The 57671-nt window shown below is 32.0% G+C and carries 55 protein-coding genes (2 of these 55 only partly in view); 29 read left to right on the top strand and 26 right to left on the bottom strand.

Annotation, left to right across the window (positions count from 1 at the left end; genetic code table 11):
• The 4 genes in view from ATE84_RS20370 to miaA are tightly spaced (at most 32 nt apart) and all read left to right on the top strand, a layout consistent with a single transcriptional unit that may run on beyond the window.
• Nucleotides 1–365 carry the 3' portion of an exonuclease domain-containing protein gene (locus ATE84_RS20370; protein WP_101449721.1) on the top strand. Its footprint begins 1009 nt before the window's first position, so only the last 365 of its 1374 coding nucleotides appear in the window; its start codon lies off the left edge, out of view; the stop codon is at nt 363–365.
• Nucleotides 358–2325 (top strand): DUF3857 domain-containing protein, encoded by a 1968-nt coding sequence (locus tag ATE84_RS20375; RefSeq protein WP_101449722.1) that lies wholly within the window; start codon nt 358–360, stop codon nt 2323–2325. The genes ATE84_RS20370 and ATE84_RS20375 overlap by 8 nt, the downstream gene beginning before the upstream one ends.
• A gap of 32 nt (nt 2326–2357) precedes the next feature.
• A complete protein-coding gene (locus ATE84_RS20380; protein ID WP_101449723.1) occupies nt 2358–3197 on the top strand; it encodes an ion transporter in 840 nt (279 codons plus the stop codon).
• Nucleotides 3190–4095 carry a tRNA (adenosine(37)-N6)-dimethylallyltransferase MiaA gene (miaA, locus tag ATE84_RS20385; protein WP_101449724.1) on the top strand — a complete coding sequence of 302 codons (906 nt, stop codon included), beginning with the start codon at nt 3190–3192 and terminating at the stop codon, nt 4093–4095. The genes ATE84_RS20380 and miaA overlap by 8 nt, the downstream gene beginning before the upstream one ends.
• A gap of 47 nt (nt 4096–4142) precedes the next feature.
• On the opposite strand, the gene ATE84_RS20390 is transcribed toward miaA, so the two are convergent.
• From ATE84_RS20390 to ATE84_RS20415, 6 genes are all read right to left on the bottom strand, one after another.
• Nucleotides 4143–4856 carry a response regulator transcription factor gene (locus ATE84_RS20390; RefSeq protein ID WP_101449725.1) on the bottom strand — a complete coding sequence of 238 codons (714 nt, stop codon included), beginning with the start codon at nt 4854–4856 and terminating at the stop codon, nt 4143–4145.
• A 3-nt stretch (nt 4857–4859) separates the two neighbouring features.
• On the bottom strand, nt 4860–6425 hold the full coding sequence (locus tag ATE84_RS20395) for a sensor histidine kinase KdpD (protein ID WP_101449726.1): 1566 nt from the start codon (nt 6423–6425) through the stop codon (nt 4860–4862).
• Nucleotides 6426–6509: 84 nt separating this feature from the next.
• Complete coding sequence (gene coaE / locus ATE84_RS20400; protein WP_101449727.1) at nt 6510–7088, bottom strand: dephospho-CoA kinase; 579 nt, start codon at nt 7086–7088, stop codon at nt 6510–6512.
• Nucleotides 7089–7096: 8 nt separating this feature from the next.
• Nucleotides 7097–8056 carry a YbbR-like domain-containing protein gene (locus ATE84_RS20405; protein WP_101449728.1) on the bottom strand — a complete coding sequence of 320 codons (960 nt, stop codon included), beginning with the start codon at nt 8054–8056 and terminating at the stop codon, nt 7097–7099.
• Nucleotides 8057–8061: 5 nt separating this feature from the next.
• A complete protein-coding gene (locus ATE84_RS20410) occupies nt 8062–9066 on the bottom strand; it encodes a glycosyltransferase family 2 protein (RefSeq protein ID WP_101451127.1) in 1005 nt (334 codons plus the stop codon).
• Between the two features lie 93 nt (nt 9067–9159).
• Entirely contained in the window at nt 9160–9978 is an 819-nt protein-coding gene (locus ATE84_RS20415; protein WP_101449729.1) for an enoyl-ACP reductase, read from the bottom strand.
• A gap of 752 nt (nt 9979–10730) precedes the next feature.
• Between ATE84_RS20415 and ATE84_RS20420 the strand changes: the two genes are divergently transcribed.
• The 3 genes from ATE84_RS20420 to ATE84_RS20430 are packed head-to-tail and all read left to right on the top strand — an operon-like array spanning nt 10731 to nt 16555.
• A complete protein-coding gene (locus ATE84_RS20420) occupies nt 10731–13643 on the top strand; it encodes an Ig-like domain-containing protein (protein WP_101449730.1) in 2913 nt (970 codons plus the stop codon).
• A 10-nt stretch (nt 13644–13653) separates the two neighbouring features.
• The gene (locus ATE84_RS20425) at nt 13654–14595 is read left to right on the top strand and encodes a type IX secretion system membrane protein PorP/SprF (RefSeq protein WP_101449731.1); all 942 of its coding nucleotides are present in this window, start codon (nt 13654–13656) and stop codon (nt 14593–14595) included.
• A gap of 10 nt (nt 14596–14605) precedes the next feature.
• Nucleotides 14606–16555 carry an OmpA family protein gene (locus ATE84_RS20430; RefSeq protein WP_101449732.1) on the top strand — a complete coding sequence of 650 codons (1950 nt, stop codon included), beginning with the start codon at nt 14606–14608 and terminating at the stop codon, nt 16553–16555.
• Nucleotides 16556–16587: 32 nt separating this feature from the next.
• Here ATE84_RS20430 and ATE84_RS20435 read toward each other — a convergent pair whose 3' ends face one another.
• From ATE84_RS20435 to ATE84_RS20500, 15 genes are all read right to left on the bottom strand, one after another.
• On the bottom strand, nt 16588–17082 hold the full coding sequence (locus tag ATE84_RS20435) for a CAP domain-containing protein (RefSeq protein ID WP_101449733.1): 495 nt from the start codon (nt 17080–17082) through the stop codon (nt 16588–16590).
• A gap of 225 nt (nt 17083–17307) precedes the next feature.
• Complete coding sequence (gene recN, locus ATE84_RS20440; protein WP_101449734.1) at nt 17308–18972, bottom strand: DNA repair protein RecN; 1665 nt, start codon at nt 18970–18972, stop codon at nt 17308–17310.
• Between the two features lie 107 nt (nt 18973–19079).
• A complete protein-coding gene (locus ATE84_RS20445) occupies nt 19080–19964 on the bottom strand; it encodes a DUF4835 family protein (protein WP_101449735.1) in 885 nt (294 codons plus the stop codon).
• Nucleotides 19957–21168, bottom strand: coding sequence for a bifunctional phosphopantothenoylcysteine decarboxylase/phosphopantothenate--cysteine ligase CoaBC (coaBC, locus tag ATE84_RS20450; RefSeq protein ID WP_101449736.1), 1212 nt, complete (start codon nt 21166–21168; stop codon nt 19957–19959). Before coaBC ends, ATE84_RS20445 begins: the two co-directional genes overlap by 8 nt.
• Before the next feature lie 4 nt (nt 21169–21172).
• Nucleotides 21173–21505 (bottom strand): DNA-directed RNA polymerase subunit omega, encoded by a 333-nt coding sequence (locus ATE84_RS20455; RefSeq protein ID WP_101449737.1) that lies wholly within the window; start codon nt 21503–21505, stop codon nt 21173–21175.
• A gap of 15 nt (nt 21506–21520) precedes the next feature.
• A complete protein-coding gene (locus ATE84_RS20460) occupies nt 21521–22315 on the bottom strand; it encodes an outer membrane protein assembly factor BamD (RefSeq protein WP_101449738.1) in 795 nt (264 codons plus the stop codon).
• Between the two features lie 228 nt (nt 22316–22543).
• On the bottom strand, nt 22544–23470 hold the full coding sequence (locus ATE84_RS20465) for an ion channel (protein ID WP_101449739.1): 927 nt from the start codon (nt 23468–23470) through the stop codon (nt 22544–22546).
• Nucleotides 23471–23490: 20 nt separating this feature from the next.
• Nucleotides 23491–24363 carry a 4-hydroxy-tetrahydrodipicolinate synthase gene (dapA, locus tag ATE84_RS20470; RefSeq protein ID WP_101449740.1) on the bottom strand — a complete coding sequence of 291 codons (873 nt, stop codon included), beginning with the start codon at nt 24361–24363 and terminating at the stop codon, nt 23491–23493.
• A gap of 1 nt (nt 24364) precedes the next feature.
• Complete coding sequence (locus tag ATE84_RS20475) at nt 24365–24889, bottom strand: hypothetical protein (RefSeq protein WP_233195858.1); 525 nt, start codon at nt 24887–24889, stop codon at nt 24365–24367.
• A gap of 116 nt (nt 24890–25005) precedes the next feature.
• Nucleotides 25006–25710 (bottom strand): hypothetical protein, encoded by a 705-nt coding sequence (locus ATE84_RS20480; protein ID WP_101449741.1) that lies wholly within the window; start codon nt 25708–25710, stop codon nt 25006–25008.
• A gap of 695 nt (nt 25711–26405) precedes the next feature.
• Nucleotides 26406–27092, bottom strand: a complete 687-nt coding sequence (locus tag ATE84_RS20485; RefSeq protein ID WP_101449742.1) for a lysoplasmalogenase family protein — start codon at nt 27090–27092, stop codon at nt 26406–26408.
• Nucleotides 27089–29083 (bottom strand): NAD-dependent DNA ligase LigA, encoded by a 1995-nt coding sequence (ligA, locus tag ATE84_RS20490; protein ID WP_101451131.1) that lies wholly within the window; start codon nt 29081–29083, stop codon nt 27089–27091. The genes ATE84_RS20485 and ligA overlap by 4 nt, the downstream gene beginning before the upstream one ends.
• Nucleotides 29084–29221: 138 nt before the next feature.
• Nucleotides 29222–29812 carry a TIGR00730 family Rossman fold protein gene (locus ATE84_RS26645; RefSeq protein ID WP_233195859.1) on the bottom strand — a complete coding sequence of 197 codons (591 nt, stop codon included), beginning with the start codon at nt 29810–29812 and terminating at the stop codon, nt 29222–29224.
• Nucleotides 29813–29824: 12 nt separating this feature from the next.
• Nucleotides 29825–30676, bottom strand: coding sequence for a peptide chain release factor N(5)-glutamine methyltransferase (gene prmC / locus ATE84_RS26650; RefSeq protein ID WP_233195860.1), 852 nt, complete (start codon nt 30674–30676; stop codon nt 29825–29827).
• 18 nt (nt 30677–30694) lie between these two features.
• Nucleotides 30695–31183, bottom strand: coding sequence for a GNAT family N-acetyltransferase (locus ATE84_RS20500; RefSeq protein WP_101449743.1), 489 nt, complete (start codon nt 31181–31183; stop codon nt 30695–30697).
• Nucleotides 31184–31422: 239 nt separating this feature from the next.
• Between ATE84_RS20500 and ATE84_RS20505 the strand changes: the two genes are divergently transcribed.
• The 6 genes from ATE84_RS20505 (at nt 31423) to ATE84_RS20530 (ending at nt 35630) form a co-directional block, all read left to right on the top strand.
• Entirely contained in the window at nt 31423–31773 is a 351-nt protein-coding gene (locus tag ATE84_RS20505; protein ID WP_143273677.1) for a hypothetical protein, read from the top strand.
• Between the two features lie 156 nt (nt 31774–31929).
• On the top strand, nt 31930–32397 hold the full coding sequence (locus ATE84_RS20510; RefSeq protein WP_101449745.1) for a hypothetical protein: 468 nt from the start codon (nt 31930–31932) through the stop codon (nt 32395–32397).
• Nucleotides 32398–32490: 93 nt separating this feature from the next.
• On the top strand, nt 32491–33537 hold the full coding sequence (ribD, locus tag ATE84_RS20515) for a bifunctional diaminohydroxyphosphoribosylaminopyrimidine deaminase/5-amino-6-(5-phosphoribosylamino)uracil reductase RibD (RefSeq protein WP_101449746.1): 1047 nt from the start codon (nt 32491–32493) through the stop codon (nt 33535–33537).
• Nucleotides 33530–34138 (top strand): HAD family phosphatase, encoded by a 609-nt coding sequence (locus ATE84_RS20520; RefSeq protein ID WP_101449747.1) that lies wholly within the window; start codon nt 33530–33532, stop codon nt 34136–34138. Before ribD ends, ATE84_RS20520 begins: the two co-directional genes overlap by 8 nt.
• Nucleotides 34135–35004 carry an EamA family transporter gene (locus tag ATE84_RS20525; RefSeq protein WP_101449748.1) on the top strand — a complete coding sequence of 290 codons (870 nt, stop codon included), beginning with the start codon at nt 34135–34137 and terminating at the stop codon, nt 35002–35004. Before ATE84_RS20520 ends, ATE84_RS20525 begins: the two co-directional genes overlap by 4 nt.
• 11 nt (nt 35005–35015) lie before the next feature.
• Nucleotides 35016–35630 (top strand): YigZ family protein, encoded by a 615-nt coding sequence (locus ATE84_RS20530; protein WP_101449749.1) that lies wholly within the window; start codon nt 35016–35018, stop codon nt 35628–35630.
• On the opposite strand, the gene ATE84_RS20535 is transcribed toward ATE84_RS20530, so the two are convergent.
• Complete coding sequence (locus tag ATE84_RS20535) at nt 35627–36031, bottom strand: thioesterase family protein (protein ID WP_101449750.1); 405 nt, start codon at nt 36029–36031, stop codon at nt 35627–35629. The genes ATE84_RS20530 and ATE84_RS20535 overlap by 4 nt on opposite strands.
• A gap of 202 nt (nt 36032–36233) precedes the next feature.
• Here ATE84_RS20535 and dnaA point away from each other — a divergent pair, with 202 nt between their 5' ends.
• The 3 genes from dnaA (at nt 36234) to ATE84_RS20550 (ending at nt 39209) form a co-directional block, all read left to right on the top strand.
• Nucleotides 36234–37661 (top strand): chromosomal replication initiator protein DnaA, encoded by a 1428-nt coding sequence (gene dnaA, locus ATE84_RS20540; protein ID WP_101449751.1) that lies wholly within the window; start codon nt 36234–36236, stop codon nt 37659–37661.
• A gap of 92 nt (nt 37662–37753) precedes the next feature.
• Nucleotides 37754–38218: a low molecular weight protein-tyrosine-phosphatase gene (locus ATE84_RS20545; RefSeq protein WP_101449752.1), complete on the top strand. Its 465-nt coding sequence runs from the start codon at nt 37754–37756 to the stop codon at nt 38216–38218.
• Between the two features lie 256 nt (nt 38219–38474).
• The gene (locus ATE84_RS20550) at nt 38475–39209 is read left to right on the top strand and encodes an SAM-dependent methyltransferase (protein WP_101449753.1); all 735 of its coding nucleotides are present in this window, start codon (nt 38475–38477) and stop codon (nt 39207–39209) included.
• A gap of 14 nt (nt 39210–39223) precedes the next feature.
• Here the strand turns inward: ATE84_RS20550 and ATE84_RS20555 are convergent, their stop codons facing one another.
• The 4 genes from ATE84_RS20555 to dapF form a co-directional block, all read right to left on the bottom strand.
• Nucleotides 39224–39865 carry a peptidoglycan-binding protein LysM gene (locus ATE84_RS20555; protein ID WP_101449754.1) on the bottom strand — a complete coding sequence of 214 codons (642 nt, stop codon included), beginning with the start codon at nt 39863–39865 and terminating at the stop codon, nt 39224–39226.
• Between the two features lie 353 nt (nt 39866–40218).
• The gene (gene mltG, locus ATE84_RS20560) at nt 40219–41262 is read right to left on the bottom strand and encodes an endolytic transglycosylase MltG (RefSeq protein WP_101449755.1); all 1044 of its coding nucleotides are present in this window, start codon (nt 41260–41262) and stop codon (nt 40219–40221) included.
• Complete coding sequence (locus ATE84_RS20565) at nt 41252–41779, bottom strand: GNAT family N-acetyltransferase (protein ID WP_101449756.1); 528 nt, start codon at nt 41777–41779, stop codon at nt 41252–41254. The genes mltG and ATE84_RS20565 overlap by 11 nt, the downstream gene beginning before the upstream one ends.
• Nucleotides 41773–42558: a diaminopimelate epimerase gene (gene dapF, locus ATE84_RS20570; RefSeq protein WP_101449757.1), complete on the bottom strand. Its 786-nt coding sequence runs from the start codon at nt 42556–42558 to the stop codon at nt 41773–41775. Before dapF ends, ATE84_RS20565 begins: the two co-directional genes overlap by 7 nt.
• Nucleotides 42559–42724: 166 nt before the next feature.
• On the opposite strand from dapF, the gene ATE84_RS20575 reads away from it, so the two are divergent.
• The 13 genes from ATE84_RS20575 to ATE84_RS20635 form a co-directional block, all read left to right on the top strand.
• The gene (locus ATE84_RS20575) at nt 42725–44137 is read left to right on the top strand and encodes a trypsin-like peptidase domain-containing protein (RefSeq protein ID WP_101449758.1); all 1413 of its coding nucleotides are present in this window, start codon (nt 42725–42727) and stop codon (nt 44135–44137) included.
• A gap of 139 nt (nt 44138–44276) precedes the next feature.
• A complete protein-coding gene (locus ATE84_RS20580) occupies nt 44277–45725 on the top strand; it encodes a glyceraldehyde-3-phosphate dehydrogenase (RefSeq protein WP_101449759.1) in 1449 nt (482 codons plus the stop codon).
• Nucleotides 45726–46078: 353 nt separating this feature from the next.
• Nucleotides 46079–46696: a tRNA (guanine-N1)-methyltransferase gene (locus tag ATE84_RS20585; RefSeq protein WP_101449760.1), complete on the top strand. Its 618-nt coding sequence runs from the start codon at nt 46079–46081 to the stop codon at nt 46694–46696.
• 68 nt (nt 46697–46764) lie between these two features.
• Nucleotides 46765–47442 carry a tRNA (guanosine(37)-N1)-methyltransferase TrmD gene (gene trmD, locus ATE84_RS20590; protein ID WP_101449761.1) on the top strand — a complete coding sequence of 226 codons (678 nt, stop codon included), beginning with the start codon at nt 46765–46767 and terminating at the stop codon, nt 47440–47442.
• Nucleotides 47443–47703: 261 nt separating this feature from the next.
• Nucleotides 47704–48054 carry a 50S ribosomal protein L19 gene (gene rplS, locus ATE84_RS20595; RefSeq protein ID WP_101449762.1) on the top strand — a complete coding sequence of 117 codons (351 nt, stop codon included), beginning with the start codon at nt 47704–47706 and terminating at the stop codon, nt 48052–48054.
• 965 nt (nt 48055–49019) lie between these two features.
• On the top strand, nt 49020–51245 hold the full coding sequence (locus ATE84_RS20600) for an NADP-dependent isocitrate dehydrogenase (RefSeq protein WP_101449763.1): 2226 nt from the start codon (nt 49020–49022) through the stop codon (nt 51243–51245).
• Between the two features lie 194 nt (nt 51246–51439).
• Nucleotides 51440–51979 (top strand): RNA polymerase sigma factor, encoded by a 540-nt coding sequence (locus ATE84_RS20605; RefSeq protein ID WP_233195861.1) that lies wholly within the window; start codon nt 51440–51442, stop codon nt 51977–51979.
• A gap of 4 nt (nt 51980–51983) precedes the next feature.
• Nucleotides 51984–52520 carry a hypothetical protein gene (locus ATE84_RS20610; protein WP_101449764.1) on the top strand — a complete coding sequence of 179 codons (537 nt, stop codon included), beginning with the start codon at nt 51984–51986 and terminating at the stop codon, nt 52518–52520.
• A complete protein-coding gene (locus ATE84_RS20615) occupies nt 52501–53607 on the top strand; it encodes a hypothetical protein (protein WP_143273678.1) in 1107 nt (368 codons plus the stop codon). The genes ATE84_RS20610 and ATE84_RS20615 overlap by 20 nt, the downstream gene beginning before the upstream one ends.
• A 171-nt stretch (nt 53608–53778) precedes the next feature.
• Complete coding sequence (locus ATE84_RS20620; protein WP_101449766.1) at nt 53779–54405, top strand: hypothetical protein; 627 nt, start codon at nt 53779–53781, stop codon at nt 54403–54405.
• Nucleotides 54398–54613, top strand: coding sequence for a hypothetical protein (locus ATE84_RS20625; RefSeq protein ID WP_101449767.1), 216 nt, complete (start codon nt 54398–54400; stop codon nt 54611–54613). The genes ATE84_RS20620 and ATE84_RS20625 overlap by 8 nt, the downstream gene beginning before the upstream one ends.
• A gap of 170 nt (nt 54614–54783) precedes the next feature.
• Nucleotides 54784–55971 carry a serine hydrolase gene (locus ATE84_RS20630; RefSeq protein ID WP_101449768.1) on the top strand — a complete coding sequence of 396 codons (1188 nt, stop codon included), beginning with the start codon at nt 54784–54786 and terminating at the stop codon, nt 55969–55971.
• Between the two features lie 212 nt (nt 55972–56183).
• A protein-coding gene (locus ATE84_RS20635; protein ID WP_101449769.1) for a TonB-dependent receptor crosses the window boundary here: on the top strand, nt 56184–57671 show its 5' portion. It continues 891 nt past the right edge of the window; the window shows 1488 of its 2379 coding nt (coding positions 1–1488); its start codon is at nt 56184–56186; its stop codon lies off the right edge, out of view.

Here is a 57671-nt window from a genome sequence, read left to right on the forward strand (position 1 = left end):
GCGGGAAGAGTAACTGTTTTAACTACACTATAAAACAGTGCCATGGTGCTTGTATTCATGATGAATCTATAGAAGACTATAACATCCGTGCGCAGAAACTCATCTTCAATAACTCTTTTCAAAGTCAGGATATGATTATTATTGATCAAGGAAGAGATATTGATGAACAAAGTGTGATATTAGTAGAGGAAGGGAAATTTAGAGGTATAGGATACTTCAATTTAAATCATCAGATCAATAATATAGAGATTTTACGCTCTATTATTACTCCGATGACTCATAACAGAGATGCCCAACACATCATCCAAAGTTATGTACGTACACATAAAAGATTAAAGATTATTAAACTACAAAAAAATGAATAGAACTTTAACCTTATTCTTTATTACTTTCTCCCTTTTTATAAATGCTCAAGAAGCTTACAATAGCAAAAGTATGGTGGTGAGCATGATTGACTTACAAAGCTCGACATATAAAAAAGACAGTACGGCTAATGCTTTTTTCATATACGAAAAAGGTTTTAGCAGAATGGAAAATGGAGGAAATTATAATTTATTAACGGATTATGAAGCTAAGATAAAAATACTAAATAAGCAAGGGTTTGATCACGCTACTGTAAAAGTTCTTCTATACAGAAACAAAAACAATAAAGAATCTTTTAATAGCCTCGTAGCATATACTTATAACCTGGAACAAGGTAAGGTTATAAAGACCAAAGTAGAAAAAGATCAAATCTATTATGAGAAATATGATCAAAATTTCACTTTGGTAAAGTTTGTATTTTCTAACATAAAACCTGGCTCTGTACTGACTTATAAATACCAAGTAGAATCTCCTTTTATGTATAAGTTTAATGGATGGGAATTTCAAGATGACATACCAAAAATATATAGTGAGTTTATAGCTGATCTACCTGGTAACTATGTCTACAACATAAAACTAGTAGGAACTCTAAAGCTAGATACTAGAGAATCTACTCTTAAAAAAAATTGCCTCCAAGCATCAGGCTATGGGTCTGCTGATTGTTCTCACAACATATATGCTATGAAAGATATTCCTGCTTTCAAAAAAGAAAAATATATGACTGCAAAGAATAATTATTTTTCCCGTATTGAATATGAATTAAAAGAATTTAAAGGGTATGACGGAAAGAATAAAAAATATACCCAAACCTGGAAAAATGTTGATGATAAATTAAAAAAAGAAGCAACAATTGGGGTGCAGCTTAAAAAACTATCTATTACCAAAAATCTTCTTCCTGACTCTATACAATCACTACCTAAAGATATAACTAAAGCAAAAATGATCTACCGCTATATTTTGAATAATTATAAGTGGAACAAGAAAAAAAGAATTTTTAATGATGGTAATATTAATAAAGTAATTAAAGACAAGGTAGGTAATGTTACTGGTATTAATATACTTTTTCATAACATATTAAAGCAACAACAATTTAACGTACACCCTGTATTACTGTCTACAAGAGATAATGGTTATGCAACAAAAATTCACCCAGTGATTTCTGATTTTAATTATCTTATTGTGCAATTATCCCTAGATGGAGAAACATATCTATTAGATGCTACCGAAAAGGAATTAGCATTTGGTGAAGTTCCTTTTCGTTGTTTAAATCAACACGGTAGACTATTAGATTTTAAAAACGGTAGTTCCTGGATAGATATAAAACCCGTAAAGCGTTCATTATTTTATTACAAAGAAGAACTAAAGCTAAACAAAGAATTAAAACTAAATGGCAAGGCAAAACATATTTCCTCTGGTTACCATGGATACTATAAAAGAAAAGAACTAGATCAGGTCGACAAACAAAGTTATTTAGATTTCAGAAAAAAGAAAGTGTCTGGAGTAAAAATAACCAATATTAGCATTAAAAATGAGAAGGATTATGATAAACCATTTGAAGAAGAATTTCAGTTCATAAGAAATACCGAAACAATTGATAATACGATTTATATAAAACCATTTACCCTACCTTTTTTCAAAGAAACTCCCTTTAAACTTAACCAGAGAACATATCCTGTTGATTTTGGTTACCCAGACTCATATACTTATTTAGTTTCTATCGAATTACCCGAAGAATATGAATTTGTTGACATACCTAATAATTCTTTATTTACTATCCCTAATAATCTAGGCCAAGTAGGCGTTAATTTTCAGAAAAATGGAAAAAAATTAATTATTACTCACAGAATAACATTTAATTCTTCATATTATCCTGTGGAATATTATAAAATACTTAAAGATTTTTTTAATCTTATTATTGAGATAGAAAATGATACTCTTATAGCAGTTAATAAAGTAAATTAGTTTTTTAGTACTTTTATTCAAAATCAAGAAATTTGAACAATAATTCGACTCATAAATCCTGGAAAAATCGATTACACGATATCATTTATGAAGCAGATACTCCAATAGGAAAGTTATTTGATATAATTCTGCTTATTTTAATTGTATTAAGTATTATTTTTGTAATGCTCGAAAGTGTAAAAGGCTTATCTGCCGAAACCTATAGGCTCTTATACTATGCTGAATGGGTAATCACGATATTTTTCACTTTTGAATATGTCGCTCGTATTATTTCGATAAAAAAATCTTCTTCGTATATTTTTAGTTTTTATGGGATCATTGATCTTTTATCTACCTTACCTCTATATCTATCATTTTTTGTTACAGGTACTAGTGCATTACTTGCCGTTAGGGCATTGCGATTACTTCGAGTTTTCAGAATATTAAAAATCTCCAGATATATTGGGGAATCCAACAGATTAGCTAAAGCGATAAAGGATAGTAGAGCCAAAATACTGGTATTTCTATTTGCTGTACTAGTTTTATGTATTATTATGGGTACAGTAATGTATATTATAGAAGGAGAAGAAAGTGGTTTTAAAAGCATCCCTATAAGCGTATATTGGTGTATTGTTACTTTAACTACTGTTGGTTATGGTGATATTGCTCCAGCTACTCCGTTAGGGCAATTCCTTGCAGCTATTATAATGATTATGGGATATGGTATTATTGCTGTTCCTACAGGTATTGTAAGTGCAGAGTACACAAATCACCAAGCTAATAAAGTACATCTAAATACTCAATCTTGTAGTCACTGTAGTGAAAATGAACATCATGACAACGCGAAATTCTGCCATAAATGCGGAGAGGACTTACACTATGACAATGAATAAAAATCTAATTGTTGTTGTCGGGCCAACTGCTATAGGTAAAACTAGCCTGAGTATCCAACTCGCAAATTATTTTGGCTGTGAAATTATCTCTGCAGATAGCAGGCAGTTTTATAAAGAGATGAGCATTGGCACCGCAGCCCCTTCTCCTGATGAATTGAAACAAGCTAAACATCATTTTATCCAACATATAAGTATTGAAAATGAATATAGTGTTGGTGATTTTGAAAAAGATGCTCTAGATAAACTTAGTAAATTATTCAAAAATAATGACTATGCTATTCTTGTCGGAGGTTCTGGGCTATATATTGATGCGGTAACTAAAGGATTGGATCTTTTTCCTGAAATAGACATAAAGATTAGACAAGAACTTCAAAAAGAATATGAGAACAAAGGAATTGAAAATTTACAGCAGCAATTAAAAATTTTAGATCCATCATATTATGAAAAAGTAGACTTAAATAATACGCATAGAGTTATGAGGGCCCTAGAAGTATGTATTGGTAGCGGAGAACCTTATTCATCATTTCTTACTAAACCACGAAAAAAACGACCTTTTAATACTATTAAAATTGGAGTTACAGCAGAAAGACAAACTATTTATGATAGAATAAATCAACGCGTAGAACTAATGGCTAAAGCTGGATTGCTAGATGAAGTAAAGAGCCTTTACCCGTATAAATCATTAAACGCATTAAATACTGTAGGATACAAAGAAATATTCAAATACCTGAATAAAGAATGGGATTTGGATTTTGCACTTTCTGAAATCAAAAAAAACACCAGACGCTTTGCCAAGAGACAACTTACTTGGTTTAAAAAAGATTTAGAAACAAAGTGGTATGACTACAAAGAAGACATCCAATCCATTACAACGTATATAAAAAAAAGTTCACTATGACTAATATCACATAATGAACTTTTATAAGTTAGTTACCGTTACTATTCCTACGATTCTTCGTTTCTAACAACTAGTCTAAATCCTTCTCCGTGAATGTTAAGGATTTCGACATTTTCGTCTTTCTTTAAATACTTCCTAAGTTTAGCTATATATACATCCATACTACGAGAGGTAAAATAATTATCATCTCTCCATATTTTTGTCAAAGCCAATTCTCTAGGCATCAAATCATTAAGATGCAACGCTAATAAACGAAGTAATTCATTCTCTTTTGGAGAAAGCTTAATCGGATCTTCTTCCTTATACGTTAAAAAACGAAGTTTTGAATTAAGGTGAAAGCCTCCAATGTTAAACTCGAATTGTTTACTATCTGCAACAGATTCTGTACTTTTACGCTGCATGATAGCTTGTATTTTCATCAGCAACACCTCACTATCAAAAGGTTTATTAAGGTAATCATCTGCTCCTACTTTGTACCCTTTCAATACATCTTCTTTCATTGCTTTTGCAGTTAAAAAGATAATCGGTATTTCTTCATTTTTTTCTCTAATCTCCTTTGCTAATGTAAATCCGTCTTTATAAGGCATCATGACATCAAGAATACACATATCATAATCATCCTTTTTGAATTTCTCGAAGCCTTCCATACCATTTTTAGCATGTACAACATCGTAATCATTCATTACTAGATAATCCTTTAATACTGTTCCAAAGTTTGGATCATCTTCTACAAGCAAAATCTTTTTGTTTTCTGTTTCCATATTTTAAGATATTAACGGTAATTTAATTATAAATGTGGAGCCTTTTCCCCTTTCGCTCTCCACCCATATCTGACCATGATGATCATCAATAATTCTCTTTACGTATGTTAGCCCCAACCCGTGTCCTTTTACATTATGAAGATCCCCTGTATGTTCTCTAAAGAACTTTTCAAAAATCTTTTTCTGTGCTACTTTACTCATACCAATTCCTTGATCACGAACTTTAAGAACAATGCTATTTTTTACATTTTCTGTATATACATCTATTTTGGGTTCATCTTCTGAATATTTTATCGCATTATCCAGAATATTCACAACTACATTAGTCAAATGACTATCATTAGCTAATACTGTTGTTTTAAGTGCTCCTAAATGCATTTTTACATACCCTTCTCTATTTTCTACAATTAAAGACACATGTGTAATCGCATCTTCAATAATATCATGCAATTCTTGCCTTTCTTTCTTAATGTTAAGCTCATTTTTCTCTAACTGAGATATCCTTAACACATTTTCTACCTGGGCATGCATTCTTTTATTCTCTTCACGTATCATACTCAAATAACGCTGCACTTTCTCTGGATCTCCTCCTATTTTTGGGTTCTTTATAGAATCTAATGCCAAATTAATCGTAGCAATAGGAGTCTTAAGCTCATGCGTCATATTATTAATAAAATCTGTTTTAATTTGTGATATCTGTCGTTGCTGCATCAATTGCGATAAAGCACTGGAATATGCAACTACAATAATTAACGTAAATATTATAGATAATATGGCCATTCCTTTTATGGACGAAAGCACATATTGTTTTTTTCCAGTAAAATTAACATATAACTGATACTCACTTACTCCTTCATCATTTACAAAAAGAGGTATTGCATATGTTGTTGGATAATCCAAACTAAAATCATCAGAACGTACTTTAGTAGCCAATGCATTACTATAAATAGCATATTCAAAGTCTACTTTTATATCTCTCTCTTCCAGTTCTTTCCTTAATAGATAATCTATTTCTCTTTTTTGAACCCTTCTATGTATTGGTATAAAACTGGCAATCTCTCCTATCACTATTTCATAATCCATTCTTTGGAGATCCGTTAATCCACGTATTCTCTCTAATTTGGATTTAGAATTTTGCTTTACAAAACCACTTTTATCATTTTGTGTAGCAGAATCGGTATTACGATTTAAAATATTCTTTAATCGAACTGTATCAATATTTAAATTTACAAAAGACGAAAACAACTTATGATCTTCTTCTAAAATACCATCTGTATGAGTAAACGACTTTGTCGTATTATCTATACTAATATTCAGAAGCTGACGTATAGTCTTGTTATCAGGTTCTTCTATGCTATCCAGAATCTCTTGTAATGGGAAAAACATTTCTTCAAATTCTCTGTACTGAATTCTATTAGATACAGATATCAGTATTTGTTTCGCATTAAAAGAAAACTGTTCTTCATTATTCTCTACAGTGTTGTTAATCCAATATCCCTGAACAAAAATAATCCCAATTAATGACAAACTCATCAGGATTATCAGCAACACGAATAACCTTTTATTCATAAATCAAAAGTAAGACTTTAACATTTAGCTACTTTAGGGTTTAACCAAATGTTAACAGAATGAAAGATTCGGATTACAAACGTTTTATAGAGATATTTCTTCATGAACCCTATACACCTGTCTTTCAGTATCTTCTATGTTTTCATTATATATTACAAAATCGGATAACGGGAATTTTCGGTCGTCTTCCCACTGGTTATTCATCCTAGAAAGTATATCTTCTCTAGTGGTTTTGTCTCTTTTTAGGACCCGTTGAATTCTTGTTTCTATTGGTGCTGACACAAGAATTGTATAATCACACTGCTTATAACTTTCATTTTCAAAAAGTATAGCCGCTTCTTTTACTACGTAGTTTCCTTTTTGATTACTTTTCCAACAATCAAAATGATTTGCCACAGCAGGGTGAACAATGGCGTTTAACCGAAGTAGTTTAGAAGAGTCATTAAAAACTATATTTGCAATATAAGGCCTGTTTAATTCTCCGTTTACATAAGAATCATTTCCTAATAATGCGATAATTTGCTTTTTTACTGACTCATCTTCATTCATAAGCTTTTTAGCTTCAATATCAGCTATATAAACTGAAACCCCTAGTTGTTCAAACATTTTGGCGACTGTGGATTTCCCACTACCTATACCTCCTGTTAGACCTACTACTTTCATACCTCAACTTATTTCAACAGTACAAATTGAACTTGTTTCATCTGCAGACGTACATCATGAACATAATCTGGTTTGCTCACTAGCTCTAAAGTTAAAAACAAACTTTCTTCAGATGCTTTAGCATAATCAGCTACTACCATAAAATCTCTAGGGCTTATTTCATTATACTTATCTAACCCTACCCTATACACGACAGAAATCTCTTTAGGAAAGATCTTAATTTCTGCGCCCTCTGGTATATTATTTAATGTGATAGGAATTTTTTGGTCACCCTCTGTAAATTTACTCACCAAAACGTTAGCTTTTACTTGTGTAGGAGCAATAGTAATAGTAGGTGGTAAATCTTCAATATCTATATCTAATTTTGAAGTATAGTTAACATTTAACCCTTCTAAATCTAAATTTTCTGTTGTTATATACTGTATAGTATCTATAATCTGTGAGGGACCACTAATAGTAATAGAATCAGGAGAAACCACCAGCCCTTTATCGCTACCATATCCAATAGCATATTGAATCTTTTGAGCTATTTTAACAGGGATTTTTTTTTCGAGATTATGATCCAATTTTAATCGTAAGGTATCTTTTTGCACAGACAACACCCTTCCTTTAAAATCTAATTTATTTTTTAATACTGAGGATTCTTTATCAACACGAAAATAATATTGATCTTCACTATTCATAATTGCATCTTCTACATTAAATTGCAATGTAGGTCTACTCCAGTTATGATTCATCAATCTAAAACCATTTCCGTTAAGAACCATTCTTAGCGTTTGATCACTCTGATCATTAAAAATTTTGTCTTGTGGTATATTAGTATATTGTATTGCTACCTCTACTTCTTGGGTATAATTTTTGGAAAATTGTATAAATAACCACAAGATTGAAGTGAATATTAGAAAAAACAAAAAGGTTTTTACATTACTCCTTTTTAAAGAAAATCTATTCTTTGTTCTATCTGACATACAAATTACTTTGAAAAAAACAGTTTTTTAAATTGCTTTTCGGGTACTTTTTTTAATAGATGAATATAATAATAAGATTTCAGGAATCCTTTTCCGTATCCATAAAATTGTACCAAAACTGCCAAAATAGATTGTATACCTATAGATACATTCTTATATTCTAGAGTGGCACCCAGAAAAATAATCCCTAAATACATTCCTAAAATAGCAATAAAATACCACCATCCCAAAAGTACAGTTACAACAGAGAACACAATATACATTAAGAATAGAGTAGGAAACCAATACGTAAGTTTAGCAGTATCTGGGTGCCATTTATTTAAAATAGGGCGTACTAACCCGAATTTATTAACCTGAATATAGAACTTCTTCCAGGAGATTCTTCTTTTATGAAATACTTTGGCTTCAGGAATTAATGTAGTATCATATCCTAGTTTCCATAATCTTATGGTGAGATCCGGATCTTCTCCGGGATGTATATTTCCGAATCCACCTGAAGCCTGAAAAGCTTCTTTTGACAATCCCATATTAAAACTACGAGGTTGAAATTTACCTACTGTATTTTTACGTCCTCTAATTCCGCCAGTAGTCAAATACGAAGTCATACTATAACTTATCGCTTTCTGAAGGTTAGAAAAGCTTTGATGAGCATCATCAGGGCCTCCATAACAATGTACAAAAGTATCAGACAAAAAACTTTCTGCTTTAGACAAATATTCTTTTGGTAATAGCACATCACTATCAAGAATAATGAAGTAGTTACCTTTTGCCTTACGCATACCAAAATTACGTGAATCTCCCGGTCCTGTATTTGATTTCTGGTAATAACTTATAGATAATCTATCTGTGAAAGTTTCTATAACCTCCTTGGAGGTATCAGACGATCCATCTTCTACAATTACAATCTCATATGGCTTGATATAATCCATAACCACCATACTATCCAGCAGCTCTTTAATCTCATTTGGCCTGTTATATACGGGCACAATAAAGGAGAAATATATTTCCATATTGCAAAGGTATGTGGTATCCACAAAAAATCCCATTACCAATTAAGAATGGGATTTTATACTAATTTATAATAGTTTTTTTTTAGAAAACCTTTATTCTTCTCCTATAAATTTATCCATTACTAACTGGCTTACTCCCATATTAGAAAAGCCACCGTCGTGATATAAATTCTGAAGTGTTACTTTTTTAGTCAGGTCAGAGAATAGTGTAATTGTATAATCAGCACACTCTGCTGCCGTCGCATTACCAAGAGGTGACATTTTATCTGCATACTCTATAAATCCATCAAAACCTTTCACTCCTTTTCCTGCTGTTGTTGGGGTTGGAGATTGAGAAATTGTATTTACTCGTACTTTACTATCTCTACCAAAGAAATACCCAAAACTACGAGCAATAGACTCTAAATATGCCTTATTATCCGCCATATCATTATAGTCAGGAAAAACTCGTTGTGCCGCCATATATGTCAAACCAACTATACTTCCCCAATCATTCATTGCTTTTTTCTTATATAGAGTTTGCATAGTTTTATGAAAAGAAAGCGCAGATACATCTAATCCTTTTTGTGTCCAGTCATAGTTCTGATCTGTATAATGACGTCCTTTACGTACATTTATTGACATCCCTATAGAATGCAAAACAAAATCAAGTTTACCTCCTAAAATTTCTGTTGCCTTATCCACAAGATTTTCTAAATCTTCTAATGAAGTAGCATCTGCAGGTATAACTTGAGTATTAGTTTTTTCTGCAAGAGTATTTATAGCCCCCATTCGCATTGCAACAGGAGCATTGGTAAGAACAAAACTTCCTCCTTCTTCATAAACACGCTCTGCGGTTTTCCAAGCGATTGAATTTTCGTCAAGTGCCCCAAAAATAATTCCTCTTTTACCTTTTAATAAATTGTATGACATTTAATTATAAATTAAAGTATGGTTATACGAGCGGTAAAGATAATAAAACGACCCAAACCACAACTAATCGAAATAGAATTTAGTTACATCTAGAAAAAAAATATTTATAGATTCTCTGTAGCATCAATCTAACCTCTAAACTATCAGAATCTGAAATATTCTTTTTGTATCCCATAACATGGAGTTTTATTCCTCGATGAGATACTAATAAAATCTATGTAGATTACCTTGATATTATGTAAGTAAATTAGATCTTGAGCAAAATCAATTTTTAAAACTAAATGAAATTAACTCACAATAAATTGATTTTTATCAGCATATACTGTATATTTGATATTTAAATCTTTTATTGAGTATTATTTTCAAAATATCAGTTTGATTTGTGATGTAAGATTATATACAAAATAAACCTCCCCCATAGCATATTATTTTCTTAGGAAAAATATACTATTTCATCCCCCCATAGAGTATTTGAAATAATTATAGAATTATTTCTATAAAAAGAATGGTGTACCTGTTTCTAAAAAGACTTTGTTCTTATTAATCCAGGTGATTGATTCTTAGTAAGAAACATTCAATTTATGTATTGAAATAATTCTTTATATAATAAAATTAACCATCATTAAAAATGTCATATTATGAAAAAAAATTACCCAACTAATTATCATCATTGTCAGATGTTTTTATTTTTTGAATTTTAAAACACTAAAAAAACAGGGGCTTTTTCTTAGAATACATTAATAAAACGGGGCATGAAAATTATTACGTTAACTCTCTTATATAAGAGGATCATCACTCTTATTTATCTTTTTGCACTACTATTCTCATCAACTTGTGTTTATGGGTATTTTTCTCATAAAAACAAGCACCCTTCTTTGATTCTAAAAGACACTACAACCAATATTGAGTATGCAAATCGATTAAGTCTTTCCATAATCAAAATACAGGATGCTACAACTACTGGGATATGTTGTGATGGCAAGGCTAAAGCTGTCGCATCTGGCGGAAAACCAGGCTATACATACCAATGGAGTGCTTCTGCTAATAATCAAACCACTGCAACAGCAAATCTTCTTACCAATCGCACACACAGTGTTACAGTAACTGATACTGATGGAAATCAAGCTACACAAAGTATTGTCATTAAATGTCTTAATACTTGTGATATCAAAACTACAAATAAGGTAACCAATGTATCTTGCACTGGTGATGCCAAAGGATCCATTGACTTAACAGTTGAGAATGGAACTCCTCCATTTACTTTTGCCTGGAGCAATGGTTCTCCTGATGAAGACTTGAAGAATGTAATAGCCGGAACATACTCGGTAACAATTACTGATGCTACAAATTGTACTACCACAAGCTCAGCTACAATAACCGAACCTAATGAAGCTGTAGCTGTTTCTATCGCCAAACGAACCCATATTAGCTGTAACGGTTTAGGTCAGATTACTATAGAAGGATCTGGAGGAACACCACCTTATTCATATTCTATCGATAATGGAGCTAATTATCAAACTAGTGAAACATTTCTAGATCTTGCGCAAGGAAATTATACGATAAAGATACGTGATGCTAATTGCTGCACCTCTATAGTTTGTACAGCAATTTTATTTAATTGTACCGATGCAGTAACAGATATCAATAACACCTTTATTAACACTCCCGTTTCTGGCAATGTATTAACCAATGATGAAGACCTAGAAGGAGATACACAAACAGTAACGACAACTACCGTAACTACCTCAGAAGGGGTTATTGTTGATATAGAACCTAATACTGGAATCTATACATACACCCCTCCTACTGGGTTTACAGGAGAAGACACTTTCGAATACACTATTTGTGATAACGGCAACCCGGTTGCTTGTGACACGGCTACTGTATACATCGAAGTGCTTCCTATCCGAGATCCTAAAAACGAGGCACCTATTGCAAATCCAGATACTGCGTTTACCGAAATAAATACTCCTGTAAACAGTAATGTATTGGTTAATGATTTCGATCCCGATGGAGACCCTATTACAGTAACAACAACTACAGTAACCACAACAGAAGGAGTTAGCGTAGCTATAGATTCCAACACTGGAGCATATAGTTATATCCCTCCTACCGGTTTTACTGGTGATGACACTTTCGAATATACCATATGTGATAATGGGAATCCTTCCTTATGCGACACTACTATTGTTATAATTACGGTTATAAAAAATCAGAGCAATAGTACTTTTGCTAATGATGATGCGTATTTTACCGAATGCGAAAATATTCTAGGAAATGTGCTGGATAACGATTTTGATCCAGAAGGAGATACTCAAACCATAAATATAATTCCGGTAGATGATGTAGATAACGGAATTCTTACCCTTAACACTAATGGTTCCTTTACATACACTCCTAATTCTGGGTACACGGGTACAGATAGCTTTATTTATACGGTATGCGACAATAGCTCTCCAATTACTGCTTGTGATCAAGCCACTGTATACATTACCATATCAACTACCACACCTCCTAACACAACTAATTGCAATGTAACAAATGAAAGCATCGAATGCAATGGAACAAATAATGAAACTATAGCCAACATCTGGAATGCTGATAATATTGCAGAATTAGAATCCTGTGTTTCTGACACTTGTAATACAGATTTTACTGGTCAAATAACTTCAAATTATGATTTTAATAATTTAGTAAGTTCCTGTGGCTTAGGAGGTAATATAGAGGTCATATACACTATTACAGATAAAAATGGAGACACAACGACTCTTACAGCAACTCTTACTTTGTATGATTCTACTCCTCCAGACCTAACAAGCTGTACAATTCCCGATTTAACCCTAGCATGCTCTACAACTAATATTGAAGAAATTGCCAGTCAATGGAATGATGATAATATCACCAAATTAGAAACCTGTGCAACTGATAATTGTAATGTAAATACAACTGCATCAGTAACTTCGGATTACGACTTTGATAATATAACAGATAGAGTTTTGGTAGTAGAATATAACATTACAGATGATTGTAATAACACAACTACACTACAAGCAAAAATAACATTTGAAAACAATTCTGTAATCGCAAATGACACCAGCTTATGTGCTCTGGATGAAATAGAATCACAAATTTTTGATTTGTTCGACCTACTAGAAGGCGACTATAGTACTGGTGGAATCTGGGAAGTTACATCTGGAAATACATCTGTAATTGATGATCATTTTTTTGATCCATTAAGCATCGAATTATTGGACAAAGATACCTCTGAAGAGATTGTATTTAGTTACACAGAAAACAACTTAGCTTGTCCAATATATCTTGAAACAACAATAGAAGTGCATAATAGATGTGCAGTATTCTCTTGTGGGGAAGATACTATCAAAATTTCAAAGGTAATTACACCAAATGGAGATTCGTACAATGAATATTTTGCAGTGAATGGTGTAGAAAACTGTGGTTATGTTGTAGATGTTAAAATTATTAATCGTTGGGGGGCAATTATATACAAATCAAGTGACTATCAAAATGATTGGAATGGCACAGCACATCAATCATCTTTAGGGTCAGCAAATCAAGTACCTAGTGGTACATATTATTGTATTGTGACCATAAACAATAGTGGTTTAAAACCATTTAGCTCCCCATTATATATTGGCACAAAATAAAAAATAATTAATGGGCATCGCAAAAAACAAAATAGGAGTATTATTAATACTATGCATTAGCGCTATCGGATATACACAACAGTTACCGCAGTTTACGCAATATATGTTTAATACCATATCCATAAATCCGGCTTATGCAGGCAGTAGAGAGACATTAAGTATCGTAGGTTTGCACAGAAGTCAATGGACAGGAATACAAGGTGGCCCTGAAACCCAGACACTATCTGCTCATTCTCCATTACGAAACGAAAAAATAGGAGTTGGATTATCTGTAATACGAGATACTCCTGGGTTTGAAAACTACCTATATATTTATGGTGATTTCTCATATTCTATTAATATTACAGATAATTCGAAATTAGCTTTTGGATTCAAGGCTGGAGCTACTAATTACAATTTAGATCAGGAATTTTTAAATGATCCTGAGGTAACAGAAGATCCTTTCTTTGGAAATTACGCTAACCGTTGGAATCCTAATATTGGTGCAGGGCTATATCTGCACTCAGACAAATGGTATCTCGGGCTATCATCACCAAGAATATTAAACACCGATAATAATCGTACCGCTGAAACATCTACGGTAGAATATGTAGCACTAGAACGTGTTAGTTATTATTTAACAGGAGGATATGTATTTGATCTTACTACAAACACAAAATTAAAACCATCAGCTCTTTTTAAAGCAACAAATGGAGCCCCAGTTTCTGTTGATTTAAATGCGAATTTCCTATTCTATGAAAAATTTTGGCTCGGAGGCTCATACAGATATAATGAATACACCGCTTCAATAGGAGCTTTAGCCGATTTTCAAGTAACAAAACAAATTAGAATCGGCTATGCCTATGAGCATTTTATTTCAGACATAAGACCATATATAGGTGGTACTCATGAATTTTTACTGATGTATGAACTGTTTAATGAAAAGCGCGTTAGATCTCCAAGATACTTTTAATATTATACGCATGAAAAATAGAATATTTCTAATTTTAGCATTACTGTTTAGCACCTTTATTCATGCTCAAAAAATAAAGGTAGCAGATAAATATTTTAGAGATTTCGCATATTTAAAAGCCGTAGAACTATATAAAGAAGCATTAAAAAAAGAAGATAGTAGCGAACACATCCTATCTAGAATTGGAGATTGTTATTATAACAATTCTAACTCAAAACAAGCATATTTTTGGTACAACAAAGCAGTTAACAAGTACAATAAAATACACCCTCAATATATCTATAAGTATATACAAACTTTACGAAGTTTGGGCAAATACAATGAAGCTAACCTCTGGCTTAAAAAGTTTAAAAAGCTTCAACAAAACGGTAAGTACACTAAAAAATTTAAAAGTATAAGTCTTGAAAAATTTCAAGAATTATCTACCCCAAAAGATATTCATGTTCGGGTAATCAACTTAAACTCCAATAGCAAATATTCAGATTTCGGTGGGTATGAACAAAATGGAAATTTATATTTTTCATCTTCTCGAGCAGATGATAATACTAAAGGCAAAAAGAAAATTTATAAATGGAATGGAGAGCCTTATTTAAATATCTACCAATCTACAATTGATCGAATTGATTCGACCATTGTAGTAAATGACATTGCTCCCATTTCTTCAGACATAGTAAATTTAAAGAATGAACATGAAGGCACATTAACAATCACTAAGGATGGAAAAACACTCTTTTTTACCAGAAACAATATTAATAAAAGAAAAAGAACATCTTATGACAAAGAAGGCAATTCTAATCTAAAACTATATAGAGCTAAGTTTAAAGGTAACCAATGGACAGCCGTTGAAGAACTACCATTTAATGATAAAACTTTCTCTACAGGACATCCAACGTTAAGCCCAGATGAAAAAACCTTATATTTTGTATCAGACAGAAAAGGAGGATATGGGCAATCAGACATATATAAAGTAGCTATTAACGATGATGATTCTTTTGGAGTTGTAAAAAACTTAGGTGATAAAATTAATACCGAAGGCCGAGAAGTATTTCCTTTTGTAGCAAAAGACTCTACACTATATTTCTCATCAGACAGTCATATAAACCTTGGTTTTTTAGATATTTACAAATCTAACATACTTAAAAAAAGGGTTGATGAGGATATAGAGATTAAGAACCTTGGAGCTCCTTATAATAGTGGTTATGATGATTTTGCTTTCTCATTAAACTCAAATGGTGATTCTGGATATTTCTCATCTAATAGAACTGAAGGTAAGGGAAGCGATGACATATATGCTTTTGACAAGTATGAATGTAAACAAGTTTTAACCGGCATAACATACGATAAACTTACCTTAAAATCACTTGCTGATGTTACTGTCAAAATTATTGATGAAACGGGTAAAATTATCAGCACCACCCTATCAGATAACAACGGCAACTACGTTTTTGAAGAAATATCATGTAGAAAAACATATTCTATCCTTGCTACCAAAGCAAATTACAGACCTGATTCAAAACAATTTTCAACAACTACAACTAATGGAAACAAGGTCAAATTAGATTTATACCTAACTCCACTAATTATAAAGAAAGAAATTGTAGTTAACCCTATTTTCTTTGATTTTGACAAATATGATATTCGTGCAGATGCAGCATATGAATTAGAGAATATTGTTAATGTAATGCGAGAAAACCCTAAAATGATTATAAAGATTGAGTCTCATACAGATAATAGAGGAAGTGCAAAATATAACATGAAACTTTCTTATAGACGAGCTAATGCTACCAGAGATTATATTTTATCCAGAGGAATTGCTAAAGAAAGGATTCCAAGTGCAAAAGGGTATGGAGAATCTCAACTATTAAACAAGTGCGGCATAAACAACAAACCTCCCTGTACCGAAAAAGAACACGATGAAAACAGACGTTCAGCTTTTTTAATACTCAATGACTATAAATAATTAACACACATCTTGAAGTAATTAGAAAAGTACTACTTTTTGATAAAAATATTAGTGCAGTACATCACTCCATCTTCATTTTGTTCTATAGAAATATCAAAAGCCGTAAAATCTCCTTCTATGGTACTTCTATGGCTATCACTTTTTATCCACGCATTAACAATAGATTCTGCCGAGGAATACCCATATCCTACATTTTCGGCTACTTTACTCGCTCCTGCGTTAGTAACAAGGTATGATTTACGCTCATAAAAATAATCGTGAGATATGTTATTTTGCTTAATCATATAATCGGTATGCCTATATGCTTGTGATTTTATAACATCCAAAGGTGTAAGAGCATTTAATTCTTTGGAAATCCTATAGTTGTTTATAAGATCCAAAATTTCAATTTCAATTGATTTTACTTCGGGGACAATAAATTCTTTATTAGAAGACCCTAAATCTTCTTCAACATTTTCTGCAGAACACGAATATAACAACATTGCCATACAAGCAATATAGATTACTTTAACAGGTGATTTCATAATTTGGGGGCGTAGGTTTTGGGGCTACCGATACAAGCTACAAAATAAAAGAAGACAAACTATGGCCAGAGTGTTAAAATCGACAAAAAACACCCTTTAAACGTCTTATATTGCAAATAATCGATAAAATACATAGTTTTAGCACTTTAAGGCTTGTTTTTTAGAGACTCGATCAAAGCGTATAACAATCTACTTATTTATGGTAGATTCACAACTTTTCCCTATCTAATTTAAGGCTGAATTTAATAACGATTTTGCATGGGTTAATGCCGAATCAGAAATATTTTTACCACCTATCATTTCGGCGATTTCCTTAATTCGTTCTTCCTCGCTTAACAATTTAAGCTGAGTAATAGTAGTATTTTGTATATCTTCTTTGTAGACTTTATAATGGTTTTGGCCATTAGCAGCAATCTGTGGCAAGTGTGTAATGCTAAAAACCTGTAGGTTTTTACTCATATTCATCATTAAATCTGCCATTTTATGAGCAACTTCACCGGATACACCAGTATCTATTTCATCAAAAATTATTGTTGGTAATTGCGTATATCTTGATAGAATAGATTTAATAGCAATCATAATTCTTGATAGTTCTCCTCCTGAAGCTACTTTTTTAAGCTGTCCAAACGCTCCTCCTTTATTGGCAGAGAATAAAAATGTTAGTACTTCTTTTCCATTAGACAAATACTTATTCTGTAGCTCTAAAGAAGCTTGAAATGCAGCATTTGGCATCCCTAACGCTTTAAGAATTTCTTCTAGCTCCTTTATCAGTAAAGGAAGCGCTTTATTTCGTTTCTTATGAATCTTTCCTGCAACCTCATCTAATTGAGATTGAATAGTAATTATTTCTTTTTTAAGTCTCTCTATATCTTCGGAAAGAGATTCTGTTTTAGAAACTTTTTCTCGCAGCGCATCTGCTATTACAATTAATTCTTTTATATCTGATACGGCATGTTTTACTTGCAGATTATGTAATAATTGTAAACGTTGACTAATTTGCTCTAGTCGCACAGGGTCTGCCTCCAGCTTTTCTAATTCATCAAGCAATGAACTGCTTATATCATCTAATTCTATATAAACACTTTGGATTCTTTTAGAAAGCTCTTGCAAAGGTCCAGAATACGATTCTATCTTCGTGAGGTTATTTTTAATTGTATTTAATTGATCAGACACCCCAACCTCTTCTGAAGACATTATAGCAGCAGATCCTGATAATCGTTCCTGAATTTCTTCTATATTATTAAGCTGATCGTATTGTTCTTCTAGCTCTTGTAGTTCACCAGGTTTAAGCTTTGCTTCTTCCAATTCACTTAAAAGAAAAGCATTGTAGTCATATTCTTTTGTGAAATTTTCCTGATCTGTTATAAGAACACCTACTTCTTTTTCTTTTTCTTTTAAGAGCTCAAGACCCCGTCTATAAGATTTTATTTCGCGATCTGCATCAGCCAATGCATCTAATACCTCAAACTGAAAATCATTTGTAGTTACTTCTAATGTCTGATGTTGACTATGAATATCTATTAATCTACTTCCCAGAGATGCCAATGACTGCAAAGTGACAGGAGTATCATTAATAAAAGCTCTGGATTTACCAGATGGTAGAATCTCACGTCTGATTATAGTTTGATCTTCATAATCCAGTGCTGCTTCTTCAAAAAAAGAAGCAAGCCCGTATTTCTTTACATCAAAAACTCCTTCTATGACACATTTTTGAGAGTTATCTTTAACACTGCTAAGATCTGCTCTTTTTCCTAATAGCAGTCCCAAAGCACCAAGCAATAAAGATTTACCCGCTCCAGTTTCTCCTGTAATCGTTATTAAACCAGAATCAAAAGCTACTTGTAGCTCTTCTATTAAGGCGAAGTTTTTTATAGAAAGACCTTTTAGCAAAGGATAGAAAAGTTTTTGTTGTTTTTAAAAAAGTAAAGATACTATTTACAATAATTAAAAATAGTATTTAAATTTTTAATTATACTTATTTCAAAATAAAGTGCTTTTTAAAACTTTATAGTTTTCCAGTTTTCCGAATATGTAGGTGCTACTTTATTAAGAATTTCAACGGTTTCAGCAATGTTAACTGAAGGTCCTCCGGAAAGAACACTTGAAATCTCATCTGCTTTGGCATCAAAAAACACTCTCATTATATAAGAATTAGGTCTGGTATTGTGCATTTCTTCAAGGGCTTTCATAGATTCAGCAATCGTTTCTTTCCCTTGTTTTATATTATTATACATAACATCTAACCCATCTCTATGATAGGTATACATCGTTTTTCTATACCCTTCATATGTTCCAGAAAGAAGATCATCATTAAGTCTAAACCTATTAGGATTTTGTTCTCTGGCCCAACCAAGTGTATTACCACCCTGAGCATTACTAACAATATTTTTAGCCTCCTGATAATAGCTTGTTCCACTATTTAACTCAAAAGTATCTGCATCTACACCCAAAATGGTGTACAAATAAAATGCAACTACAGAGATCAAATTCGATTCAAAACTATTTGGGTTATAATTTAAAGGTTGAAATTCTAAGTAATTAAAATTAAACTGCTTATCATTTATATTAAAGATTGTAGTATTATAACTAGATCCATACACCGGACGAGATGCCTGTACTTGCACAGTAGCAGAAAAAAGATCATTATCATAACTACTTATAGTAATAAAGAAGCTACAATTAATTCTTTCTTCTGTTCGGTAGTCTACAGAAGTCCACTTTGAGTTATTAATAAATTCGGTTAATGAACGTTCTAAGGTTTTAAAAACTTGTAAATTGGGATTACCCGTTTGCTCAGCATTAACAGCTACGGTAGCATTAAATTCCTGAGCATTAACTCCTACGTTAACTATAAATACGATAACAAGTAACAACCTATTCATTGTTCAGTGTATTAATTTCATTAAATATATCTTGTGCAACTTCTGACTTTGTTTTTAAGTCAAACGCTTTAATCTCTAATTTATGATTAATTAATGTTACTTTATTCGTTTGTCCCTTAAAACCAGCTCCTTTATCATTAAGAGAGTTGAGAACAATTAAATCCAAGTTTTTATTTCTTAATTTTTTCTTGGCGTTTTCTTCTTCATTTTCTGTCTCTAAAGCAAATCCAACTAGAAATTGGTTTTTCTTCTCTGCTCCCATCCATTTAAGGATATCATTTGTTCGCTCTAATTTAATAGAAAACTCTGTATCTGCCTTTTTTATTTTTTGATCTGATATGATCTTAGGTCTATAATCTGCAACTGCTGCAGATGCGATTGCAATATCACAATCATTATATACAGAGACCACAGCTTCATACATATCTTTAGCGCTAATTACATTGATCACATGAATAAGATTATGATTAATTTTAAGAGCTGAAGGCCCTAAAACAAGAGTTACCTGCGCTCCTAAATTAGCTGCTGTTTTAGCAAGTTCGATCCCCATTCTACCACTAGAGTGATTACCTATAAATCTTACCGGATCAATGGCTTCATATGTAGGACCTGCAGTAATCAGAACTTGTTTACCTTTTAACGGTAGTTTGTCTAAAATATCTTTTTCTACAAATTCAATAATAGCAAAAGGCTCTGCCATACGTCCCTGACCGATCAAACCACTTGCCAATTCTCCTGATTCTGCGGGAATCATGATGTTACCAAATTCTTCTAATTTTTTAAATGTTTGATGAGTAGAAGGATGGTTATACATATCCAAATCCATTGCTGGAGCAAAATAAACAGGACATTTTGCAGATAAATAGGTTGCTAATAGTAAATTATCACTATTACCTGTTGCCATTTTGGATAATGTATTAGCTGTAGCTGGTGCTATGATCATAAAATCTGCCCATAACCCAAAATCCACATGATTATTCCATATTGCATTTTGATCTTCATCATCAAAAAAAGAAGAATGTACGGGATTTTTGGATAATGTAGACAATGTAAGCGGTGTTACAAAATCCTTTGCAGCGGGCGTCATAACAACTTTCACCTCTGCTCCCGATTTAATAAATAATCGTACTAAACTTGCTGTCTTATATGCAGCAATACCAGCGGTGACACCAATTAAAATCTTTTTACCGCTTATTATAGACATAAATTTATAGAGATTCTGTGTCTACTTTTGTATTTCTGTGATAGATCTTACCTTCTAACCATTCTTGTACTGCTAAAGCATGTGGCTTAGGTAATCTTTCATAAAATTTAGAAACTTCTATCTGTTCTTTATTTTCAAAAATCTCTTCTAAACTATCATTATAAGTAGCAAACTCATCCAATTTTTCAAGAAGTTCTTTCTTGATATCGGTATTGATTTGAGTTGCTCTTTTTGATATTATCGAAATTGCCTCATAGATATTATCTGTTGGTTGATCGATACGATTTTTATCAATAGTAGTTGTGTTTACCGGCGCATTACTTTTTTTCAAATCCATCTTCTACTTTATTTTCTATTTATATTCTTCTAATCTTGTCTTTATATCTTCTCCTAATTCTTCTGCTTTTTCCAAATACTCCCCTTCTGTCTTATAATATTTTTTATAACTATTATAATATCCTTGAGCAGTTTCTAAACGTTCTCTCACCAAACTTTCATAACTACCAATAGCCAAAAGGTATTCTGACTCCAATTTGTAATATAGTACTTTTTCTCTATAAGGAGATCCAGGATGATCTATAAGGTAGTTATCAAAAGCTGAAATAGCTACTTTATAATTCTCTCTATGATGATATTGTTTAGCCACTTCATATGCCTTCCTTTCTTTTTTATCTCTAAGCTCTGTAACTAACTTATTTGCTTCTTTTAAATTCTCACTTTCTGGATATGCATTAATATAAGACTGAAGTTTTTCGAGTGCTTTATCTGTATCTTCTTGATCTAAACTATATCTTGGAGATAAGTCATAATAGCTTTTAGCTCCTTTATAATATGCTTCTTCCCTTTTTTCACTTTTGGGATAAGATTTAGCAAATCTTTCAAATTGATATCCTGCTAGATAATAATCTTCTAACTGATAATATGTATCAGCATAATAAAACATTATTCTTTCTGCCTGTGGCTTACCTCTATATTGAGGTACAATCTGTTCAAAAAGCTTCAAGGCCTTTTTATACTTTCCTGCTTTATACAGGTCCTCTGCCGCTTTATATTTAGCAACTAAATCTTCACCTCTAAGTACTTTTTGGTATTCACTACAAGATCCTAAAAATAATACACAAATAAGTAAATACAATAATCTCTTCATATCTTAAAAAAACATCTGGCAAAAGTATATATTTCTGCCGTATTAGAAAAACTTTAATTCATCTATTCGCCTGCCATTCTTTATTGTTCTATAATTAAGCAGGTAAAATTGGCTAATAAACATTTCTATTTTTATCATTTTATTGATTTTAGCTCATTTTAATAACTAAGAAACTATAAGCATGTTGCAGAATTAAACGGTATTTAACACTCTATTTTTTTCACAAAACTAAGTAGAACTACGTGGTAAGGTTTTATCCAGGTTATTATGATCCAAAACTGTATACCCTTCATCATCATAATAAAATGCCGGAATAAAATTTTGATCTTGTTTTAAATTCTTTAACACATAAGAGTGAACCTGATGAACTTCTTGTGCAAAAGATTCATCATAATAGCTAGCTAATATTAAAACTTCTCCACTTAATTTTTGCAATTGTTCTTTACTAAACTCTTTTAGCGGACTCGATTCATCTATAGGATGTACAATAGTCCATGTCGTAGGCAGATATGTAATCGAATTTCTTTCTAGTTTTAGATTATAAAAATTATTGACATACTTTTTACCTTTACTCTCCTGAGACAAAGAGAGTGTAGCTTCAATTTTAGGTCGAATCATCACGTTAGCACTTCTACTCATTAGTCTAAACATAATACAATCTACTCCATTATGTTCTCTAAATATCATACTGTTGCTAAATCGAATATTTGCTCTTGGTCTAGAAAACCTACCATATAACAACCCTGTGATAAATGAAAAGCTTAACAATCCTATGAGTGCTTCAAAAGAAGAAATAATACCAAAAACAAGCCCTTTTGGCGCCATTGCTCCATACCCCACAGTTGTAATAGTCTGAGCCGAAAAAAAGAAGGCATTAAGAAAATCTCTAAAAAGATCCCCTGTAGGTTCTGTTATATTTGATATCCCCAAAAATGTATAAATAACGGCAAATAACGAATTAACCAGAGTATACCCCAATACTACCCATAAGAAGAATTTGGTCCAGGTAATACTAATTAGATAATTATAGCTCTCAGATAAAGAACTCGGCCTATTGATGTGTTTTATATTAAAAGATCCATCTGGATTAATAAATCGCTTAGCATGTTTATTAGAGGATTTACCTATACCAGGGTCTTTTATTTTTCTTGCCATTACTTCATTTTTAAAAACGATTAATCTTCAATAAATTCTTTTATTTTTTTTGCCAGACCTTCTGAAACAGGTATTAATGGCAAACGAAGATTATCTTCACATATCCCTTTTACTTTCAGGATATTTTTTATTCCCGCAGGATTCCCTTCTTCAAAAGCATAATCTATAGCTGGCAATAGTGCATACAGTTTCTCGAATGCTTTTTTTGTTTCTCCTGATAGCCCTAATCGTATCATTTCTGAAAATGACTTTGGAAATCCTTGACCTACTACGCTTATTACTCCATCTCCTCCTGCAACCACAGCTGGTAATGCTAATACATCATCACCAGAAATCACAAGAAAACCTGAAGGCCTGTCTTTAATAATCTGCAAGACCTGAGTAAAATCTCCTACAGCTTCTTTTATCCCAATTATTTTATCTAATTGAGCAAGACGTAAAGTTGTTTCTGCTGTCATATTAGTCGCTGTTCTAGACGGAACATTATACAATACAACTGGTAAAGTGGCAATGTCGTTTATAGCTTTATAATGTCTATAAATACCTTCCTGACTAGGTTTATTATACATGGGAACAACAGAAAGAATCGCATCAAAATCAGACGAATTGATTTCTTTAATTTCATCAAGAACGGCTGATGTGTTATTTCCTCCCGCTCCAATCACCAAAGGGAGTCTTTTATCATTTATCTTTACTATATGTTCTGTTAAACTCTTCTTTTCTTCTTTAGAGAGTGCAACTGATTCTGCAGTGGTTCCTAGTACAACCAAATATTCTACGTTTCCCTCTATACAATAATTAACTAATGATGTAACACCATCATAATCTATCGATCCATCTCTATTAAAAGGAGTAGCTAATGCTATACCTGTTCCTCTTAGAAAGTCACTCATACTATATAATCTGTAAAATTTTTAAATATTTCTTAAGCTCTGAGATAAAAAGATTGGCATCATTGGTTGTTGCTCCAATAATCAAATCGTTAATTCGATTATCTACTGCTGCAAAACCAACTTTAAATTTAGCTTTAGAAGCTGCTGCAACATAGTTTAACTCTACAGAGTTTTTTTCATAAAAATTGATCAAAACATCAAAATCTTTATCTACAAAATCTTGTAAAGACTTACTTTTTATTGCACCATTTACTCCAAAACTCTTATCATTGTAATACGCCGCATCCTTATCATCTATAATTTCTTTCTGATCTTCTTTATAACCTATTACTTTAAGTTCTTCTGATTTTACTCCTAATTCATTAGCAAGTTTCAATAATGAAACGATATTAATAGATTGAGTTGCATCAATAAGAACTGCAAGCGTTTTTAAATTAGAAATGTTTTGAGATCTAGCTTCTCTTTTTCCGAGATATGCTTCGACACTTTTCTTTATTGCATTTCTTTTAAGACCTTTTAAAATCATTTATTAAAAATTAATAAGCCACAAATGTAGCCATTTTACAAATTAAAATCATCTGGTATACTTCGAGAAAAAACAAAAACTTCACAATTAACACAACTTAATGATTTTTGTTAAATCTATAAATATTTGTCTTTTAAACGTTCCTTTTTAACAAGTTTTGTTTCTACTAAAAAAATAGTAAAAAAGTATATCCCTGCTATTTCCACAATATTGATCAATGTAGTAAACGATCTACTATAATAATACAATTCATTTATAGCAAGAAACGCATCTACAAATAATGTACAACACGAAGCTATAAAAAGATAAATTGATTTTTCATATCGATTAGCAACATAAATAAAAAAACAAACTGTAACAAACAAAAGAAGACTTAGTATTATCAATATTATTGACTCTATAGAATTTATAATTTTTGGCAAAACCAACCCCGTAATAGCAAAAATAAGATACCCTATCAAAAGTACGCCAACTATCGCTGGAGGTGATATTAATTTATTCAATTTTATTTCTTGTATTGATATGAAATCCTTTAACAGAAGTAAACATAAGGTATAGAACGAAGCTATTAGTATTGCAATAACAGAAAAATACTTCATAAAATCTAAATACACAAAAACATCGGTTACTGCAATCACAAGCATACTTAAAGGAAACAAAAAATTAGTCTTTTTTGCGAATCTTTGATATAAAAGGATTAATGATACAGGAACAATTGGCTTAACATATATCAACAACCATTTATCAAAAAAAATAGCTACACATATAACGATCAAAAAAGCAAAATAGGTAAGTAAATATGTTATATTTATTTTTTTCAAGGATTTTTCAAAAAATTACAAGATTCATATATAGTACTAATTTAAGCACACTAAGCTCTTTAGATCTTGGATAAAATTATCAACCAAGAACATAAAGTCACTAAATGTAAAAATTTAACACGGGTAAAAAAACATAATGATTTTTCTGATCGTATGCTTTATATGATGCATCGTTCTTACAATTAGTAAAACACAAACTAATAACAAATAGTGAAATCCCTAATACTTGTATTTCTTCTATAGGGTTTTTAAGCTCCAAGTAAATCATAAAATATAAATGTAAAATAGAAATTCACCCAACACCAGGAAAAACATCTCTGCTATTATACATAAATGACTTACGATTATTACACAAGAAACAAAACAACAGTATCTAAGCGACCATATACACTTCTAACTGAAATTTTACAATATCATCAATAGCATAAAAACACGTACAATTCTTATTACAAAGAAAAGTGTGATTATTTATACAACAGAATCAAACTAGCATCATTTTAAAACACTAACACTTGTATAATAATTAAAAAAGAAATTAAAAGCTTTAGTAATTTTACTCCATTCATTAATTTTAATTTACATCCTAAAAACATCAATACGATTCTTCATAGAATGCTTTGTTACACAATCATATAATTTTTCCCTTACACAAGATACTAAATTTTGAGGTAACTCAAAATAACCTCAACCCACCCTTACAACTTATTTAATTTTAAAGAAGTTGAGCTAGATATTTTGAACTGTACCAGAAAAAAAACAGCTAACAATTGGTAAATAGAATTAATAATTTCAAATTCGATTGAAGAAACATAAAATCTGTTTAACGCAAAGCAAGAGTCGCTAATAACAAAATTTAATATTGCGATCAAAAACCATAATGATTTGGTTGACCTAACATTTACATAATGAAAAACGGCTCCTATAAAGAGGATATACAATATCAGCATATACACTAATCCATAGTATTTAATCCCCCCCATTCCTATATGTATTGCGTCATAAATTTGGTAAACAATAAGAGACCATGCTACAAAAAAAACTGATACATAAACGATATCTGTACCATCATAATCTATAGGTTTATGATTTTTATATAAAAAGTAAAATAATAATAAATAACAGGCACCATAACTTAATAAGACATACACAAAACTATTCTGCAAGTCCGTCAATAGAAATATATCTCCTAAAAAACAAAGTAGCAAAACTAATAAAAACACAATATTTACACGTTTGGTATTAAACCAATACAACATAAAAAACAAAGGCACGGTAGCTGGCTTCACATAAAGCTCTAGATCAGGCCAGTTCATAGCAGTACTTAACACACAAAGCCCACCCGTAATAAACAACAACATTTTAATAAGAGTTCTTATTTTCATGCTATTTTGCTAAGAAATTCGTCTTCGCTAATAATAGGAATCTCTAATGTTTTTGCTTTTTCCAACTTACTAGGCCCCATATTAGCACCTGCTACAACAAAAGAGGTTTTAGAAGAGATAGAACTAGAGATTTTACCTCCGTTATCTTCAATCAATTTTTTAAGCTCATTCCGTGATACTTTTTCAAAAACTCCAGAAACCACAAATGTCTGCCCCTGCAAAGTATCTGTTTGACTTGCCAGTTTTTCTGCAGAAATTTCTAACTGAACACCATATTGTTTTAACCTGCTAATCAAATTCCTATTTTCTTGGGAAGCAAAAAACTCAACTACACTTTGAGCTATCTTTATTCCTATCTCATCTACATTTACCAGTTCTTCTTCTGAAGCTTCGATAATAGCATCAATAAACTTATAATGCTTAGCAAGTTTCTTTGCTACGGTTTCTCCCACATATCGAATTCCTAATGCAAATAAAACACGTTCAAAGGGAATTTCTTTAGATTTCTCTATTCCAGAAATAAGGTTTTCTGCACTTTTTTCTGCCATCCTCTCCAAAGGAATAACCTGTTCTTTTTTTAATTCATAAAGATCTGCATAGTTTATGATCAGGTTTTCATTAACCAGTAGCGCTACAGTTTCTCCTCCTAACCCATCTATATCCATCGCTTTACGAGAAATATAATGCTGTATTCGACCAATTATCTGAGGAGGACAACCTTGATAATTAGGGCAATAATGCTGAGCTTCTCCTTCTTTACGAATAAGATCAGTATGACATTCTGGGCATTGAGTTATATATACTGTTGGTTGCGAATTATTGTCTCTTTTTTGAAAATCAACTGCTACTATTTTTGGTATAATCTCTCCTCCTTTTTCAACAAAAACGGTATCTCCCACACGTATATCTAGCTTCGCAATCTGATCAGCATTATGCAAAGAAGCTCTTTTTACTGTAGTTCCTGCAAGCAATACAGGTTCAAGGTTAGCTACCGGAGTAATTGCACCTGTTCTACCTACCTGATATGTAATTTCATGAAGGGTAGTAAAAACCTGTTCAGCTTTAAATTTATATGCCATAGCCCATCTGGGAGCTTTAGCAGTAAAACCAAGTTCTTCCTGTTGTTGAAGGTCATTTACTTTAATCACCACACCATCTGTTTCATAAGGCAAATTATGACGATGCTCATCCCAGTATGCTACAAAATCCAACACCTCATCAATCGAATGTACCAGCTTGGATTCCACCGGGACTTTAAACCCCCATTCTCTGGCCTTCTCTAAACTCTCGAATTGAGTAACAATCCCTAATCTGTTTCCAATAATACTATACAACAAACAATCTAGTGGTCGCTTAGCCGTTTCGCTACTATCTTGCAATTTCAAACTACCAGAGGCCGTATTTCGAGGATTCGCATAGGGATCTTCGCCAATCGCTATTCTCTCCTCATTCATTTTTGCAAAACCATCATGTGGCAAAATAATCTCACCTCGTATATCAAACTTTGGAGGAAAACCATCTTTCAGTTTTAGTGGTACAGAATTAATAGTTTTCACATTTGGAGTAACATTATCTCCCTGAATACCATCTCCTCTAGTTACTGCTTTTACCAGTACTCCATTTTCATAAGTAAGACTTATCGATGCCCCATCATATTTAAGTTCACAGGTATAATTCACCTCTCCATCAACCAACTTTTTAATACGTTTTTCCCAATCCAATAGATCTTCTTTTGAATATGAATTATCCAAAGAATACATTCGATATTCATGAACTATCGTTTCAAAATTCTTAGTTACCTCACCGCCAACCCTAAGTGTTGGAGAATTGGGATCATAATATTCGGGATGTTTTTCTTCTAATTCCTGTAGTGTTTTGAGTTTCATATCAAACTCATAATCACTGATCACAGCAGCATCCAGTACGTAATAGTTGTAATTATGCTGTCTTAGTTCTTCCCTTAATTGATTGATGTGTTGTTCTGTATTCATTGGCATTTATATGTCTTATTTTTTAATAGTCAGATAGAATATCTACCATGCATTGGTAGATTTAATAAGTAAGACAATTATTTTTTTGTTTTTAATGCTTTTATAAAATCGTTTTGTTTTCATCTAACTATCAAAACATCATGTCCTCTCTGGCTTTAACCATTTTGGAACTTGTGTCGGCTTGAAGGTTCTCATTTTCTCTAATAACCTATCTATATCATCATCAACAAGGAGCAACTCGTAGTTGTCCATTTTTAAAAACCCTCTTCGTACCATGTTTTCTAACAAAGCTAACAAATCATTGTAAAATCCTCTGGTATTTAAAAGTCCAATTGGTTTTTGATGAAGCCCCAACTGAGACCATGTTATAATCTCAAATAGCTCTTCTAATGTTCCGAATCCTCCCGGCAATGTAATAAAGCCATCACTAAGCTCCTGCATTTTCATCTTTCGCTCATGCATATTGACAGTAGTAATCAGTTCATATAGCCCTTGATGCACTACTTCTTTTCGTTTTAAAAATTCTGGAATCACTCCTATTACTTTTCCTTTTTGCTGCATCACTCCTTGAGCAACCTTACCCATTATTCCAATTTTTGCAGCACCATAAACCAAAGTAATTTTTTGCTGTGCTAGTTTTTCTCCTAATAAAAATGCCTCGGCAATAACCTTAGTATCGTTTCCTTCACTGCTTCCACAAAATACACAAATTGAATTCAGATTGTTCATATTAATATTTTTTTAATTGAAACGAGCCTTTATCATACGTTCGTTGTCATATAAATCTTTACGTACTTCTACAGATTTAAATCCTTTACTTTCAATCATTTTTTTAGTTTCTATGCCCAGATACTGATTAATTTCAAAATACAAACTACCATTTTCTCTTAACTTTGCACTGGCCAAATCTGTAATCTTCTTATAAAAAAGTAGAGGTTCACTATCAGAAACAAATAACGCTTGTTGCGGTTCATTATCAAGCACATTAGATTTCATTTCTTTTTTCTCCAACTCACGCACATAAGGCGGGTTAGACACGATGATATCAAAATCTTGAAATAGTTCTTCAATCTCCAGAACATCTGCCTTAATAAATGTTATATCCGCTTTATTTTTTTTTGCATTGTATTTCGCAACCTGTATAGCTTGTTCTGATATATCCATTGCATACACTTTGGCTTCGGGTATTTTTTTTGCTAAAGAAATAGCAATACAGCCACTTCCTGTACCAATATCCAATATTGTTTTTGATTGTTTGCCTTTTTTTTGATCTCCTATAATCCAATCTACCAATTCTTCAGTTTCTGGTCTTGGAATTAGCACATGTTCATTAACCATAAATGGTATTCCATAAAAATAAGTTTCACCAATTATATATTGAACAGGTTCTTGTTTTTCGAGTCGTTTTCTAGCTTTATCAAAACTCGCTTGTTCATCAATACTAAGTATTTTATCCAGATGCATAGCAACATCCACTCTCTTAAGTCCCAAAATCTCTTCTGAAAGCAGGTAAAAAAAGGACAATATTTCTTCAGAATCATAGATCCCGGATAAAGAATTTACAAAATCAACTCTAAGGTCTTTTATCTTCAATTTAAAGTTTGTTTTAGATTATAGATCTTTTATCATCCATGCCTGACAACTATAATGTCCGGTATTTCCAATCGGCTCTTCCAAAGGAATAAAACCTACTTTTTTATATAATTTCCTGGCAGATTCCATATAAGGCATGGTTTCCAAGTAACATTTGGCATACCCTTGTTCTTTTGCAAAATCAAGACATCTATTTATCATCTTATACCCAACTCCTTTTCCTCTTGCTTGTGGTAAGAAATACATTTTTTGCAACTCGCAAATATCATCGATAACTTTTCCTTCTAAAGGGGCAATCCCTGCACCACCAATAATTCTCCCTTCTTCTTCGACTACATAATATTCCATTCTTGAATAGTCATATGTTTCATACATACTATCTAAAGACTTATCTTCATAAGCAGTACCCACCTTAGGCACTCCCATTTCTATTAAAACTTCTCGTATTACTGTGGCAAGTACTTTATTATCTTTTGGCTGTATTGCTCGTATTTTTATATCACTCATTATGTTTAAAATACTATTTTTGTGGTATCACAAAAACGTGATCCAGAAGATTCTTATGATCTTCGTTTGAATAAAAAATTAGCTTCTAAAAAGGTATTGAAATATACATTAAATCTAACAAGGAATCAATGAATAAGTTTCTATTATTATCAACATTGTTTATAAGCATTACCAGCTGTTCTATTTCTAAAAAACCTAAATTTAAATACGTTGATAATATCGAGGTTAAAAATTTCAGTATGCGTGATATAACACTCAAAGCGGATGCTGTTTTCAATAATCCAAATAACATAAAAGGAAAACTTTCGATAGATAGCATTCACATTTTTGTTGATAACATAGATGTTGGTGCACTCTCTTCGCAAGAGTTCGATGTTCCTTCAAAAAATGAATTCGCCATCCCGCTAGAAGGAACTTTTTCACTTTCTAAAGTCTATAAAAAAAACAAAAACAGTATACTTGGCAGTATCCTAAAAGCAATTCAGAATGATTCTCTTGATATACAATACAAAGGAGTAATTCGATATCATTTTGGAAACTTTTCTTATCCTTATACTATTGACAAACAACAAAAGGTGGCATTAAAATAAACAAGAAAGCTATTGGTTTAATATGATTTTATGTTTTTTCACTGAATACGGTGATGCATTATCTACTACCAAATAACCATATTTGCAACGAACATATTTTATCAATAACATATCATTACATTAGTATCTACCACAATTCATCAAACCTAAAACAAAATGATTAAGCCAATTAAAAACTCTATTTTGATTATAGTTATTCTCCCTTTCTTAATTGCATTTAACTTTCCTCAAGACAAATCTAAAACTATAGAAATTGAAGCATTAAAAACAGAACCATTTAAATATTATCAATTTGAAGCAGAAACCACTAAAGGTGTAATCGGTGAAATTTATTTAAATGGCAAAAAATTACATGAATTTAAAAAACTGAGAAGTCAAATAACCGATAATAGAGCCCAAACACTTATTAAAAATGGAAACAATGAAATTACACTCAAAATATTATCAATTGATGATGAAGTAGAAAAAGATTATTTTTCTGAATGTGTTGTTTTCATAGCTATTCATGGTGTAAATGAAAAAATATTTCCTTCTAAGGAAACTCAAATAGTTCGCATCAAATGGAACCCCGATAAAGATCAAAAAAAAGGTGTTCTAAAATATGTATTTGAACTAAAGAGGTAATTAAACCTGGTAATTTGTATTGAGTAATATTCTTTTATGGATCAACAATACGATATAAACACATAGTTTTACTTATTTTTGAGATTTTCAAAAGTGACAACACATAAAAAATATATTAAACGATGTATCCAGCTAGCCAAAAATGGCCTGGGAACAACCTACCCAAATCCTTTGGTAGGGAGTGTTATTGTGCACAATAACAAAATCATAGGAGAAGGATGGCATCATCAATCAGGAAAACCTCATGCCGAAGTAAATGCCATTGCTTCAGTAGAAGATATTTCTCTCTTAAAAGACGCTACAATCTATGTTAGTCTTGAGCCCTGTAGCCATTTTGGAAAAACACCTCCTTGCAGTGACCTTATTATTGAAAAAGGAATAAGAAAGGTCGTTATTGGTACAATAGATACTTTCGCAAAAGTATCGGGCGCTGGAATTCAAAGGTTAATGAATGCTGGTTGTGATGTAATAGTGGGTGTTTTAGAAAATGAGTGTCTTGAATTAAACAAAAGGTTTTTTACTTTTCACAATAAAAAAAGACCATATATCATTCTAAAATGGGCAGAAACTACAGATGGTTATATTGCACCGGTTTCTACCAACAAAAGAGAACCGGTCTGGATTACAAATACATATTCTAGGCAAATTGTACACAAATGGCGCGCAGAAGAACAAGCAATTTTAGTTGGCAGTAAAACCGTTATTAAAGACAACCCCAAACTTACCATAAGAGATTGGACTGATCAACATCATCCTATTAGAATTGTCATTGACAGATCAGGAAAAATACCTAAAAATTCTGCCATACTGGATCAATCAGTAAAGACAATAGTGATTACTTCAGAAAAATTAAAAAAAGTAAACAGCAATACTCTTATTTATGAAGTTGTTGATTCGCAAGAGAATATTAGTGAAAAAATATGTGAAATTCTCTATAAGCATAACATCCAATCAGTCATTATAGAAGGAGGCTCCTATACCATACAATCCTTTATTAACAAAAATCTTTGGGATGAAGCCAGGGTTTTTAAAGGAAATGCTACTTTTGAAGCTGGAATAAAAGCACCTGATCATAAAGGAAATTTAATTTCTGAACAAAGAATTATGACAGACACCCTAAAGATATATCAAAATGATTAAAAACATAATTTTTGATTTTGGAGACGTCTTTATCAATTTAGACAAACCCGCAACAGAAAGAGAATTATACAATCTTAAAAACAAAAAGCTCACTACAGAATTACGAGAGCTTAATATCTTATACGAAGCAGGTAAGATTACTACAAAAGAGCTTATAGAAAACTTTCAGAAGTTTATCCCAGAAGCTTCAGAGAAGCAACTTACCGATGCCTGGAATGCTCTTTTACAAGACTTCCCTAAACATCGCCTAGAATTCATTCAAAAACTAGCTTCAGAACAACGTTATAAGTTGATCTTACTTAGTAACAATAACGAATTGCACATTAATTGGATCAAAGAACATATTAGCTTTTTCCCTGCATTCAAATCATGTTTTGATGCTTTTTATCTCTCTCACGAGATCAATTTACGAAAGCCAGAACCTTATATTTTTGAATTTGTTCTAGAACAACATCAATTAAACCCAAGTGAAACACTTTTTATTGATGACACAAAGGACAATACAGATACTGCTGCTGCACTAGGAATGCACACCTGGAATAACAATCCTGTAACCGAAGATGTTACAGATTTATTTACCATAAAATCTGATTTATTTTGATCTATTTAGTTTTAAGTGTCTTAGCATCTACTCTGATTTTTATCATCTTCAAGTTATTTTCTAAATACCATGTAGATACGCTACAAGCAATTGTTGTAAACTATATAGTAGCTTGTATTTCTGGAATTATAGCATACTCAGAACCAATAGATTTACCCTCTGTATCTGGAAAAGGATGGTTTTACGGAGCAATGATCTTGGGCATAATATTCATATCTGTATTTAACCTAATGGCAATTACTACTCAAAGAAATGGCCTTTCTGTAGCCGCGGTAGCAACCAAAATGAGCTTAGTAATACCCATTGTATTTGGAATTATAGTATACCAAGAGAGCACGGGTATAGTAAAAGTCACAGGTATCCTAATTGCACTTATAGCAGTTTATCTTACTTCGGTTAAAACCACCGAAGGAATTCCTCTAACAAAAAAAAATCTAATCTTTCCATTACTGGTTTTTATCGGAAGTGGGATTATTGATACTAGTATTAAGTTTTTAGAAACACATTATGTGGCTAAAAATGACATCCCGGTTTTCTCGGCTACTATTTTTGGATTTGCCGCAATTGTCGGAATTATTACATTAGTATTCAAAGCAATAACCGGAACATTAAAAATTGCATCTAAAAATATTGTTGCAGGAATTATATTAGGGGTTCCTAATTATTTTTCGATCTATTTCCTAATTCAGGCATTACGCCATGATAGTATGGATAGCTCTACAGTATTCACTATTAACAATGTAGCTATACTTTTGGTTTCAACTCTTGCAGGAATTCTTTTTTTTAAAGAAAAATTAATCCTTAAAAACTGGATAGGCATCACCTTGGCGATTATTAGTATTATTTTGGTTGCCTCTTCTATATAGCATATACCCGAGTGGAAATAAAAGACACATATAAAACAATTAATATTCCTGGAAAGGAAGCTCTTTTTAAAGATCGCAATAGCAAATTTTTTGGATACACATTTCCTATTACTACAGAAGAAGAAGCCAAACATATTATTACTGACCTTAAAAAGAAACATCATTCTGCACGACATTGGTGTTATGCCTGGAAAATAGGAGTAGAACCTTTTAGGTATCGCACTAATGATGATGGAGAACCCTCTAATTCTGCCGGCCAACCTATTTATGGTCAGATTCTATCTTTTGATGTCACCAATATATTAATTGTTGTAGTGCGTTATTTTGGAGGTGTAAAATTAGGAGTTGGTGGATTAATTAACGCCTATAGAACAGCAGCCCAGTTAGCACTCGAAACTTCAGAAATAGTTGAAAAAACAATTAATATTGATTTTGTTATTATTTTCGAGTACAAAGACATGAATAAAGTGATGAGAATCATTAAGGAGAACACCCTAAACATCACTAAACAAGATCTTGAATTAAATTGCAAAATTCACATTTCAGTAAGAAAAAAGTTTGCTGACAAAATAAAAGATGTTTTTTCCCCGTTGTATGGTATAGAAATCAAAAAAATACAGGGCTAATAGTTTTTTATTTTTTCAAGTAAGTAAGAAGGACATAGAATAGGTTTTCTTGTTTCACTATCAACAAAGACTAAAGTTGTAGATGCCGTTGTTAGTAATTCATTGTTTTTATTAAAAATCTCAAAATCGAAAATGATTTTCACTGTAGGAATCTTCCTTAATGAAGTTTTAACAGTTAATTCATCGTCGAAGAAAGCAGATTTCTTAAATTTAATGTCTAATGTAAATACAGGAAGCATAACACCATTTTCTTCCATTGATTTATATGAAACACCTAATCGGGACAACCAATCAATTCGTGCCAATTCTAAATATTGGGCGTAGTTACCGTGATGTACTACACCCATCTGATCTGTTTCAGAGTATCGGACCTTTAGTAAAGTTTCTGAAGTGATTAGCATATTGTGAGAAATAAAGGTTATTTAGTTTAAATAAAAGTAGTATTATTCAAATTATGCAAAAAAAATAATTAATATTCAACCCCTAAATCGTTTTTTTTTTACATTTTTTGTTCACATATTTGTCAAGCAAAATCAGTAAGGAGTTTTTCAGCAATTTCTTTTTAGTACCTTAATACAAAAAAAAGTAAACCTAACCACGAGAATGAATGTAACCGCGCAATCAGTTTGGGATAGTTGTCTGTCTTTCATAGAGGACAATATTACACCTCAAGCTTTTAAAACATGGTTTGAACCAATTAAAGCTGTAAAACTTACAGATAGCGCTCTGAGCATTCAGGTTCCTAGTAAATTTTTTTATGAGTGGCTAGAAGAGCATTACGTAAATCTACTTAAAGTATCTTTAACCCGAGAATTAGGAGAAAGTGCTAAGTTAGTTTATGTTATCAAAATGGAAAACACTTATGGCAATAAAAAGCCATTTACGGAAAAAATCCCCAGTTCTAATCGAACTCCAGTTAACTCACAAGAAGTTGACGTCCCTATTAAAAGTAAAAATCCAGAATTAAAAAATCCATTCGTTATTCCCGGAATACGAAATGTAAAAATAGAATCTCAACTAAACCCAAGCTATAATTTTGAAAATTTCTTAGAAGGAGATTCTAATCGATTAGCTCGTTCTGCAGGTATGGCCGTAGCCAATAAACCTGGAGGCACCTCATTCAACCCTTTGCTTGTTTTTGGAGGAGTCGGTTTAGGAAAAACACACCTAGCTCATGCTATTGGCGTAAACATAAAAGACAATTATCCCGAGAAAACAGTTTTATACATTTCAGCAGAAAAATTTACTCAACAGTATATTGAATCTGTAAAAAAGAACAATAGAAATGATTTTATTCATTTTTATCAAATTATTGATGTTTTGATCGTTGATGACATTCAATTGTTATCCGGAAAAGCAGGAACTCAAGATGTATTCTTTCATATTTTTAATCACCTACACCAAAACGGAAAACAAGTAATCCTAACAAGTGATAAAGCTCCTGTTGATATGCAGGATATAGAACAACGATTACTATCTCGTTTTAAATGGGGGTTATCTGCAGAATTGCATCAACCCGATTTTGAAACCAGAATTTCGATCATCAAAAATAAATTATATCGCGATGGTGTAGAAATGCCTGAAGAAATAGTTGAGTTTCTAGCAAACAACATCAAAACCAATATCCGAGAATTAGAAGGTGCAATTATATCACTAATAGCTCATTCTTCTTTTAACAAAAAAGACATCACAATAGACCTTGCCAAGGCCATAGTAGACAACTATGTTAAAAACACAAAACGTGAGGTGTCCATCGATTATATCCAAAAGGTGGTAAGTGATTATTTTCAAATGGATGTAGAAACACTACAATCAAAGACACGAAAACGTCATATTGTACAAGCAAGACAATTAGCAATGTTCTTTGCTAAAAAATTAACCAAAGCCTCTTTAGCCAGTATCGGCACACAAATAGGAAAAAGAGATCACGCTACCGTTCTCCACGCCTGTAAAACAGTAGACAACCTATCATCTACAGATAAACAATTTAGAAAATACGTTGAAGACTTAGGAAAGAAACTTACATTGTAATTTTACATTTTTAACAGCAAATCAAAATTGATAGTACAATTGTATTATTAACAAAAAATAGCACACTACTTTAAAACAGTAAAACAAACCACATGAAAGTTAAAATTCTAATGGTATGCTTAGGTAACATTTGCAGATCCCCTTTAGCAGAAGGCATTCTAAAATCCAAACTTGATTCTCGCTATTACAATATAACATCCTGTGGTACAAGCAGCTATCATGTTGGAAGTAAGCCTGATCAACGCTCTATCGACATTGCAAAGCAACACGGTATTAACATCACAGATCAAAGAGCCGCTCAATTTAAGATTAGCGACTTTACAATTTATGATCACATATACGTTATGGACAGCTCTAATTATAAAAACATAATTGAACTAGCCAGTAATGATCATGAAAAAAACAAAGTAGGCCACATTCTAAACGAACTACACCCTAACAGCAATCTTGATGTTCCTGACCCATATTATGGCGGAGAACAAGGTTTTGAAAATGTATTTCAAATGCTCAATGAAGCATGTAACCACATCGCCTTAAAACTTAAAGAACCCAATTAACCTACAATCAACAACAATCATATAAATAATGTTAATATCAGCATCATTTCCTCTAACTAAATACTATCATTATAAATAATAACGTTACAATAGATAACAATAAAAAAATAATACTATTTTAGTATATCCCATCAAGGGTATAGACGTTCTTAAAGATTAATTTATTGACAACATGCGTTTAACACAATGAAGCACATTCATTACAAACAACAATATCAACGAAAAGATCTTAAAAAAACCAGTTACAAAACAACCTATGGAATTTAAACCCCTAGATCCCAAAGGAAAATTATACCTAATCCCAACACGATTAGGAGATGATGTCCCTTTAGAAGTACTTCCAATATCCATCAAAAAGGTATTAGAGCAAGTAAATCATTATATAGTAGAAAACGAAAAGCAAGCAAGGCGATTTATTAAAAAAGTAAGCCCCAGCAAGTCTCAGCGCTCTATCATCATAAACACTGTTAATAAGTACACAGACACCTCTGAGATACCGAGTTACCTCACCCCTTGTCTTAACGGAGAGTCTATTGGCTTATTATCCGATGCCGGATGCCCTGGTATTGCTGACCCAGGAGCAGAAGTTGTTAAAATAGCTCATGAAAAAGGCATACCGGTAACACCTCTTGTTGGACCATCGTCAATACTACTAGCTATGATGAGCAGCGGGATGAATGGTCAAAATTTCACCTTTAACGGATATCTACCTATTGATAAAAACGAAAGAAAATCAACCATTAAATATCTAGAAAAGATCTCTTTAGAAAAAAACCAATCTCAAATTTTTATCGAGACTCCTTATCGAAATGATAAAATGTTTTCCGACCTAAAAACCATATTAAACAACAATACCCGATTATGCATTGCATGTGATATCACATTAACAACAGAGTACATAGCCACTAAAACAGTTGAAGAATGGAAAAAAGAAGAGGTAGAGGTAGATCTTCACAAAAGACCCACAATATACATCATACACAGAGATTGAGCTTATAAGAAAAGTTAGATTACTTTTGCTTTTTTATTTGGAACAACAAAAGAAGTGTCATATCCTCCAAATCGCTTCATATAATATCGAATTGTAGTTCCAAAAGCATCTGCAAATCCTTCTACCCCTCCGCTACGTAAATATTTTTTTACAGCACCAGGTCCTGATAGATGAGCAGCAGCAAGAATTCCCGATTCTGTTACCTCTACTCCATTCATCCTTCTACCAACAAACCATTTTATATCCCTTCGTAAAACCCATTTATTTCTGGATAGATTTGCATAAAATGCTTTTTCCTGAAGAACAGGGTCGCTTAGAAATTTATTTCTTTTTACATTTTTAACCCCTATTAAAGCAAGTGTCCCTTTACCAAATTGATATTTCCCTAAATAACCAAATTGATTAACCACACCATAATCCCCTCGAGACTCCTTAAAAGCAACAGCTTCCTTAAATCCTATATAGGATTTTCCAAGCTCTGGAGAGATAAATGTATTATCGTCTTCTATTTCATTAAAATTCGGTGCAATGTAATACAGATCTAAACCTTCTGTACTATAAGAACTAAGATCTACGTTCTCTTTTGTTCTAAAACTTAGCAAAAGTATTCCCCCAATTGTAAGTATTATAGATAATCCTATTATCCTCTTTATCATATAAAAAATTTCTAAGTAGTCATCACAAATGACGTCCCCCACTACTTAAATTTTTGCCGTGCAAATATACAACTTTTCTAGAAAATAAAAAGAACTAAGTGTTAAAATAATTATAACGCTGAAAAACAGCATCTTACATCAAAAACTATCATTAAAAACGGTTAAAAAACTCAAAAAAAACCTTAAAAATGACACTTAAACGTCAAACCCAGTGTTTTAATCGAAAAAAAATAAACTATTGTACTTGCTAGTAATTCACAAAAAAAACACAATTTTGTTAATAACTTCGTGTTGTTTTTTATTCAAAAAGAAAAAAACATTGCTTTTTTCCTACAACAAAGGCGGGTCGATAATCATCGTTTTACACCTTGCTTATTAATCCAGTTAATGTACTGTTTTTTATTACGATTATGCTGGTTGATCGTCTTAGCAAATTTATGATACCCGAAGTTTTCTACATTAGCCACAAAGAAGTAATATTCATGCTTTTCATAGTTAAGAACTGCATCAATCGATGAAATGTCAGGCATAGCTATTGGCCCTGGAGGTAATGAACCGTATTTATAAGTATTATAAGGACTATCTAACTCCAAATCTTTATATAACACACGTTTTATAATCGTATCCCAGTCATTTCGGTGTTTTTTAATTGCATAGATCACAGTTGGGTCTGCATCTAATTTCCAATTATTATTATATCTATTCATATAAACCCCTGCCACCCTAGAGCGTTCATCTACTTTTGCTGTTTCTTTTTGCACAATCGAAGCAACAGTAATAACTTGACTTTGAGTTAGCCCAATTTTCTTCGCTTTTGATACACGGGATTCGTTCCAGAATCGATTATATTCTTTCAACATTCTTTTTCTAAACTGTTCTGCAGAAGTATTCCAGAAAAATTCATATTTATTAGGTATATACATTGCCAAAGCAGTCTCTAAAGAAAAATCATTTGCTTCTAAAAAAGACTCTTCTTTAAACACTTTCAACAAAGAAACACTATCAGATTCGATTTGAGAGGCAATTCTGCCGGCCAAGTTCTCCAACCTTTCTTGATTATTAAAACTAATATGTATAGGCGAGTTCTTACTTCGTAAAACATTTATAATCTCATTATTATTAAGACCTTTTCGCAAAATATATCGCCCTGCTTTAATCTTATCAATATACCCTTTTCTTCTTGCAACCCTATCAAAACTATAGATATCACTAACAACCGGACTAATCGTTTCGATAAGTTCAGTATAGGTAGCTCCTGTAGGAATATATATAGTTGCTGTTTTAGTTTCAAAACTCGTATTAGGAGAAAAAACCGATTGATAGACATAGTATGCAAAAATTCCTCCTGCAATTAAACCTAATAATGCAATAGCTAATAGTATTTTTTTAATGTACATATACTAATTGATATAAAAATTCGTCTTTATAAATATCCTTTACCAGATTCCACTCTTTCTTCACTCCTACTTTATTAAACCCTTTATTCTCAAACAATTTAATACTAGTTAGATTATCCTCAGAGATATTTGCATATAATTGGTGTAAATGCAAGTGAGTAAAACTATAGTTTACAATAAGCTCTAAAGCTTCTGCTCCATAGCCCTTGCCTCTATTTTCTTTTTCTGCTATCAAAATACCTACCCCCGCTCTATTGTGGGTAGGATTGAAATCAAACAAATCTATCAAACCTAGTGTCGCATGATCATTAGAGCAAATAACCAACCGTAATTGTTTTACCTCATAAATATCTTTATGTGAATTTTCTAAATACTCTTTAATCAAAAATCGAGAATATGGAGTCTGAGTAGAGCTCATTTCCCAAATCTGTTCATCATTTTCTACAATATAAACAAAATCAAGATCTTCGGGCTCAAGAGCTCGTAAATAAATATTTTCTCCTTTTAATGTTACCATGTGATCTCTCCTTTAAAAACCTGTTTTGCAGGCCCTATCAAAAAGATATTTTCGTATCCATTCCCGTTTTTCTGAAAGGTAACTTTTAGTTGCCCTCCTTGGGTATGAATATCAATTTCCTGATCATTTGTTAGTTTAATTGCATGCATAGAAAGAGCTACCGCAGTAACTCCCGTACCACAAGATAGGGTTTCATTTTCTACCCCTCTTTCATAAGTACGTACAGCAAATGCATTTCCATTTTTCTTTTCTACAAAATTAACATTACTCCCCGCTTCAAAATAAGGAACTCCGTTTCTTATTGCTCTACCATTACTCTCTACATCATAACTAGTCAAATCTTCAACCATTGTAACATGATGAGGAGAACCTGTATCCAAAAATAAATGGGTGTCATATTTCTCAATCTCAGATACATCCTGCATTTGCAAATACACCAAATCATCTTTTATTTCAGCTTTATGCTTACCATCAATCGCGGTAAATGTAGCCTTATCCTCTATTACTCCCAAAAAAGCTGCAAAAGCAACTAAACATCTCCCTCCATTACCGCACATTGAACTTTCGTTACCATCTGCATTAAAATAAACCATCGTGAAGTCATCCTCTTTATCCTGAGGAAGTTCTAACAACATTAAACCATCGGCTCCAACACCAAATTTTCTGTCACAAAGTCTGGCAAACAATTTGGTATCATTTTTGGAGAGTATAGCATCTCTATTATCAATGATTACAAAATCATTCCCAGTACCTTGGTATTTATAAAACGTAAGAGTCATTATTCTTTCAATTATATAAGCAAAGGTACAAAGAATGTTATCAAAAAACCGTTGTTAATTGTGAGTTAAATTTGATAAAAAAAGTATACTATAATTGTAATTTTAAGAGTTAATAGAAGTCTATTAGATTAGTATTACATAAATCAAACAAAAAAAAGAGAAGAAAATGAAAAGATTTTTGAGTTTATTGGTTGTAGCTATTGTAGCAGGTGCACTTACTTTAGGTGGATATAAAATATTTTTAGAACCTGAAAAAACCATCGTTATTAACGAAAGTGAAACCAAACCTAATCTAACCCCTGTAAACTACAACCCTGTCACTACTAATGCATCTGTTTCTGGTATTGATTTTACTACCGCCGCAGAAAAAACAGTAAATGCTGTAGTTCATGTTAAGCAATATGGAATTTCGCGTACGCCAAGAAATCTAATGGAATTTTTTAGAAATGGCGGAGCACAAGAAAGAAAAATTCAAGGTGCTGGATCTGGAGTTATCATTACAGAAGATGGATATATTGTAACCAATAACCATGTAATTGACGGAGCTACTGATTTAGAAATTACATTAAATAATAATAAATCATATAAAGCCAAAGTAGTTGGTACTGCTCCACAGTTTGATATAGCACTCATTAAGATTGATGCTGAAGAAAAATTATCATATATCCCATTTGGTGATTCTAATTCAGCTAAAATCGGGGAATGGGTACTTGCTGTAGGTAACCCATTTAACCTTACTTCTACAGTTACCGCAGGTATTATAAGCGCAAAATCAAGAGACCTAAATGAGTTTGACGACAAAATTCAATCCTTCATACAAACCGATGCTGCAATTAACCCTGGTAATAGCGGAGGTGCATTAGTTAATATAAGAGGAGAATTGATAGGTATAAATACGGCAATAACTTCGCAAACAGGAAGCTATGTTGGATATGCTTTTGCTGTACCATCCAATAATGCTAAGAAAATTATAGATGATATTATTGAATTTGGAGGCGTACAACGTGGAATATTAGGTATACAAGGAGGAACCATAAATCCAAAAGTTATGGAAAAATATGACATTTCAGTTTCTCAAGGTGTATTTGTAGCCTCGGTTTCAGATGATAGTGGAGCTAAAAAAGCTGGTCTTTTAGAAGGAGATGTTATAAGAGAAATAGATGGACTACCTATAAAGAAATTTGCAGATTTAACAGGATATGTAAACAGCAAGAGACCTAAAGATGTAATCAACGTTAAAGTCTTAAGAAAAAGAAAAGAAATAACTTTACCCGTTACCTTATCAAAATACGAAATTCAAAAATATAATATAAATGATGTTGGTGTAGAAGTTAGAAATCCACCTAAAGGGTATTTAAATAATTTTGAGCTTGATCATGGAGTTGTAATTAGCAAGGCACTAAGCTCTAGAATGAAAAGATACAATCTTGAAGGATTGATTATTAGCGAAATAGACGGAAAAAAAGTGAGAAATGTTCTTGAAGTAAAAAACATAATAGAAAGCAAATACAAAGATGAAGATATCACGATTAGCCTAGTGGATCGAAGTGGTCAGAAAAGAGAATTTGTATTTCAATAAACATCATAAAACATAAATACAACAGTACCTCCCATTACTTTTATAAAGTAATGGGATTTTTTTTCACAAAAGGTTTCACGAAAACGTTTGAAATATATACTTTTGCACGAAATTTCAAGACTTTAAAACACAACACATTATGAGCTCTAACGAAGTTTATGAAAAAGAGTTAGCCTTTCAGGCAGACAGACGTCGCGCTACAGTAGCATTTATAAAGACTGTAAGCGATCTTTGGTACGACAATTCTATCGAATTGGTACTTTTCCGCAACCAGTTAATTGATAAGAACGTAAGTGAAATTATCAATTTACATGAATATGCAGGCGAGTTTGTACAAAAACCTATTTCAATTTTTGATTCTGCAGAAATCGCGCAAGCTATCAAATTAATGAATTTACCTCCGTCAAAATTAGACATTGGTAAACTCACATATGAGTACCATTTAGCAAGTGATGAATACAGTTCAATAAATAGTTTTGTACAAAATAAGCTAAAAGATGCAAAGACATTCAAACCAATTTCTCCAAAAAATGTAGTACTCTATGGATTCGGACGAATTGGTCGTTTGGTAGCCAGAGAATTGATGACCATTACAGGCAAAGGAAGTCAATTAAGACTTAGAGCTATAGTAACTCGAGGAACAATCACTCAAGAAGTATTAGAAAAAAGAGCCTCCTTACTTCGCAGTGATTCTGTACATGGAGACTTTGCCGGTACTGTAGAAACAGATTTACCAAATAGTGCTTTGATTATTAATGGCACCACTGTAAAAATTATTAGCGCCAATAATCCAGAAGATATAGATTACACTTCTTATGGAATTCAAGATGCTCTGATCATAGACAACACAGGTGCTTTTAGAGACAAAGAAGCATTAAGCAGACATCTGGCTGCAAAAGGAGCAAACAAAGTATTACTCACTGCTCCTGGAAAAGGAATTCCCAATATTGTACATGGAGTTAACCATAAAGAACATGATCCTGATAAAGTAGATATTTTTTCTGCTGCTTCTTGTACCACAAATGCAATTACTCCAATACTTCAAGCTGTAGACGAAAGTTTTGGTGTAGTTAATGGTCACCTCGAGACAATACACGCATATACCAATGACCAGAATCTGGTAGATAATATGCACAAAAAATACAGAAGAGGTCGCGCTGCTGCTCTAAATATGGTAATTACAGAAACAGGAGCAGGAAAAGCAGTTTCTAAAGCATTGCCTAGTTTTGAAGGAAAATTAACATCTAATGCAATACGAGTTCCTGTACCAAATGGATCATTAGCGATTCTTAATCTTAATTTAGAGAAGAAAACCTCTAAAGAAAGCATGAATGCGGTACTCAAAAAATATGCATTAGAAGGAGATTTGGTAGAGCAAATAAAATATTCATTAGACAACGAATTAGTATCTAGTGATATTATTGGTTCTTCTGCACCATCTATATATGATAGTAACGCTACTATTGTAGATGCAAAAGGAAATAATGCCGTTTTATATGTATGGTATGATAACGAATATGGATATAGTCATCAAGTAATAAGACTATCAAAATATATCGCCAAAGTAAGACGTTTTACTTATTATTAGTAGTCGTTTTTATCAAAATTTTAAAAGTCGTTATTGTATAAATAACGACTTTTTTTATTCCTATTCTTCAAAAAGAAAAAATGTAATTTACAAAACTCGTTTTAAAAAGATGTAAAATTTTAATTATCAATAAATTATCTTCAAAACCATCTATACATGAATTCTTGCAAAAAAAACTTTATAATTACTTACAATATCGTACATTTATTACCGTTACAGAAGAAATTAATAACCAAAAAGAAACGACATATAAATATTCCCTATACTATATATACATTAGTTATTTTACTCTCTAACTACCACCTCACTATAGGGATATCGAATCTAACCATTAAAAACATAAGAATAACAATATGAAATTACCACAGTATCTATTAGTTTTAATACTACTTCTATCCTTTTTTGAAACTGCATATGCACAAGAAGAAAACACAACTGTTACTGAAGCTTTAAAACAGGAAAAGATAGAGGGGCAATTTGATATGGTGATAAAAAAGTCCGGGAAATTTCAAGAATACAAGGTAGTAAAGCTAGTTTGGTTAAATAAACTAAAAAGCAATACTATAGATACACTTAAAACATTAGAGTCAAAACTAAATACAACCAATCTTAAGATTGATGAACAAAAAACTACAATTACCGGACTCGAAGAATCACTTGCCAAAACAAATGTAGATCTTACTACTGTTACTAAAGAAAAAAACAGTATTAACTTTTTTGGAGCAGCATTAACCAAATCCAGTTACAAAACTATTATGTGGGTTATTATTGGTGTGCTCATCGCCTTACTTAGTTTCTTTATCTATAAATTCAAAAACAGTAATACAATAACACTACAAGCCAGAAAAGCATTATCCGAAACCGAAGCAGAGTTTGAGGATCACAGACGAAGAGCTTTAGAACGAGAGCAAAAAGTAATGCGTAAGCTTCAGGATGAAATCAACAAACAACGCAAAGCTGGTGCTAAGTAATTTTAATTTCTAGATTTTCATCATATTCTTTTGCATCTTTGCATCCATAAATGAATTAGAAGATAAAGATGCGCATAGATATCATCACTGTAGTACCAGATATACTAAAAAGTCCTTTTGAAGCTTCAATAATGAAGCGATCAATAGAAAAAGGATTAGTAGAAGTACAGTTTCACAATCTTAGAGATTATACTGATACAAATTACAAACAAGTTGACGATTATCAATTTGGTGGTGGTGCTGGTATGGTTATGATGATAGAACCCATAGATAAATGCATCTCTAAGCTAAAATCAGAAAGGGATTATGACGAAATCATCTATATGACTCCAGATGGTGAAACCTTAACTCAAGGAACTGCAAACCAATTATCTTTAAAAGGAAATCTAATTATTCTTTGTGGCCATTACAAAGGAGTAGATCAACGTGTAAGAGATCATTTTATCACCAAAGAAATATCTGTTGGAGACTATGTATTATCAGGTGGAGAACTGGGCGCATTGATCTTATGTGATACCATCATTAGACTTATTCCAGGAGTACTCGGTAACGAAACCTCGGCACTAACTGATTCTTTTCAGGACAACTTATTAGCTCCCCCTATTTATACAAGACCCGCAGAATATAAAGGCTGGAAAGTACCAGAAGTTCTAACCTCCGGTAATTTCCCTAAAATAGAAACATGGCGTGAAGAACAAGCCTACCAAAGAACAAAAGATCGTAGACCTGATCTGTTGGAAGAGTAAAATATTTCACAAATCAATACCTAATCTACTATTAATATTAGAAAAAAGTAGTATAAACTTTGTTTTTACTTCTAAAACACAATCATATACTCACTATTTACGAACACCTTATCGTAAATTGAAAATCATAAATCGACAAGAAAATAATAATCACAAAACACTTGCAAATCATCAAATAATGCTTACTTTTGCACCCTGATTAAATCAACCTCTGGCGAAAATCGCGAATGTTGTTTTAATAAAATCAAGAAACTATATCAAATGGAAGATTTAGTAAAATTCGTTCAAGACGAATTTGTTACAAAAAAAGAGATGTCTGACTTCTCTGCAGGTGATACAATCACTGTTTATTACGAAATTAAAGAAGGAAACAAAACACGTACACAGTTCTTTAGAGGAGTTGTAATTCAAAGAAGAGGTTCTGGGTCTACTGAAACATTTACAATCAGAAAGATGTCAGGAACTATTGGTGTAGAGCGTATTTTTCCTATAAACCTACCAGCACTTCAAAAAATCGAAGTAAACAAAAGAGGTAAAGTTCGTAGAGCTCGTATATTCTACTTTAGAGGACTTACCGGTAAAAAAGCACGCATTAGAGAAAAAAGAAACTAATTCTTTATTTCTTTTACAGAACAAAAAGACTGCCAAATGGCAGTCTTTTTTTATGAACAAAAGTTAACAACTTAAGTTCATAAACAGTTAATAACTAATGCATTAAGAATTGATGTCTATAAATCAATTTTCCTTATATTTATATTAGAATTACATATAGCACAAGATGACACAAGGATTCTTAGCTATGTATCTAAATAAACGTTCTCTGAACATATTAAGACCAGTTTAGAATTAAAACAAATATAGAACGAAAGTTATTTTTTTGAATACATCCTTGAAATCACTTTAAGGGCTTTACTTTAGGATCATTTCAAAATGAAATTCAGAAGAAAAAATTAAGTTTTGACACCTTTTTAATTGTAAATGGCATTTGACTATCCGGGTGAAAAACTGAAAAATTACAAAAGTAATTTAGAAACACAAACACACGTATTAGTCGTAAGAGTAGAAAATAAATTATACAAATCATCATTTGACAAATTTAAATCTGCTCAAAATTGAAAATAAATATTATGGTATAAATAACGAAAGTTTCTATTTAATAGCGGGTAAAACAGCTAACATTATAATTATTTTCAATGAAGCCATATCAAAATATTCGTATTCTTGATATGGCTTTTTATTTTTAAGGATACATCTAAAAACAAGTCAAAATTTCAACATCTTACATTTTTTTCACTTTAATATTCAATAAACTACAATTCAACTCTCTCTTACTCAAAACTAACAACACACAGGTTGCATTTAGGCGACTAGATTTGTATCTTCGCGCTCGGAAATCTATGACTACAAATATTGAAAAGCCTAATAAGATCAATATTAAAAAGATCAGCCAATATTGTTTGTCTAAGAAAAATTAAACGACTAATTATTTCCTTACATAAATAGTATAATGAAATTAGGGTGTCTACTACTTTTCAGGTATTAAAAACCTATAGATCCCTAAACAAAAAACCAAAAATATGGGAGTTGATAACTCAAAAATAGTGTACACCAAAACAGATGAAGCACCAGCTTTAGCTACTTATTCTTTTTTACCTATTGTTCAAAAATTCACTAAAACAGCAAATATCAATATTGAAACAAAAGATATTTCTCTTGCAGCTCGAATTTTATCTAGTTTTCCCGAAAAATTAACTGATAAGCAAAAACAAGCTGATGCTTTGGCAGAATTAGGTCAACTTGCCCAAACACCAGAAGCAAATATCATTAAGTTGCCTAACATAAGTGCTTCTGTGCCTCAATTGAAAGCTGCCATTGCAGAATTACAACTTCAAGGATTTGATCTTCCAAATTACCCTGAAGAACCTGAGAATGATGCAGAAAAAGAAATTAAAAACCGATACGACAAAATAAAAGGTAGTGCAGTAAATCCTGTTCTAAGAGAAGGGAACTCTGATCGTAGAGCTCCAAAACCCGTAAAGCAATATGCTAGAAAGAATCCACATTCTATGGGTGCCTGGAGCCCTGATTCTAAAACTCATGTAGCCACCATGTCTAATGGAGATTTTTGCTCAAACGAAAAATCAGTTACTATAGATAAGGCTGGAGATATAAAAATTGAATTGGTAGATCAAAATGGAAGCACAACTACCTTAAAAGAAAAAATAACATTACTGGAAGGAGAAGTTATAGATGCTACAGTAATGAGCAAAAAAGCACTTATCACTTTTCTTAAGGAACAAATAGCTGATGCAAAGGAGAAAGATGTATTGTTTTCTTTACATATGAAAGCTACGATGATGAAAGTTTCTGACCCAATTATATTTGGTCATGCAGTAGAAGTGTTTTTTAAAGATGTATTCGAAAAACACGCTACTACCTTTGAAGAAATTGGTGTTGAAGTAAATAATGGTTTTGGAGACCTTATCAACAAACTAAAAAAGGTACCAGATACCAAAAAAGCCGAAATAGAAGCTGATATACAAGCATGTTATGAAAAAGGGCCAAAACTAGCGATGGTAAATTCTGATCAAGGAATCACCAATCTACATGTACCAAGTGACGTGATTATCGATGCATCTATGCCAGCAATGATTCGTAATTCTGGTCAAATGTGGGACGCACAAGGAAACACACAAGATACCAAAGCAGTTATCCCAGATAGTAGTTATGCCGGAATATACCAAGAGACTATAGACTTTTGTAAAAAACATGGAGCTTTTGATCCAACTACTATGGGAACCGTTCCAAATGTTGGACTTATGGCCAAAAAAGCCGAAGAATACGGTTCTCATGACAAAACATTCGAAATTCAAGGTAATGGTATTGTTCGTGTCATTGATGCTTCTGGAAACACACTAATAGAACACCCTGTAGAACAAGGTGATATTTGGAGAATGTGCCAAACCAAAGATGCTCCTATAAAAGATTGGGTAAAACTTGCTGTAAACAGAGCAAGAGCAACAAACATCCCTGCTATTTTCTGGTTAGACAAAAATAGAGCGCACGATGCCGAGCTAATTAAAAAAGTAAACACTTATTTACCAGAACATGATACTACTGGATTAGACATTAGGATTATGTCACCTATTGAAGCAACTCGCTTTTCATTAGAAAGAATTGCAGCTGGTAAAGACACAATTTCTGTAACAGGAAATGTCTTACGAGATTACAATACCGACCTCTTCCCTATTCTAGAATTGGGTACAAGTGCAAAAATGTTATCTATTGTTCCTTTAATGAATGGCGGTGGTTTATTTGAAACCGGAGCAGGAGGTTCTGCACCAAAACATGTACAACAGTTTAATAAAGAAGGGCACCTAAGATGGGATTCTTTAGGAGAATTCTTAGCTCTTGCCGTATCTCTAGAACATCTCGGAGAAACTAATAACAACACCAAAGCTTTGATTATCGCAGAAGCACTTGATCAAGCTACTATCAAATTTCTGGAGAATAGGAAATCACCTTCCCGTAAGGTAAATGAACTGGATAACAGAGGAAGTCACTTTTATCTGGCTTTATACTGGGCACAAGAACTTGCAGAACAAACTCAAGATAAAGAATTACAAAACGAGTTTGCCATAGTTGCAAAACAACTTGCTGATAATGAAACTAAAATTATCAATGAACTTAATGATGCACAAGGTAATGCTGTTGATATGGGAGGATATTATTGGCCAAATGTAGATAAAGTTTCTACAGCAATGCGTCCAAGTAAGACACTTAATACCATTATTGAAAAATAATAGAAGTAAAATAAATATTTTAAAAAGCCTGTGAGATACTAATTTCACAGGCTTTTTTTAACACTAACCTATTTTTTTTATCAAAAATATTCATGTTATTTTTTTTCACATGCAACCCTTTGATTTTTAAATTGTCAATGATAATAACCAAAAGAGAAGTACTTTTAAAGAAATTTACAATCAAGTAAAACTAATTGGAAACCAATATTCTTTATACGCATAAAGATCTTGTAGAAAAAAGCAAGTCTGGTGATAGGAATTCGCAATACCGATTATATGAGCTCTATGTAGATGCCATGTATAACGTAAGTATGCGAATACTAAGCATAAAAGAAGATGCAGAAGATGTCGTACAAGATAGTTTTGTAGAGGCTTTCAAAAATTTAAAATCTTTTAGGTACGAAAGTACTTTTGGTTCTTGGTTAAAGAGAATAGTAATTAATAAAAGTTTAAATCATTTAAAGGTAAAAAAGATACCTGTTACTCCTCTTGATCAACACGAATATCATATTAGTGAAGAGATAATTGACCCTGTTAAATCTAATGATATTAACAAAATAAAAAAAGGAATTAAAATTCTTCCTGATGGATATAGACAAATTATAAATCTCTATTTGATTGAAGGATACGATCATATAGAAATTGCAGAGATATTAGGTATCGCCATTTCGACTTCGAAATCACAATACCATAGAGCAAAGAAAAAATTAGTTGAAATCGTAAACACATTATAATACAATGGATGATTTTGAAAAACATATAACAGAAAACCGGCATCTATTTGATGAGCATAAAGCAGATAAATCAAAAATCTGGAAGGAAATTGAGTCAAATTTAGATTCTTCAAAAACAATTAGATTATGGAGGTCTCCTTTACTAAAAATAGCTGCAAGTATATTAATTCTAATAGGAGCTTTCTCAATAGTAAATATAATCGCATCAGGATTTAATAATACCAACCAAAATAATATTGTACACCAGGAATTACGAGATATAGATACCTATTATAAGGACTTAGTATCTTTTCAGGTACAACTTGTAAAAAACAATTCAAAATTACAACCCGAAGACAAAAAGAAATTCTTGTCTTTTATGGATGAGCTGGATGAAGAATATGATACCCTTAAAACAGAAATGGCAAAGAACTTGAATAATGAATACATTTTAGAAGCCATTGTTAATAATTATAAAAAAAGAATCGAATTGATTGAAAACCTGTTGAAACAGATCAATGATTCTAAAAAATCGAATGAAAATGAAGGCTATATCTTATAAATATCTTTTACTGATGCCCATGCTGCTATTCTTGACAAATAGCATATGGGCACAGGAAAAAGTGTCTAAAAAAATTGACAAAACATTTCCATTAACTAATGCTGGAGAATTACATTTAGAAAATAAATACGGAAATGTAACCATTCAAGGATGGGAGAAAAAAACAATACAAATTGATATTGACATACAGGTTGTCAAAAAGAAAAAAGAAGATGCAAAAGAGCTATTGAAGCGTATTAACCCTACAATTAATAACACAGAAGATTTTGTAAGTATTTCCTCTGTAATTGAAGAAAAAAACACAAGTGTAATTTCTAGATTCTTTAATAAAGAAATCTTCGATAAAACAAGTTTCTTTGATTTTGACAAAGGTAATGTCCAAATCGATTACACTATTTATTTACCTTTTAATGCAGAAATTAATATTATAAACAAATTTGGTGATATTATTATAAGTGAGTGGAATGGAAAATTAAAAGCTAATGTCCAACATGGCGATATATGGATAAATAAAGATCTGAATAACGCAAGTATAGAAATGAAATTTGGAAAACTAAAAACCAAATCTATTACTTACGGAAACATACGATTCAAAAATGGAGAAATCGACATAGAATCATCCAATGATCTTAAAATAAATAGTAGTGGAACGATCATAAAAATTGAAAACGTAGAATCATTAGAAATGCACTCTAGCAAGGATCAGGTTACCATCCAAAGACTAGGAAGTATTCATGGTGAACTTATGTTTAGTACCATGAATATCGATACTGTACATGAGAATATTAATCTTACTACAGAAGTAGCAGACATTTGGATTTCTAAAATTGAAAAAACAAATGCTAATGTAACTATTGACCAGGAATCCTCAGAACTCAGTATCAATGTTTCAGGAATGTCTATAGATTTTAGCGCCGCTCTTGAACAAGGGTTATTAAGAATTCCTAAGTCATTTACGAATATAAAAACCGATGTGATTGATAAAAGAAGAAAAATCAGAGAAATTAGTGCCTCTTATGGAAATAGTAATTTAAAAGGAAAGTTCAATATCACAGGTAGAAAAGGAGTGGTCATATTAAAAGAATAAGTATGTATCTCCCTTTTAATTACCCCAGTGAATCATCATCGATTATGATAAATTTAACAGTATCGAAACGAATTACATGCAACTATTACAAATTTAACTTGTCAATGATATAACAAATCAAGTATAATGAAACACGTGAAAATTATATTACTTTTTGCTTTAACCTGCTATATGTATCCAAGTATAGCTCAAGAATCTCAGAATTATATAGAGTTTAATGACCGAAAAAATATTGTACATGGCGTTTATTTAGGTGTACATGCTGGTTATGGCGAAATTAAAGGCAAAGAAACATATATTGCCGGACTTAAGGTCGCCTATGTTGCTAATCAAAAATTTGAAATTGGTTTTGTAACAAAAGGCCTCTTTTCTAATCAAAATATTCCAGGAATTTTCTCGCCAGAGATTGCAGATCTGGGAGCAGTTTATTCAGGTCTTCATTTAGAACCAATATTTTTTAGTAAAGCCAAAATCAATCTTTCTTTTCCTGTACTAATAGGTGGTGGTGCAATGGGATACATTAATACTAACTGGGATGATGAAGAAGAAGCAGAACGATATCAAGATGATCAATGGGATGCTATATTTGTTGTAGAACCAGGAGTGAATGTTTTGTATAATATTTCTCGATACGTTCAGTTAGAAATGGGAATTAAATATAGGTTTTCTAGTAAAGCAGAATTATCGTCAGATGCAATTACTCGAATTAACGGATTTTCAGCTGGATTCGGTGTAAAAATGGGAGTATTTAACCTTGGAAGAAATCGCTATAAAAAAAACATACCAAATCATGAATAAATCAAAAACAAACCACAAAAAGAACATGAATGTTGTCTATGTATTCTCAGAAAACGACAAGGTTTATGTTAAAAACAGTACCTGTTCTGAATCTCTTGATCAAACTTCAACAATGCATGAAGAATGGTTTCCTATTAATTTTCAATGGAAATCATTATTAGATTTAAGAAAAAATATAAGACTTCAAAATGTAGATGAAAGCTATTAATTAAGAACATATTCTTGTATAGCATTCTATAGGACCTACTCCTTTTAAAATTATTAAACCACTAATAATCAAATTTTAAACAAATCAGACACTAAACCTATTGCCTAATAATTTTATCCTGATGCATTAAATATTTCAGTTATCATTTTAAAACCTAAAAAAATAAACAAATGAAAAAGGCAACCTCTTTACTTCTTCTTTTTTTAATATTCTCATGTGGAATAGATGATGATATTCTTCATACACACATAGAATTACAAGAATTATATGACGAGTCAGAACTAGTTGGGCTTTCTGTAGCCATAGTCGATAATAGAAAAGTGCTTTATAAAAATTCTTTTGGGCATGCAGATATTAATAAAAATAAAAGATATTCTAGCCATACAATTCAAAATATAGGATCTATATCCAAGACTTTTATCGCACTAGCAGTAATGAAAGCTGTAGAACAAGGGAAACTTGATTTGGACACCAATATCAATACATATTTACCATTTGATGTAATACATCCGCTTTATCCTGAAAAACCGATAACTGTTCGACATTTAGCAACTCATACTTCTGGAATTACAGATGGAGAAGTATACTATAGAAGTTATCTGTTTGAGGATCCCAATCAATTGGATGTATCTGCTTTCCCAGAGGATTATCAACCTATTGTAGAGCTAATTAAAGCAAATGTAAAAATAGATGATTCTGTTTTTTTCGAAAATGCATTATCCGCATCGGGTCCATGGTATTCTCAAGATAGTTTTCTGGAAAATGCTCCAGGAGAGAAATATGAATATAGCAATATTGCAGCAGCACTAGCAGCTTTTGTAGTAGAAAGTGCAACAGGAATTTCTTATGAGAGCTATACTCATAAATATATTTTTGAGCCTTTACATATGGATGCCACAGGATGGAGTTTTAATGACGTAAATATGCAAAATCATGCTACACTCTATTATGCTAAAGATTTTGAAGTTCCCAAGTATTCTTTAGTGACTAAAGCAGATGGTGGGCTTATAACCAGTAATTCTGATTTTAGTAAATATTTGATAGAAATGATGAGAGGCTACCAAGGGAAAGGAAAACTATTATCGGCAGCATCCTACAAAGAAATGTTTCGTCTTCAATCAAAACATAGTGAAATCAAAGAAGCAATGGGTGGTATTTTTTGGGATATTAATGACAATAAAACAATAGGGCACACAGGCGGGGATCCAGGGATAATAACATCATGTATGTTTGATCCAATAAAAAATAGGGGGTATTATTTAGTGACAAATACAAGTGAAGAATTCAATATTAATATCGAAAGATCAATAGAAAAAATCTGGAAAACATTGATTAATGAAAACCCAAATCACAAATAAATAATTCTATTAACAAGATTTACAAAAATTGGATACTAATTTAATTAAATTAGTATCCAATTTTGAGTTTTAGTAAGAAATTGTATAATTTAAAGCATTACAACAAATCAGTACTAAAAACAATAATTAACAATAAATTAATTGTAGAAATCATAACATATTTCTTCCTTTACAGTATTCATTATTAGTACTAATTGGTAAAATACTTTCTTTTGAAAAAATATATATTATCTAGTCTCATATTAGTATTCTTATCATCGTTCTCTATCTATAGTCAGGAAAAATTTACATTAAGCGGAGTTATTTCAGAAAAATCCAGTAACGAAACATTTATCGGAGTCAATGTCATATTTCAAGAAATAGGAAAAGGTGTAGTTACTAATGAATATGGTTTTTACTCTATCACCTTACCTCAAGGGAAATACAAACTACAGGTAAGTTATTTAGGGTTTACAGATAAGATTCTTGAAATTGACCTTAATGAAGATAAAAAACTTAATGTTCAGCTTACAGAGTCTTCAGAGGTTCTCGATGAAGTAATCATTACAGAAAAAACAGAAAAACTAAGCATTAAAAACCCTCAGATGAGTATTAATAAACTCACTGCAGGAACTATCAAACAAATCCCTGTAGTTCTGGGAGAAGCCGATGTGATCAAATCCATTATTCTTTTACCAGGAGTAACTAGTGGTGGTGAAGGAGCCTCTGGATTTAATGTACGAGGAGGATCAACAGATCAAAACCTTATTTTATTAGATGAAGCTACTATTTTTAACTCTTCTCATCTTTTTGGTTTCTTCTCTGTCTTTAATCCAGATGCAATAAAAGACATCAAACTTTACAAAGGTGGAATTCCAGCCAGATATGGTGGTCGCGTATCATCTGTATTAGATATTTATCAAAAAGAAGGAAATAGCAAAAAGTTCAGAATTAATGGAGGTCTTGGGGCAGTAGCAAGTAGATTGCTGGCAGAAGGTCCTATTGTAAAAGATCGAGGTGCATTTTTGGTAGGTGGTAGAGCTTCTTATGCGCATCTTTTTTTACCTCTTTTTGATAATGATAATATTGCATATTTCTATGATCTCAATACCAAACTAAATTATAAGATTAATGACAATAATAATGTATATCTGTCTGGTTATTTTGGTCGAGATGTATTTGCTATAGATGAAGTTTTTAAAAACACATATGGTAACACAGTACTTAATCTAAGATGGAATCATCTGTTTTCAGATAAACTGTTCTCTAATCTATCCCTCATATATTCTGATTATTTCTACGGATTAGAACTCGATTTTGTAGGTTTCGAATGGGATTCTGGAATCAGAAATTTTAATCTAAAATATGACCTGAAACATTATATCAGTGATAATTTTCAACTTAATTATGGTATCAATACTATCTATTTCAGATTTAATCCCGGTGAAATAAAACCCAATAGTGAAGATTCTGGAATCAATAGAGAAAAGCTTATCGATAAATATGCAAATGAATTCGGGGCGTATATTGATGCAGAACATAAAATCTCTAATAACTTAACACTTCAGTATGGACTTAGGTTAAGCAATTTTATCAGATTAGGACAAAATGAGCTTAACATCTATCAAAATGATAACCCTCTTTTATTTAATGAAGAATTGCAGATTTATGAAGATGCAAAACCGATAGGCACAGAAAGTTTTAGCAGAAGTGACCAAATA

Origin of the sequence: Aquimarina sp. MAR_2010_214 (assembly GCF_002846555.1) — a bacterium.
Classification (GTDB): Bacteria; Bacteroidota; Bacteroidia; order Flavobacteriales; family Flavobacteriaceae; genus Aquimarina.

Excerpts from the sequence above, each read along its gene's own strand:
- dapF (WP_101449757.1), bottom strand. The coding sequence starts at position 42,558 with ATGACTCTTACGTTTTATAAATACCAAGGTACTGGGAATGATTTTGTA.
- ATE84_RS20520 (WP_101449747.1), top strand. The coding sequence starts at position 33,530 with ATGATTAAAAACATAATTTTTGATTTTGGAGACGTCTTTATCAATTTA.
- ATE84_RS20395 (WP_101449726.1), bottom strand. The coding sequence starts at position 6,425 with ATGAATAAAAGGTTATTCGTGTTGCTGATAATCCTGATGAGTTTGTCA.
- ATE84_RS20445 (WP_101449735.1), bottom strand. The coding sequence starts at position 19,964 with ATGAATAGGTTGTTACTTGTTATCGTATTTATAGTTAACGTAGGAGTT.
- ATE84_RS20485 (WP_101449742.1), bottom strand. The coding sequence starts at position 27,092 with ATGAAAATAAGAACTCTTATTAAAATGTTGTTGTTTATTACGGGTGGG.
- ATE84_RS20585 (WP_101449760.1), top strand. The coding sequence starts at position 46,079 with ATGAAATTACCACAGTATCTATTAGTTTTAATACTACTTCTATCCTTT.
- ATE84_RS20460 (WP_101449738.1), bottom strand. The coding sequence starts at position 22,315 with ATGAAGAGATTATTGTATTTACTTATTTGTGTATTATTTTTAGGATCT.
- ATE84_RS20405 (WP_101449728.1), bottom strand. The coding sequence starts at position 8,056 with ATGTCAGATAGAACAAAGAATAGATTTTCTTTAAAAAGGAGTAATGTA.
- ATE84_RS20565 (WP_101449756.1), bottom strand. The coding sequence starts at position 41,779 with ATGGTAACATTAAAAGGAGAAAATATTTATTTACGAGCTCTTGAGCCC.
- ATE84_RS20620 (WP_101449766.1), top strand. The coding sequence starts at position 53,779 with ATGTATCCAAGTATAGCTCAAGAATCTCAGAATTATATAGAGTTTAAT.
- ATE84_RS20615 (WP_143273678.1), top strand. The coding sequence starts at position 52,501 with ATGAAGGCTATATCTTATAAATATCTTTTACTGATGCCCATGCTGCTA.
- ATE84_RS20455 (WP_101449737.1), bottom strand. The coding sequence starts at position 21,505 with ATGGATTTGAAAAAAAGTAATGCGCCGGTAAACACAACTACTATTGAT.
- ATE84_RS20580 (WP_101449759.1), top strand. The coding sequence starts at position 44,277 with ATGAGCTCTAACGAAGTTTATGAAAAAGAGTTAGCCTTTCAGGCAGAC.
- miaA (WP_101449724.1), top strand. The coding sequence starts at position 3,190 with ATGAATAAAAATCTAATTGTTGTTGTCGGGCCAACTGCTATAGGTAAA.
- ATE84_RS20600 (WP_101449763.1), top strand. The coding sequence starts at position 49,020 with ATGGGAGTTGATAACTCAAAAATAGTGTACACCAAAACAGATGAAGCA.
- ATE84_RS20500 (WP_101449743.1), bottom strand. The coding sequence starts at position 31,183 with ATGAGTGATATAAAAATACGAGCAATACAGCCAAAAGATAATAAAGTA.
- ATE84_RS26645 (WP_233195859.1), bottom strand. The coding sequence starts at position 29,812 with ATGAACAATCTGAATTCAATTTGTGTATTTTGTGGAAGCAGTGAAGGA.
- ATE84_RS20610 (WP_101449764.1), top strand. The coding sequence starts at position 51,984 with ATGGATGATTTTGAAAAACATATAACAGAAAACCGGCATCTATTTGAT.
- ATE84_RS20625 (WP_101449767.1), top strand. The coding sequence starts at position 54,398 with ATGAATAAATCAAAAACAAACCACAAAAAGAACATGAATGTTGTCTAT.
- ATE84_RS20505 (WP_143273677.1), top strand. The coding sequence starts at position 31,423 with ATGCGTGATATAACACTCAAAGCGGATGCTGTTTTCAATAATCCAAAT.
- ATE84_RS20375 (WP_101449722.1), top strand. The coding sequence starts at position 358 with ATGAATAGAACTTTAACCTTATTCTTTATTACTTTCTCCCTTTTTATA.
- ATE84_RS20415 (WP_101449729.1), bottom strand. The coding sequence starts at position 9,978 with ATGTCATACAATTTATTAAAAGGTAAAAGAGGAATTATTTTTGGGGCA.
- ATE84_RS20555 (WP_101449754.1), bottom strand. The coding sequence starts at position 39,865 with ATGATAAAGAGGATAATAGGATTATCTATAATACTTACAATTGGGGGA.
- ATE84_RS20435 (WP_101449733.1), bottom strand. The coding sequence starts at position 17,082 with ATGAAATCACCTGTTAAAGTAATCTATATTGCTTGTATGGCAATGTTG.
- ATE84_RS20430 (WP_101449732.1), top strand. The coding sequence starts at position 14,606 with ATGAAAAATAGAATATTTCTAATTTTAGCATTACTGTTTAGCACCTTT.
- ATE84_RS20420 (WP_101449730.1), top strand. The coding sequence starts at position 10,731 with ATGAAAATTATTACGTTAACTCTCTTATATAAGAGGATCATCACTCTT.
- mltG (WP_101449755.1), bottom strand. The coding sequence starts at position 41,262 with ATGTACATTAAAAAAATACTATTAGCTATTGCATTATTAGGTTTAATT.
- rplS (WP_101449762.1), top strand. The coding sequence starts at position 47,704 with ATGGAAGATTTAGTAAAATTCGTTCAAGACGAATTTGTTACAAAAAAA.
- ATE84_RS20575 (WP_101449758.1), top strand. The coding sequence starts at position 42,725 with ATGAAAAGATTTTTGAGTTTATTGGTTGTAGCTATTGTAGCAGGTGCA.
- ligA (WP_101451131.1), bottom strand. The coding sequence starts at position 29,083 with ATGAATACAGAACAACACATCAATCAATTAAGGGAAGAACTAAGACAG.
- ATE84_RS20475 (WP_233195858.1), bottom strand. The coding sequence starts at position 24,889 with ATGATTTTAAAAGGTCTTAAAAGAAATGCAATAAAGAAAAGTGTCGAA.
- ATE84_RS20535 (WP_101449750.1), bottom strand. The coding sequence starts at position 36,031 with ATGCTAATCACTTCAGAAACTTTACTAAAGGTCCGATACTCTGAAACA.
- ATE84_RS20545 (WP_101449752.1), top strand. The coding sequence starts at position 37,754 with ATGAAAGTTAAAATTCTAATGGTATGCTTAGGTAACATTTGCAGATCC.
- ATE84_RS20630 (WP_101449768.1), top strand. The coding sequence starts at position 54,784 with ATGAAAAAGGCAACCTCTTTACTTCTTCTTTTTTTAATATTCTCATGT.
- ATE84_RS20390 (WP_101449725.1), bottom strand. The coding sequence starts at position 4,856 with ATGGAAACAGAAAACAAAAAGATTTTGCTTGTAGAAGATGATCCAAAC.
- ATE84_RS20410 (WP_101451127.1), bottom strand. The coding sequence starts at position 9,066 with ATGGAAATATATTTCTCCTTTATTGTGCCCGTATATAACAGGCCAAAT.
- ATE84_RS20465 (WP_101449739.1), bottom strand. The coding sequence starts at position 23,470 with ATGGCAAGAAAAATAAAAGACCCTGGTATAGGTAAATCCTCTAATAAA.
- coaE (WP_101449727.1), bottom strand. The coding sequence starts at position 7,088 with ATGAAAGTAGTAGGTCTAACAGGAGGTATAGGTAGTGGGAAATCCACA.
- ATE84_RS20550 (WP_101449753.1), top strand. The coding sequence starts at position 38,475 with ATGGAATTTAAACCCCTAGATCCCAAAGGAAAATTATACCTAATCCCA.
- ATE84_RS20510 (WP_101449745.1), top strand. The coding sequence starts at position 31,930 with ATGATTAAGCCAATTAAAAACTCTATTTTGATTATAGTTATTCTCCCT.
- dapA (WP_101449740.1), bottom strand. The coding sequence starts at position 24,363 with ATGAGTGACTTTCTAAGAGGAACAGGTATAGCATTAGCTACTCCTTTT.
- dnaA (WP_101449751.1), top strand. The coding sequence starts at position 36,234 with ATGAATGTAACCGCGCAATCAGTTTGGGATAGTTGTCTGTCTTTCATA.
- coaBC (WP_101449736.1), bottom strand. The coding sequence starts at position 21,168 with ATGTCTATAATAAGCGGTAAAAAGATTTTAATTGGTGTCACCGCTGGT.
- trmD (WP_101449761.1), top strand. The coding sequence starts at position 46,765 with ATGCGCATAGATATCATCACTGTAGTACCAGATATACTAAAAAGTCCT.
- ATE84_RS20425 (WP_101449731.1), top strand. The coding sequence starts at position 13,654 with ATGGGCATCGCAAAAAACAAAATAGGAGTATTATTAATACTATGCATT.